Below are 44,530 nucleotides of genomic sequence, written 5' to 3'. Positions count from 1 at the left end.
CCGGATCTGGAAGCACCGCAAGGTGTGGAGGTGACCGGTACTAATAGGCCGAGGGCTTGTCCTCAGTTGCTCGCGTCCACTGTGTTAGTTCTGAGACAACGACCGTTGTCGGCTTTGAGCAGAACACATAACAGAAGAGTGTGCTTGTTCGCTCGAAACCATTAGGGTTTCGGTGGTTATAGCGTGAGGGAAACGCCCGGTTACATTTCGAACCCGGAAGCTAAGCCTTACAGCGCCGATGGTACTGCAGGGGGGACCCTGTGGGAGAGTAGGACGCCGCCGAACAATCTTTGGAAGGACCCCTGGTCCCAGCGTTCAGCTGGGACCAGGGGTCCTTTCGTTTTTACAATGCTTGTGTACCGAAGACAGGAGTCACCGATGTCCACCAACTCTTCCGACGACCGACCGGAGCGCGACCAGCGGCGACGGGACAGTGGGGACCGCGGCGACCGTGGCGGTTACCGCGGTGGTTTCCGTCGGGACGACCGGCGCGATGACAACCGCGGTGGGTCCGACCGCGGTGGCTACGGCCGCCGCGACGACAACCGTGGTGGACAGGGCCGGCGTGACGACCGCCCCCGTGATGACCGCGGGGACCGCGGAGGCTTCCGGCGGGACGACAACCGGGGTGGCGGGTACGGCCGTCGGGACGACCGGCGCGAGGGCGACCGTGGCTCCCGTCCGGCATTCCAGCGCGACGACCGCGACCGCGGGCCGCGCCGTGACGACCGTGACCGCGGCTTTCGCCGTGACGACCGCGGAGACCGTGGCGACCGTCCCTCCTTCCGCCGCGACGACCGCGGTGGCGAGCGGCGCGACAACGACCGCGGTGGATTCCGGCGGGACGACAACCGGGGCGGCGGTGGGTACGGCCGTCGGGACGACCGCCGTACCGATGAGCGCGGCGACCGCGGCGGCTTCCGTAGGGATGATCGTCGGGACGACCGGCGTGACGACCGGCGTGACGACAACCGCGGTGGTTCCGACCGCGGTGGCTACGGCCGCCGTGACGACCGCAGGGACGACCGCGACCGTGGGTTCCGCGGTGACGACCGTGACCGCGGCTTCCGGCGTGACGACCGCGGGGAGCGGGGAGACCGTCCGTCCTTCCGGCGTGACGACCGTGGAGACCGCGGGGACCGTCCCTCCTTCCGCCGTGACGAGCGTGGAGACCGCGGAGAGCGCGGGGACCGCCCTTCGTTCCGCCGCGATGACCGTGGCGAGCGCGGAGAGCGTCCGCCCTTCCGGCGGGACGACCGTGGCGAGCGTCGGGAAGGCGACCGCGGTGGCTTCCGGCGGGACGACAGCCGGGGCGAGCGCGGTGGGTTCCGCGGCCGTGACGACCGTGGTGGACGCGGTGGCCCCCGTCGCGACGACCGTGGCGGCCGCCCCGGAGGCTTCCGCGGGCGTGACGACCGACGCGGCGGTGGTGGCGGTCGGTTCCGTGACGAGCGGGACCGTGACCGCGAACCGATCAAGCGGCTGCCCATCCCGGAGGACGTCACCGGCGAGGAGATCGACAAGGACGTACGACAGGAACTGCTGAGTCTGCCGAAGACGCTCGCGGATGATGTCGCCAAGAACCTGGTGATGGTCGCCCGGCTCATCGACGAGGACCCCGAGCGTGCCTACGCCTACTCCAAGATCGCGCTGCGGCTGGCGTCGCGCGTCGCCGCCGTCCGCGAGGCGGGCGGGTTCGCCGCGTACGCGAACCAGAAGTACGCCGAGGCGCTTGCCGAGTTCCGGGCCGCGCGGCGGATGACCGGCAGCGCGGAACTGTGGCCCGTCATGGCCGACTGCGAGCGTGGGCTCGGGCGGCCGGAGAAGGCGCTGGACATGGCCGGGGCGCCCGAGGTGCAGAAGCTCGACAAGGCCGGGCAGGTCGAGATGCGGCTCGTCGCGGCCGGCGCCCGGCGTGACATGGGACAGCTCGACGCGGCCATCGTGACGCTGCAGAGCCCCGAGCTGGCCTCCAGCTCCGTGCAGCCGTGGACCGCGCGGCTGCGGTACGCCTACGCGGACGCGCTGCTCGCCGCCGGTCGCGAGGGTGAGGCGCGGGAGTGGTTCGCGAAGGCCGTCGAGGCCGACAAGGACGGCAGCACGGACGCCTCGGACCGGCTTGCCGAGCTGGACGGTGTGGAGTTCGTCGACGCCTTCGACGAGAGCGACGAAGGTGACGAGGGCGACGCCACGGAGGCCGAGGTCGAGGCCGAGGCCGAGGACGACAAGGACTGAGCTGTGAGGAAGGGCGGGACCGTGAGGTCCCGCCCTTTCGCATGTCAGAGGGCTCAGAGGTCCAGCGCGCGCAGCACCAGCCCCGACGCGGGCTTCGGGCCGAACGAGGTCGACTTGCGGGGCATCGTCACGCCCTGGCGGGCCAGGTCGCGGACGACCTCCTCGCGGACCGGGTGCATCAGGACGGCCGTACCGCCGTCGCGTTCCGCCTTCTCGACCGTGGCCGCCGTGTCGTGGATGTAGGCGATACGGGACGGGTCGTCCTCGGGGATGTGCCAGACATGGTCGAGGAGCGTGGCGTGCAGGACCGTGGCGTCCAGGGTGCGCCAGGCGGCCGGGCGGTCGGCGGGGATCGTACGGGCCAGGAGGTCCGGGTCCGGGCGGTCGATCAGGTGGAAGGCGCCGTCGCCGGTGAGCAGGAAGGCGTTGCCGGCGCAGGCGGCGTCCGCGAGGGCGTCCAGGGCCTCCGGCAGGGGCACGGGCAGGCGCCGTATGCGGAACAGACCGTCCAGGGCGGCGAGTGCGTCGGCGACCGGCAGGCCGTGCAGGAGGCGGTGGATGGCGCGGACGCGCAGCGGGTAGCGGGCCGTGTCGACCAGGAGGACGAGGCCGTAGTCCCAGGGGCTCGGCGAGGTGTGCTCGGTGCGTAGCCTGCGATAGGTCGCCCAGCGGTGGTGGCCGTCGGCGATCAGGGCCTGGTGCCGGGCCAGGTCGGACTGGACGCGGGCGAGGTCGTCCGGGTCGGTGATCGACCACAGGCGGTGGCTGAAGCCGTCCTCCGTGGTGGTGGCCAGGAGGGGCGGGTGCTCGGCGACGCGTTCCACGACCTCGATCGCCGAGGACGTGGAGCCGTTGCCGCGGTAGGTCAGGAGCAGGGGCTCGAGGTTCGCTGAGGTGGCGCGCATCAGGGCCGCGCGGTCGGCGACCACGTGCGGCATGACGTCCTCGTGCGGCAGGACCACGCCTTCCGACGGTTCCGAGACGCGCAGGGCGCCGATGATGCCGCGCTGCAGCATTCCGTCGCCGTCGCGCTGCTCGTAGACGTACAGGCCGGGTTCGGGGTCGGTGGTCAGGATGCCCTCGGAGAGCCAGCGGCGGAGGGTGTCGGCGGCCTGTTCGTTGCGGGCCGTGGGGGTGGTGGCCTGGGGCAGGATCAGGCGGACGATGTTGTGCGGGTCGGCTGACTGGAGGTGGTGCAGGCCGTCGGGGCGTACGACGACGTCGTACGGCGGGGACGTCACGGCGGCGAGGCTGCCGACCCGGTCGGGGTCGTAGCGAAGGCCTCGGAACGGGGTGAGTTCCAGGCCTCGGCGCGCCGTTGCTTCCGAGTGACCTGCTGTGTTCATCCCGGCATCGTACGTGTGTCAGTGGCGTGAGGGATGATCGGGGGAAAGCCGTCGAACGAGGAGCGATGTGGAATGAGCCAGAGCGTCAGGACGAGGCCCGAGGGCAGTGGCCAGGCCCTGAGCGAGGCGTACGACACCGCGCTGCTCGACCTCGACGGTGTGGTGTACGCGGGGGGCAGTGCCATCGCGTACGCGGTCGAGTCGCTGGCCACGGCTCGGGCGGGCGGGATGCATCTCGCGTACGTCACCAACAACGCACTGCGGACGCCGGACACGGTGGCTGACCATCTGACCGAGCTGGGGATACCGACCGGTGCCGATGACGTCATCACCTCCGCGCAGGCGGTCGCACGGCTGATCAGCGAGCAGGTGCCGGCCGGGGCGCGCGTGCTGGTCATCGGTGGGGAGGGGCTGAGGGTCGCGCTGCGGGAGCGGGGGCTCGTGCCCGTCGAGTCGGCGGAGGACGACCCGGCGGCGGTCGTGCAGGGGTACGGCGGGCCCGAGTTGCAGTGGGCGCGGTTCGCGGAGGCCTGCTACGCCATTGCGCGGGGGGTGCCCTGGTACGCCTCCAACACCGACCTGACGATTCCCAGTGCCCGCGGGATCGCGCCGGGCAACGGCGCCGCGGTGGAGGTGGTGCGGATAGCGACCGGCGCCGAACCCCAGGTCGCGGGCAAGCCGTTGCCCCCCATGCACCGGGAGACGATCCTGCGGACCGGCGCCCGGAGGCCGTTGGTGGTCGGGGACCGGCTGGACACGGACATCGAGGGCGCGTTCAACGGGGAGGTCGACTCGCTGCTCGTGCTGACGGGCGTCACCGACGGCGCGCAGCTGCTCGCCGCGCCGCCGCAGCACCGGCCGACGTACGTCGACGCGGATCTGCGCGGGCTGCTCACGGGACAGCCCGAGGTCGTCGAGGCGGGGGACGGCTTCCGGTGCGGCGGCTGGACGGCGACGGCGGGTGCGGACCGGCTCGAACTGGACGGTGACGGCGAGGCCTTGGACGGGCTGCGGGCGTTGTGCGCGGCGGCCTGGACGGCGGCCGGCGAGGGTGTGTGCGAGCTGGATGCGGGGAAGGCGCTGGCGCGGCTGGAGTTGTGAGACGACGCACCGGGCGGGTGGCGGACGCGGGCCCTGAATCGCCCGGCCGTCGCGACCGGGGATCGGACAGCTAATGCAAGGGTAGGCTAACCTAACTTGCGTGTTGGTCGACAGTCCTCCAGAACCGCGCGCGGAGACCGCCCCCGCGCCCCCAACCCGCCGGGCGATACGTGCCTTTGGGCTCGTTGCATCGGTTGCCGTCCTGGTGCTCGTCGTGCTGGCGAGCCTCGCCGTCGGGGCGAAAGAGCTGCCCCTGGAGCAGGTCTGGCACGGGCTGTTCCAGGACACGGGGACGTACGGCGACGTCGTGGTCGACGAGCGGCTGTCGCGGACCGTGCTCGGTCTCCTCGCCGGCGCGGCACTCGGTCTGTCCGGCGCGGTGCTGCAGGCGCTCACCCGTAATCCGCTGGCCGACCCCGGACTGCTCGGCATCAACGCGGGCGCGTCGGCTGCGGTCGTCACCGCCATGACGTACTTCGGTGTCACGAGTCTCAACGGCTATGTCTGGTTCGCTTTTTTCGGGGCGGCTGCCGTGGGTGCGCTGGTCTGGTTCCTCGGCGGCAGCCGGGGTGCCACGCCGGTCCGGCTCGCGCTCGCCGGCACCGCCATCAGCGCCGCCCTGTACGGCTATCTGCAGGCCGTGATGATCACGGACGACGCGGCGCTGAACAAAATGCGCTTCTGGACGGTCGGTTCGCTCTCCTCGGCGACCGACTCGACCATCCTGCAGGTGCTGCCGTTCCTCGCGGTCGGCACGGTCCTCGCCCTCGCGCTCGCCCGGCCGCTCAACGCCGTGGCCATGGGCGACGACACGGCCAAGGCCCTCGGCGCCCATCTGAACCGCACCCGGGCGCTGTCCATGCTCGCCGCCGTCGTGCTGTGCGGTGCGGCGACCGCCGCCTGCGGGCCGATCGCGTTCGTGGGGTTGATGGTCCCGCACGTCGTACGGTCCTTCACCGGTCCCGACCTGCGCTGGATCCTGCCGTACGCCACGATCCTGTCGCCCGTGCTGCTGCTCGGTGCCGATGTCATCGGCCGGGTCGTCGCACGTCCCTCGGAGCTCCAGGTCGGCATCATCACCGCGATCACCGGCGGGCCGGTCTTCATCTTTCTGGTACGACGACGGAGGACGGCGCAGCTGTGAAGAGCAACCGTGTGCTGAGGGCGCCGGGCGGGTTCTCCGTGCGCCTGGACGTCCGGGCCGCCACCGTCGTCGCCCTGCTGCTGCTCGCCGCGCTCACCGCGAGCGTCCTGCTGATCGGCACCGGCGACTTCCCGATCTCGGCCGGCGATGTGCTCAGGACACTGGCCGGGGGTGGCAATGCCGGGCAGGAGTTCATCGTCAACGAGCTGCGGCTGCCGCGGATCCTGGTCGGGCTGCTGGTCGGGGCCTCGCTGGGGCTCGGTGGCGCGCTGTTCCAGGCCGTCACCCGCAATCCGCTGGGCAGTCCGGACGTGCTCGGCCTCGGACAGGGGGCTACGGCCGGGGCGCTCGTGATGATCGTGCTGTTCTCCGGGAGCGCGGCCCAGGTCACCATGGGGGCGCTCGTGGGCGGGCTTGCGACCGGACTTGCCATCTATCTGCTCGCTTGGAAGCGGGGCGTGCACGGATATCGACTGGTCCTGGTCGGTATCGGAGTGTCCGCGATCGTCACGGCGGTCAACAGCTATCTGCTCACGGTGTCCGACATCGTCGACGCCACCCGGGCGGTCGTCTGGATGACCGGGTCGCTCAGCGGCCGTGACTGGAACCAGGTCCGGCCGCTGCTCTGGCTGTGCGCCGTACTCGTACCGCTGGTCCTCGCCAATGCGCGCGGGCTGCGGATGTTGGAGATGGGCGACGACGTCTCGAACGCCCTGGGGGTGCGGGTGGAGCGCGTACGGGCCCTGCTGATGGTGGCCGCCGTGCTGCTCACCGCGACCGCCACGGCCGCCGCGGGCCCCGTCAGCTTCGTGGCGCTCACCGCGCCGCAGCTCGCCCGCCGGCTGACCCGCTCACCCGGCCCCAACCTGCTGTCGTCCCTGTGCATGGGCGCCGCCCTGCTGGTCGGCGCCGACTGGCTCTCGCAGCGGACCTTCGGCGCCGATCAGCTGCCCGTGGGCGTGGTCACCGGCGTCCTCGGCGGTGTCTATCTGCTGTGGCTGCTGGTCACCGAGCGCAGGGCCGGCCGGATATGAGCGAGCTCGCGAAACCGGACCTGAGCGGCTCGAAGAACAAGCACACCCGAAGGAGCACTGTGAACCGGCTGTCCGCCGAGAACGTCACCCTCGCCTACGACCAGCGGGTCATCGCCGAGCAGCTCTCGGTGGAGATCCCCGACAGTTCGTTCACCGTGATCGTCGGCCCCAACGCGTGCGGCAAGTCCACCCTGCTGCGCGCACTGTCGCGGATGCTGAAGCCGAGCCAGGGGCGGGTGCTGCTGGACGGGCAGGTCATCCAGTCGATGCCGGCGAAGAAGGTCGCGCGGACGCTGGGCCTGCTGCCGCAGTCGTCGATCGCGCCCGACGGCATCACCGTCGCCGACCTGGTGGGCCGCGGCCGGTACCCGCACCAGGGCATCCTGCGCCAGTGGTCGGCCGAGGACGAGAGGGTCGTACGGGAATCGATGGCACGGACCGGGGTCGCCGAACTCGCCGATCGCTATGTCGACGAATTGTCCGGCGGTCAGCGGCAGAGGGTGTGGATCGCCATGGCGCTCGCCCAGCAGACCCCGCTGCTGCTGCTCGACGAGCCGACGACCTACCTGGACATCCAGCATCAGATCGACGTCCTCGACCTGTGTGCCGAGCTGCACGAGGAACAGGGCCGCACGCTCGTCGCCGTCCTCCACGACCTCAACCACGCCGCCCGGTACGCCACCCATCTCATCGCCCTGCGCGAGGGGAAGGTCATCGCCGAGGGTGCGCCCGGTGACATCGTCACGGCCGAACTGGTCGAGGAGGTCTTCGGGCTGCGCTGCCAGGTCGTCGAGGACCCGGAGGCCGGGACCCCGCTGGTGGTGCCGGCGGCGCGGAAGGCACGTGCGCGCGTGGTGGCTACAGAAGCTTCCTGAGCTGGAACAGGTCGCGCAGACCGGCCTCCAGCTTGACCCGGCCCGAGCCCCAGGCCTTGGCGAAGTTCAGCTCGCCGTTGACCAGGGCCACCAGGTCGTCGCCCTTCATGGTCAGTCTGATCTCGGCCTTCTCCCGCGGTGGGCCCTGGATCGTGTCCTGCACCACGATCCGGCCGCCCGTCATCCTGCCGACGAACGTGATGTCGAGGTCGGTGATCCGGCAGCTCACCGAGCGGTCGAGGGACGCGGCCGTGCGGACGTCCCCCTCGGCGGACTGCATGTTGTCCGAGAGCTTCTCGAGTGCGGCGCGGCACTCCTCGATCGTGGCCATCGCGATCGACGGTACCCCAGCGGTTCGGGGTAGCGTCTGGGCATGAGCGACTCTGTGCCCGACGCCACGGTGGGGGACGAAACGGTCGAAGTCGAACCGGTGCAGGAGCCCGAGTACGACCCCGCCGCCCCCGCGCCGTTGAACGTGCCCCGCACCCCGACCGGCAACGCCGACGTGGACGCGCAGCTGGAGCGCCTCGGTGATGCCGATCACCTCGCCACCGACGGCCACCTCGAGGTGTACGAGGATGTACACAGGGGGCTGCGCGACGCGCTGACCGCGCTCGACGCCCGCCCGGGACCCCCGGCGCCCTCGCCGTCGTATGACCAGAGGGCGCCTTCACCCTCGTATGGCACTAGGAGCTGAACCGAACGTGGCAGGAGTCGCACGCCGCCGTCTGGATGCGGAGCTGGTCCGCCGGAAGCTCGCGCGCTCGCGTGAGCATGCCAGCCAGCTGATCGCGGCCGGGCGGGTCACCGTCGGCAAGACCGTCGCGACCAAGCCCGCCACGCAGGTGGAGACCGCGGCGGCGATCGTCGTCACGGCCGACGACGGCGATCCCGAGTACGTGTCCCGGGGTGGGCACAAGCTGGCGGGCGCGCTGGGGGTGTTCGTGCCGCAGGGGCTCGTGGTGAAAGGGCGGCGGGCGCTGGACGCCGGAGCCTCGACCGGCGGGTTCACCGATGTGCTGCTGCGCTCGGGGGCCGCGCACGTCGTCGCCGTGGACGTCGGATACGGACAACTTGCCTGGACTCTTCAGAGCGATGAACGCGTCACCGTCAAGGACCGTACGAACGTACGCGAGTTGACGCTTGAAGAGATCGATGGGGAGCCTGTGGATCTTGTTGTGGGGGATCTGTCCTTCATCCCGCTCGGGCTGGTCCTGCCCGCCCTGGTGCGGTGCGTGAAACCGGACGCCGACCTGGTGATGATGGTCAAGCCGCAGTTCGAGGTGGGGAAGGAACGGCTGGGCAGTGGGGGAGTCGTACGGAGTTCGCAGCTGCGGGCGGAGGCCGTGCGGGGTGTGGCCCACAGCGCGTGGGAACTCGGGCTCGGGGTGAAGGGTGTCACCGCCAGTCCGTTGCCCGGACCTTCCGGGAATGTCGAGTACTTTCTGTGGCTGCGGAACGGGGCACCCGAACTGGACCCGGCCGACGTTGACCGTGCAGTGGCGGAGGGGCCGCGTTGACCCAGAACCGAGCTCGTACAGTTTTCCTGCTCGCCCACACCGGGCGGCCCGCGGCCATTCGCAGCGCCGAGCTCGTGGTCAAGGGGCTGCTGCGGGAGGGCATCGGCGTGCGCGTCCTGGAGTACGAGGCGGCCGATCTGCCGCTGCCCGAGGAGGTGCAGCTGGTCAAGGAGGCCACTCCGCAGTGCCTGGACGGGTGCGAGCTGCTGATCGTGCTCGGGGGTGACGGGACGCTGCTGCGCGGCGCCGAGTTCGCCCGGGCGTCCGGGGTGCCGATGCTGGGCGTCAATCTCGGGCGGGTGGGGTTCCTCGCCGAGGCCGAGCGGGACGATCTCGACAAGGTCGTCGACCGGGTGGTGACGAAGGCGTACGAGGTCGAGGAGCGGATGACCGTCGATGTCGTCGTTCATCAGAACGGGAACATCGTCCACACGGACTGGGCACTGAACGAGGCGGCGGTGCAGAAGGCCGGCGCCGAGAAGCTGCTCGAAGTCGTGCTGGAGATCGACGGGCGGCCGGTCACGGGGTTCGGCTGCGACGGCATCGTGCTGTCGACGCCCACCGGGTCCACGGCGTATGCGTTCTCCGCGGGCGGGCCCGTCGTATGGCCCGAAGTGGAAGCGCTGCTGATGGTGCCGATCAGCGCCCATGCGTTGTTCGCCAAGCCGTTGGTCACCTCGCCGGACTCCGTGCTGGCGGTCGAGGTGCTGCCTCATATTCCGCCGGGGGTCTTGTGGTGTGACGGGCGGCGGACGGTGGAGTTGCCGCCGGGGGCGAGGGTCGAGGTGCGGCGAGGGGCTGTGCCGGTGCGGTTGGCGCGGCTGCACCATGCGTCGTTCACCGATCGGCTGGTGGCCAAGTTCGCGTTGCCCGTTTCCGGGTGGCGGGGGGCGCCTCATTGAAAGCCGTGCACTCGCCTGGGTGACAATGTGCCGTCCATGGGCATTCGTCACCTGCACCTTCACACAACCGGGACGGGGGCCGTCGCACTTCCCGGTGCTGACCTCGTAAGGTCGTAGCCGTGCTGGAAGAGATGCGGATACGGTCGCTCGGCGTCATCGACGATGCGGTCGTCGAGCTGTCGCCCGGGTTCACTGCCGTCACCGGTGAGACGGGCGCGGGCAAGACCATGGTGGTCACCAGCCTCGGGCTGTTGCTGGGCGGCCGGGCGGACCCGGCGCTCGTGCGGATCGGGGCCGAGAAGGCAGTGGTGGAGGGGCGGATCGCCGTGCCCCCGGGCGCCTCGGCCGTCGTACGCGCCGAGGAGGCCGGGGCCGAGCTCGACGACGGGGCGCTGCTGATCAGCCGTACCGTTTCCGCCGAGGGGCGGTCGCGGGCGCATGTGGGCGGGCGCAGTGTTCCCGTGGGACTGCTCGCCGACCTCGCCGACGATCTCGTGGCCGTGCACGGGCAGACCGATCAGCAGGGGCTGCTGAAGCTGTCCCGGCAGCGGCAGGCGCTGGACCGGTACGCCGGGGACGCCGTCGCGGGGCCGCTCGCCAAGTACGGCGAGGCGTACCGGCGGCTGCGGGCTGTCTCCGTGGAGCTGGAAGAGATCACCACGCGCGCGCGTGAGCGGGCCCAGGAAGCCGACATGCTGCGGTTCGGGCTCGACGAGATCGCGGGTGTGGAGCCGCGGGCCGGGGAGGACGTGGAGCTGGCGGAGGAGGCCGAGCGGCTGGGGCACGCGGAGGCCCTGTCGTCCGCCGCCACGGCCGCTCATGCCGCCCTTGCCGGTAACCCGGAGGATCCCGAGGGCATCGACGCCGCGACGCTCGTCGCGGGGGCCCAGCGGGCGCTGGACGCAGTGCGGGCGCATGATCCGGCGCTGGCCGCGCTCGCCGACCGGATCGGGGAGATCGGGATCCTGCTGGGCGATGTCGCCGGGGAGCTGGCGGGGTACGCCGACGACCTGGACGCGGATCCCCTGCGGCTGGCGGCCGTCGAGGAACGGCGGGCGGCGCTCACCGGTCTGACCCGGAAGTACGGGGAGGACATCAACTCCGTGCTCGCCTGGGCCGAGCAGAGTGCCGCGCGGCTGACCGAGCTGGACGGCGACGACGAGCGGATCGACGAGCTGACCGCCGAGCGGGACGCGTTGCGGACCGAACTGGGCGGGCTTGCACAGGCGTTGACGGATGCGCGGGCGGAGGCCGCGGAGCGGTTCGCGGCCGCCGTGACCGCGGAGCTCGCCTCGCTCGCGATGCCGCACGCGCGCGTGTCGTTCGACATCCGGCAGACCGAGGACCCGGAGGGCGTGGAGGTCGGCGGGCGTACGGTCGCCTACGGGCCGTCCGGCGCCGACGAGGTCGAGCTGCTGCTGGCCCCGCACCCGGGGGCGCCGCCCCGGCCCATCGCCAAGGGGGCGTCCGGTGGTGAGCTCTCGCGTGTGATGCTCGCCGTGGAGGTCGTCTTCGCGGGGACGGATCCCGTGCCGACGTATCTCTTCGACGAGGTCGACGCCGGTGTCGGCGGCAAGGCGGCGGTCGAGATCGGGCGGCGGCTGGCGAAGCTCGCGAAGACCGCGCAGGTCGTGGTCGTGACCCACCTGCCGCAGGTGGCCGCCTTCGCCGACCGGCAGTTGCTGGTCGAGAAGACCAACGACGGGTCCGTGACCCGGTCCGGCGTGAAGGTGCTCGAGGGCGAGGAACGGGTGCGGGAGCTGTCCCGGATGCTCGCAGGCCAGGAGGACTCCGAGACCGCCCGGGCACACGCGGAGGAACTGCTGGCGACGGCCCGGGCGGACGTCTAGGTGCGGTGTTCGGGGGCCTCGGTTGCACGGGGTCCTCGAAGGTGAGCTGCCGTGGGACGTCCGCGAGTCGTTCGGGCGGTTGGTCGAGGACGATCCGGTAGCCGCTCCCGGCGGTCCGGCTGACGAGCGGTCAAGCCGCAGGGTGGGGCGTGCGGCCGCTCGTGGTGGTGCGCGGCGTGAACGGCCCGGTCCGCCACGCGCGCCGCATGCAGGTCTGTGTACTCGACCTTGCCCGGGGGACCGGCGCGTTCGAGGGCGGCGAGGCGCGCCGGGCCGGAGGAGTTCGAGCAGGGCCTTCTCGTCAGCGTGCGAACTTTTCGATGGCCTGCTCGGTGACCGGGGTGAAGAAGTTGACGAGGTTGCCGTCCGGGTCGCGGAACAGCAGTGACCGGTTGCCCCAGGGCATTGTGGTGGGCTCCGTGACGAAGTCGGTGACGAAGCCGGTCAGGTTCTGGTGGACGCGGTCCACGTCCTCGACGAGGAACTCGGCGATCACGCTGTGGTTGTCCGCCGGGCGGGCGGAACCCGGGGCGAACAGCGGGACGGTACGGGTGCCGGCGATCGCGAGGGTGGCGCCCGCGGTCCTGAGCTCGGCGAAGTCCTCGGTGGCCCACGTCGCCTGCGCCCCTGTGGCTCGCTCGTAGAACTCGACGAGGCGCGCGACGTCGCTGGTGATGATGCGGATCGAGACGAAGTCCATGGGAATCTCCTTGGCTGTGCCGGCGGCGAGGTGGTCGTGCCCGTCGCAGGCTAGGAGAAATAGGGGACAGAATCGGTCCTGTATCGGCGTTAGGCTCCGAACATGCCTCGACCCACCGGCCGCGTGCTGACACTCCTGGAGCTGCTGCAGTCGGGCGGCACCCGGACCGTGGCCGAGCTCGCCGACCGTCTCGGCGTCGAAGGGCGCACCGTGCGGCGGTACGTGGACCAGCTGATCGACCTGGACGTGCCCGTGGAGTCGGTGCGCGGCCGCTACGGCGGGTACCGGCTGGCTCCCGGGTACCGCTTGCCTCCGCTCATGCTCAGTGACGACGAGGCGCTGGCCGTGCTCCTCGGCCTGGTCGCCGGCCGCCGGGCGGGCCTGACGACGACGGAGCGCACGGCGAACGAGACGGCATCGGCGAAGATCCGGCGCGTGCTGCCCCGCCACATCGCCCGCCGGCTCGACACCCTCCTGGAAGCTCTCGCCTTCACCGACCAGCCCGGCGAGTTGGACCACCCGGACGCCGCGCTCCTGCTCACCGTCGCCGATGCGGTGCGCCACCGCCGCCCGGTCTCGATCCGCTACACCGACCGCGAGGGACGGCGCAGCGAACGCACTCTGCACGCGTACGGGATCGTCGCCCACGCGGGCCGGTGGTACGTCACGGGCAAGGACGCCCACGTCGACGAGGACCGGACCTTCCGGCTCGATCGCATCGCAGACGCGAGGACGCTGCCCGGCTCGTTCGAAGCGCCCGCGGGTCCCGGTCCGGCGGAGCGCGTGTTGTCAGGGTTCGCCACGGCCGAGTACCGGCATGAGGTGACCCTGCGGATCCACGGGACGGTGGAGCAGATCCGCGCGCACCTCCCCGTCGGCGTCGCGAGCGTGGAGGAGCACGAGCCCGCGGCCGGCCAGGACCTGGCGGCCGAGCGCTGGCTGCGCGTCGAGCTACGGGCGGAGCGGCTCGACTGGTTGCCTCGGACGCTCGCCTCACTCGACCGGCCGTTCGTCATCGAGCGCCCCGCTGAACTGCGCGACCTCGTCCTCGCGCTCGCCGATCGCCTCACGTCCCACGCCCGCCGAGCCTGACAGCCGTACAGGGGCCCGATGGTCAACCTCGCTCGCGGTGCGGTGTCGTTCGGGCTCGCCGCGTCTCTGACCGTTGGGAGCGGAAGAACTACGCGGGGCGGATCGTCGAGTTGTACGCCTCTCTGCGTCCTTCGGACGGCGAGGCCAACCGGCGGCGCCGTCAAGCTGTTCGGGGTCTCCGCCGCGGGAATCATCGCGGGTGCGCTGCTCAAGGGGCGGGCCGCCGACAAGACGCTCGCGGGCGTCGCGATCGCCTCAGCCGCCCACTTCGTGAACCTTCTGGACGTACGACCGGGGGCGCACGGGGGCGGCTCTTGGGGCTGCCGTCGTCGCAGGGTGGGGGAGGAGGCGACGGTCTCCTCGCGCACGCCGCCGCCCTCGTGGCCGCGGCCGCGTACGGTGACGTGGTGAGCGAGGCGGCGCTGTCATGGGGCGGGGGCAGGTGCCCCTCTCTCACTCGTGCGAGTGACCAATCCCACCGCCCCACAGCCCCCGTGCGGCACTCGCGTCACCTTCTCGTTGCCGGAACACCCGTACGTCCTGGCATCCTTGGCGTAGTACATGGAGGAAGCCGCGCGGTACACCCCCTCCGCTGGATCCTTCTGTACTTTCTTCGTGACCGCCCGACGCCGAACCAGGAGCCCCGGCCACGTGAGCCCCGTGAGCAGCCACGCACCGCACGGTCAGTCGCCACTGCGCACCGTGCAGGTGCTGGGCGGCGGCAACGCCGGCAGCAGCGCGCATGTGCGTTCGCTGGCGGCGGGGCTCGTCGCACGGGGGGTGCGGGTCACCGTCTGCGCGCCTGTCGAGGCCGATCACGCCTACGACTTCACGGGGACCGGCGCCGACCATGTGCACGTACCGCGCAGCAGCGACCCGGGAGCCGTGACCGCGCTGCGGGACGCGTGCAAGGACGCCGATCTGGTGCATGCGCACGGGCTGCACGCCTCCTTCCGGGCCGCGCTGGCCCTCAGCGGTCGGCGCACCCCGCTCGTGGTCACCTGGCACAACCGGGCCCATGCCGAGGGGGCGCGAGCGCATCTGCTGCGCCTCCTGGAACGGCGAGTCGTGAAGGCCGCCACCGTGGTGCTCGGCACCTCCTCGGACCTCGTGGACCGGGCCCGCCGGACCGGGGCGCGGGACGCGCGGCTGGCCGCCGTGGCGCTGCCCGGGCCGCCGCCGGGGGCGGAGCCGGAGGACCCGGACCGCCCGAGCTCCAAGATCCGGGCCGAACTGGGTGCCACCGGGCGTCCGTTGCTCATGGCGGTCGGCTCCCTCGACCGGCACCGCGGTTACGACACCCTGCTGGACGCCGCGCGCGCGTGGCGGCGACTCGACCCCGTGCCGCTCGTCGTGATCGCGGGGGAGGGGCCGCTGCGGGCCCTGCTGCAGCGCCGTATCGAGGACGAAGGGCTGCCCGTGCGGCTCATGGGGCGGCGCGACGACGTGCGGACGTTGCTCGCCGCCGCCGATCTCGCCCTCCTCCCCAGCAGCTGGGAATCGCGTTCCGTGCTCGCCCAGGAGGCGCTCCACGCGCGCGTGCCGCTCGTCGCGACCCGGGTCGGCGGCATCCCCGAACTCGTCGGCGACGCGGCCGAACTCGTCCCGCACGGGGACCCGGAGGCCCTCGCCGACGCCGTCACCGGGCTCCTCGGCGACCCCGAGCGCCGTGAGCTGCTCCGGGAGAAGGGCGTTCGGCAGGCCGCCACCTGGCCGACGGAGGACGAGACCGTCGCCCAAGTGCTCAGCGTCTACGACGAGTTGACCCAGCACCGGCCACTCGCCTGAGGGACTGGTCCTAGGGGGTGTGCCGCCGTGCTCGCAGGGCCAGGCTCAACGCCAGTACCGTCTGCGGGTCGTCGAGGTCCGTGCCGAGCAACTCGCCGATCCGGGCCAGCCGGTTGTAGAGGGTCTGCCGGTTGAGGTGGAGTTCGCGGGCCGTCTCCGCCTTGCGGCCCGCGTGCGCCAGGTATGTCTCCAGGGTGGGCAGCAGGGGCGGCTTGGAGCGGTTGTCGTGGTCGCGGAGCGGGCCGATCGCCCGGTCCACGAAGGCCGCCAGGTCCGGGTGGTCGCGCAGCCGCCACAGGAGCAGGTCGATGTCGAGACGGCGGGCGTCGTACCAGGGGCGGTCCGAGAGGCCCTGCGCCGCCGTCGCCGTCTCGGCCGCGTGCCTGAGGCCCGCCGAGGCCGCCGCCCAGCCGCCCGCGACCCCGACGACCACCACCGGCGGCTGTGCCCCCGGCCGCTGCATGCCCGCCCGCTCCACGCCCGCCCGCAGCGCCGCCGCGACCCGGTCCGCGACCGCCGACCGCTCCGCCTCCGCACGCAGGCCCACCAGCAACGGCACCCGGCCCTCGACAGGCCGTACGCCCAACAGGACCGGAACCCCCACCGAGGCCAGCTCCTCGGCAACCGCGCGTGCCAGCACCGCCCAGCCCCCGCCCGGCGAGAGCGTGTCCCCCAGCCGCATCACGACCGGCAGCAGCGGGCTGTTGCCGGGCTTGAAGCCCAGCACGCGCGCCTGCGCGGGCGCGTCCTCCGCGGCGACACGGCCCTCGGCGAGATCGGTGAGGAAGTCCCCGCGGCCGCGCGCCGCCAGTTCCTCCTCCTGCCGGGCCTGCATCAGGACGACGGCCAGGATGCCGGCCGCCCGCTCGGCCGCGATGCGGTGCACGGGGGCCAGCGGGGCCCGTACGGGGAGGAGGACCAGGCGTGCGCGTACCGAAGTCGTTCCCGGGCCGCCGCCGGGCACGTCCACGAGGACCGACCCCGAGGGCGGCGGGGCGTCCTTGTGGTGGCCGCGCAGCCCCTCCCACACCTGGAGCGGGTCCGCGCCCTCGGGGCCGGCCCCGGCGGCGTACAGCAGCTGTCCGTCCGGCGTCTCCAGGAAGACCGGGTTGCCGCTGAAGTCGGCCAGGATGCCCAGCACCTGGGGCACCCCGCCGCCGCCCAGCAGGGCCTCCGTGCAGCGGCGGTGCACCTCCTCGGCCCGCTGCAGCAGCGCGTAGTGGCCGTTGACGATCTCGGTGTGGATCTCCTCCGTGACCGTCACGAAGGGCACTTCGCGGTGCAGCTGGACCAGCGGGAGGCCGGCCGCGCGCGCGGTGTCGACGAGCGCGGCGGGCAGGCGGGCGAAGCGCGGGCCGAGTTCCACGACGAGGGCCGCGATGCCGCGCTCGGCCAGGGTGCGCACGAACGCCCGCTGCTCGGCCGGCCGGGTGCCGAGGCCGTAGCCCGTGGTCAGCAGCAGCTCGCCGCCCTTCAGCAGCGAGGCGATGTGCGGCACCTCGCCCGCGTGCACCCAGCGCACGGTGCGCTGCAGCCGGTCGGCGCCCGCGAGGACCTCCGGCAGCCCGCTGCGCAGACCCGGCAGCTCCAGCGCCCGCTGCACGGTGATCCCGGCCCCGTGCGTGTCGAATCTGTGGCCCGTACCGGTGTCCGTACTGCTGTCCATGAGCCGGACGCTACCCGTGCGTGCGCCTCCGGGACATCTCCGAGCGGGGTCGGGGGTTCCCCTGTCCGAGCCGCGCCAGGCACACGAGCCCGTGGGTACGCCCTGTCGCCGTACTGGAGGAGACGGCGGCAGCCTCCGCCGCCCGGCGGGCCGCTCACCGTCGCCGTGCACGCCTGCCGTATGCCGCTCGGCGTCGGCGCCCTGGTGCGTGCCCTGCCGGCCGCAGCCGCGGGCACATCCGGCCGGCCGGTGTTCCCGAGGCCGTGCACGCCGATGTCGGCGCCTGCGCCAAGGGCCGGCCGCGGGTCTGCGCACGCCGGAGGTGCTCAGTCCGGCCTGATGTTGTGGTTGAAGCGGAAGACGTTGTCCGGGTCGTAGCGCCGCTTCAGCGCCGCCAGCCGGGCCGTGTTCTCCGCACCCAGACCGGCTACCACCCGGTCGGGGCCCTCGTCGCCGATGAAGTTGAGGTAGACCGCGCCGGTGCTCCACGGCCGGACGTCGGCGCGCACGTCCCGCACCCACCGCAGGCACCGCTCGTCGTCCGCCGGGTTCTGCCAGATGCCGAAGGGGTGCACCGCCCACGGTGCGTCGCGATAGGGCACGGGGTACTCGTGCGGACCGTCCGCGATCGCGCCGCCCTGAGGGAGCAGCACGTACTGGACGCCCGTCGGTACGGGTATCTCCTCGCCGCGGGCGCAGTAGACGTCCACGAGGTCGTCGGGCAGGCCCGTCAGGTACTCCGCCGACCAGTAGTTCCGCAGCCCGGGCGGATCGTCGAGCAGGCACTGCACCTCCGCGTACGGCATCGCGCCGACGACCTCGGCCTCGTGCGGCAGCGCCAGCAGCGGCTCGGCGAGCTTGCGCAGGTCCTCCTCGCCACCGACGTACGTCAGCAGCGCAGCGCACATCAGACGGCCGACCAGCTGGGGCGGCACGAAGTCGGCCGGCGGGCCGGTGACGTAGACGGCCATCCCGGACGCCTCCACCGGGGCGGCCGTGATGATCTCGCGGTAGGTGCGCACGACCTCGCGGCCGAAGGCGGGCAGGTACATCACGAACGCGACGGAGAACACGGGCAGTTCGTGCAGCTGCAGGGTCAGCGCGGTGACGACGCCGAAGTTGCCGCCCCCGCCGTGCAGGCCCCAGAACAGCTCCGGGTTCTCGTCGGGGTTGGCGTGCACCCGCTCGCCGTCGGCGGTGACCAGCTCCGCGCCGAGCAGATTGTCGACGGCCAGTCCGCACCAGCGGTCCAGCCAGCCGGTGCCGCCGCCGAGGACGAAGCCGCCGACGCCGGTCGTCGAGGCCCGGCCGCCGGTGGTCGCCAGGCCGTAGGGCTCGGTCGCGCGGTCCAGGTCGCTCATGGTGGCGCCGCCCGCGATCCGTACCGCCTCGGCCGCGGGGTCCACGGTGACGGCGCGCATGTGGCGCAGGTCCACGACGAGCCCGCCGTCGTTCACCGCCATGCCCGCCACGCTGTGCCCGCCGCCGCGCACGGCGATCTTCAGATCCAGCTCCCGGCCGAAGCGCACGGCCCGTACGACATCGGCCTCGTCCACGCACTGCGCGATCACCGCGGGCCGCCGGTCGATCAGCGCGTTGAAGACGGCCCGCGCCTCGTCGTAGCCGACATCCCCCGGGGCGAACACATCGCCGACCAGATCCTCGCGCAGCGCGGCGAGGGCCGCGCCCGCCTTCGATGGGGAAGCCATGGGGCGCCCCCTTCCGTGCAGGGGCTGTTGGCTCCAGCGTAGGCGGGCCCGGCTCGGCGGTCCTGTTCAGCCGCCGTACGCCCCCGAGGCCGTCAGGCGCAGTGCCGTGTCGATCAGCGGGACGTGGCTGAAGGCCTGCGGGAAGTTGCCGACCTGGCGCTGCAGGCGCGGGTCCCACTCCTCGGCGAGCAGACCGAGGTCGTTGCGGAGCGCGAGCAGCTTCTCGAACAGCTTGCGGGCCTCGTCCACGCGGCCGATCATCGCCAGGTCGTCCGCCATCCAGAACGAGCAGGCCAGGAACGCCCCTTCGTCGCCGGGCAGGCCGTCGACACCCTCGCTGGACCCCTCCGTCGGGTAGCGCAGGATGAAGCCGTCCGGCGTGGACAGCTCGCGCTGGATCGCCTCGATCGTGCCGATGACCCGCTTGTCGTCGGGCGGCAGGAAGCCCATCTGCGGGATCAGCAGCAACGAGGCGTCCAGCTCCTTCGAGCCGTACGACTGGGTGAAGGTGTTGCGCTCCTTGTCGTAGCCCTTCTCGCACACGTCCCGGTGGATGTCGTCGCGCAGCTCGCGCCAGCGCTCCAGCGGGCCGTCCGCGTCACCGGACTCGATGAGCTTGATGGTGCGGTCGACGGCGACCCACGCCATCACCTTGGAGTGCACGAAGTGGCGGCGCGGGCCGCGCACCTCCCAGATGCCCTCGTCCGGCTCGTCCCAGTGCTGCTCCAGGTAGCGGATCAGCTTGAGCTGGAGCAGGGAGGCGTAGTCGCTGCGGGCCAGGCCGGTCATGTGGCCCAGATGCAGGGCCTCGGTGACCTCGCCGTAGACGTCCAGCTGGAGCTGGTGTGCGGCGCCGTTGCCGACGCGGACCGGCGCGGAGTTCTCGTAGCCCGGCAGCCAGTCCAGCTCCGCCTCGCCCAGCTCGCGCTCGCCCGCGATGCCGTACATGATCTGCAGGTTCTCGGGGTCGCCGGCGACCGCCCGCAGCAGCCACTCGCGCCAGGCGCGGGCCTCCTCGCGGTAGCCGGTGCGCAGCAGCGAGGACAGGGTGATCGCCGCGTCGCGCAGCCAGGTGTAGCGGTAGTCCCAGTTGCGGACGCCGCCGATGTCCTCCGGCAGGGAGGTGGTGGGGGCGGCGACGATGCCGCCGGTCGGGGCGTACGTCAGCGCCTTCAGCGTGATCAGGGAGCGGATCACGGCCTCGCGGTACGGGCCGTGGTACGTGCAGTGCTCCACCCACTCCCGCCAGAAGTCCTCCGTCGCCTCCAGCGAGGCCTCCGGCTCCGGCAGCGGCGGCGGCTCCTTGTGCGAGGGCTGCCAGGAGATGGTGAAGGCGATGCGGTCACCGGGAGCGACCGTGAAGTCCGAGTACGTGGTCAGCGACTTGCCGTAGGTCTCGCACTCGGTGTCGTACCAGACCGAGTCCGGGCCCGCCACGGCGACCGTGCGGCCGTCGTGCTTGTGCACCCACGGCACGACCCGCCCGTACGAGAAGCGCATCCTGAGGGCCGAGCGCATCGGGACGCGGCCGGAGACGCCCTCGACGATGCGGATCAGCTGGGGGGCGCCGTCACGCGGGGGCATGAAATCGGTCACTCGGACCGTGCCGCGCGGGGTGTCCCACTCGGATTCCAGGATCAGGGAGTCGCCGCGGTAGCTGCGCCGGGCCGCCGTCGGGGGCTGCGCCTCGGCCGCGTGGGCGGGGCCGAGGCGCCAGAAGCCGTGTTCCTCGGTGCCCAGCAGGCCGGCGAAGATGGCGTGCGAGTCGAAGCGGGGCAGGCACAGCCAGTCCACCGTGCCGTCCCGGCAGACCAAGGCGGCGGTCTGCATGTCTCCGATGAGTGCGTAGTCTTCGATGCGCCCGGCCACGTGCAACTCCAGTCGAACGGCCACGTCACCCCCGTGAAGGAAGGGGGCTGTCGCTTATTGCGGTCAAGGGGTCGTTGTAATGCGTCGTTGAGCGGTGAAGCAAAGCAGTCGTCCTGGCCGTGTGGCAAAACGACAATTGATGCTCAACGAACTGACGAGCTCTCGTTGTTCCGGTCATCACGTGCGGGGGTGGTGCCGTGTACCCGGCCGGGCTCGGCAGCGAGTGTCCGAGCAGGATACGACGCACGTAGATGATCTGCGTGCCGCTCCGGGCAACCCGAGTAGGCCGAACGGGTGAGCATCGGGTGAGAAACACGAAGGACCGTGCGGGTCTGTGGTGACTCGTGTGCGGTGCGTGGCCGGAAGCCATCCCCTCCGGGCGCTGATACCCTGGTAGCCCGTGGACCGGTGGGCGAGAAATCCCCGGAACCGCACCTCGAACCGCGACCACGGGAGCCCCCTCTTGGCCATGCCGCCGAAATCTACGACGACCAAGCACATCTTCGTCACCGGGGGTGTCGCCTCCTCCTTGGGCAAGGGCCTCACGGCCTCCAGTCTGGGCATGCTCCTCAAGGCGCGGGGCCTGCGGGTCGTGATGCAGAAGCTCGACCCGTACCTGAACGTCGACCCGGGCACGATGAACCCCTTCCAGCACGGTGAGGTGTTCGTCACCAACGACGGCGCCGAGACGGACCTGGACATCGGCCACTACGAGCGCTTCCTCGACCGCGACCTGGACGGCTCCGCCAACGTCACCACAGGTCAGGTCTACTCGACGGTGATCGCCAAGGAGCGGCGCGGCGAGTACCTCGGCGACACCGTGCAGGTCATCCCGCACATCACCAACGAGATCAAGCACCGCATCCGGCGCATGGCGACCGACGAGGTCGACGTCGTCATCACCGAGGTCGGCGGCACGGTCGGAGACATCGAGTCGCTGCCGTTCCTGGAGACCGTCCGCCAGGTCCGCCACGAGGTCGGGCGTGACAACGTCTTCGTCGTCCACATCTCCCTCCTGCCCTACATCGGCCCCTCGGGAGAGCTGAAGACGAAGCCGACCCAGCACTCGGTTGCGGCCCTGCGGAACATCGGTATCCAGCCAGATGCGATCGTGCTGCGCTGCGACCGCGAGGTCCCCACCGCGATCAAGCGCAAGATCTCCCTGATGTGTGACGTCGACGAGGCCGCCGTGGTCGCCTGCCCCGACGCCCGCTCGATCTACGACATCCCCAAGACCGTGCACGGCGAGGGCCTGGACGCCTATGTCGTCCGCAAGCTGGACCTGCCGTTCCGCGACGTGGACTGGCGGACCTGGGACGACCTGCTCGACCGCGTCCACAACCCCGACCACGAGATCACGCTCGCGCTGGTCGGCAAGTACATCGACCTGCCCGACGCCTACCTCTCGGTCACCGAGGCGCTGCGCGCCGGCGGCTTCGCCAACAGGGCCCGAGTGAAGATCAAGTGGGTCACGTCCGACGACTGCAAGACCCCGGCCGGCGCCAAGGCCCAGCTGGAGGACGTCGACGGCATCTGCATCCCGGGCGGCTTCGGCGACCGCGGTGTGCTCGGCAAGGTCGGCGCGATCAAGTACGCCCGCGAGAACAAGATCCCGCTGCTCGGCCTCTGCCTGGGCCTGCAGTGCATCGTGATCGAGGCCGCGCGCAACCTGGCCGGCATCACCGACGCCAACTCCACCGAGTTCGACTCCGCCACCGGCCACCCGGTCATCTCCACCATGGCCGAGCAGCTGGACATCGTGGCCGGCGAGGGCGACATGGGCGGCACGATGCGGCTGGGCATGTACCCGGCCAAGCTGGCCGAGGGCTCGATCGTGCGCGAGGTCTACGACGGCAAGGAGTACGTCGAGGAGCGCCACCGGCACCGCTACGAGGTGAACAACGCCTACCGCGCGGAGCTGGAGAAGAAGGCCGGCATCCTGTTCTCCGGCACTTCGCCCGACGGCAAGCTCGTCGAGTACGTGGAGTACCCGCGCGAGACGCACCCTTACCTGGTGGCGACCCAGGCGCACCCCGAGCTGCGCTCCCGCCCGACCCGGCCGCACCCGCTGTTCGCGGGTCTGGTGAAGGCCTCGGTCGAGCGGAAGAATTCCAAGTAGCACACCAGTTGTACGGTGGCCGGGGCGCTCGCATTCAAAAGGTGAGCGCCCCGTTTCACTCGTCGTGTGGCAGAAGCGTGCGGAAGGACAGGGCATGACGATCAAGGACACCCCCGAGGAGTGGGAGATCCGGGCGACGGAGACCCCCTTCGTGGGCAACAAGACCTCCGTGCGCACGGACGACGTGGTCATGCCCGACGGACATGTGGCCCGCCGCGACTACCAGGTCCACCCCGGTTCGGTCGCCGTCGTCGCCCTCGACGAGGACGGCCGGGTCCTGCTGGTGCGCCAGTACCGCCACCCCGTGCGCCACAAGCTGTGGGAGATCCCGGCCGGTCTGCTCGACGTGCCCGGCGAGAACCCGCTGCACGCCGCCCAGCGCGAGCTCTACGAGGAGGCGCACGTCAAGGCCGAGGACTGGCGGGTGCTGACCGACGTCTACACCACCCCCGGCGGCTGCGACGAGGCCGTGCGCATCTTCCTCGCCCGCGATCTGTCCGAGGCCGAGGGCGACCGCTTCGAGGTCGAGCACGAAGAGGCAGACATGGAGATCGCACGGGTGCCCCTCCAGGAGCTCGTACGGGGTGTCCTCGGGGGCGAACTGCACAACAACTGCCTTGTCGTGGGCGTCCTTTCGCTGGTCGCCGCGGAGCAGGGCGACGGGCTCGACGCACTGCGCCCCGCCGAGGCGCCGTGGCCCGCTCGTCCCTTCGAGTCCTGAACGCCGCCTCCCCCTCCGTACCGGTGTGACGATCTGCTGATCCGATCGGGGGATGTGCCCGCCGTGCTCCGCCAGGATCGTTGCAGAGCGTGAACTAGGCTCTGTTGATGCCCGGTACCGGAGTCCCGGCGGGCTTGCGCGTGCGGTGGGACGGGAGTGTGGCCCGTGACGGATCAGGCGGTCAACACAGACGGTGTACGGCTGTCGGGGCGCGCTGCTGACGAGAGCCGGTTCCTGGGCCGTACAAGGGAGTTGAAGGAACTCCGCGCCGACATCGAGCGGGCGGGCCTGGACACCCTCTCCGGCCGCAAGGCTCCACGCGCGCGCGTACTGCTCATCGCGGGCAGGCCCGGTTCCGGACGCACCGCCCTCGCCGAGGAGCTCGTACGGCAGGTTGCGGACCGTTACGACGACGGGGTGCTCCGGGCGCGGCTGAGCGAGCCCGACGGCACGCCCGTCCCCCTCGCACAGACCGCCCGCGAACTGCTCGCCGCGCTGAGGCTGCCCACCCCCGCCGGAGCCGCCGCGGACGACCTGGCCGAGGCGCTGCGCACCGCCCTCGCCGACCGCAGGGCCCTGGTGCTGCTGGACGACGCGGCGGACGCCGAGCAGGTCGACGCCCTGCTGCCGGACACGCCCGACTGCCTGGTCGTGGCCGTGTCGAGCGGTCCGCTGACCGGTATCTCCGACGTCCGCCCCTGCACCCTCGGCGGCCTCGACACCAAGTCCGCCCTGGAAATGCTCACCCGGTACACCGGCTCGGTCCGCATCACCGTCGACCCCCGTGCCGCCGAGGGCCTCGTCGAGGAGTGCCAGGGCCACCCCGCCGCGCTGACGCTGGCGGGCGGCTGGCTCGCCGCCCGCCCCAAGGCGGCCGTCGCCGACGTGGCCAAGCATCTGCACACGGAGGGTGAGGGCACGCCCCTCAGCCGGGTCTTCGGGCTCGTCTACACCTCGTTGCCCGCACCCTCCGCCCGGATGCTGCGCCTGCTCTCCCTCGCCCCGGCCGGACTGGTCGATCCCCACACCGCGGCCTCGCTCGCCGGCTGCTCGGTCGGCGACGCCCACGCAGCGCTGGACGAGTTCGTCGCCCTCGGTCTGCTGCGGGCCGCGGACTCGCCGCTGCCGCAGTACGAGGTGCCGGGCTGTCTGCACCCCCTGCTCAAGAAGCTCACCCAGAGCCAGGACCGCCCCGGAGAGGTGCAGCTGGCCCGCGCCCGCATGCTGGAGCGGACGGTACGGCTGCTGCAGTCCTGCCGGGTGATCACCGAGACGGACAGCCCCGAGGCGCGCGAGAAGCTCCAGGGCATGCCGCGCTCCCTGCGCTTCCCGAGCCCCCGGGCCGCCGAGGAGTGGCTGCGGCTGCGCAGGCCCGCGCTGCTGGCCGCGGCCCGGCTGGCCGTCGCGGACGGGGAGCTGGACACCCTCGCCCGCCGGCTGATGTCCCAGCTGGTCAAGGCCATGGTCGCGCACTTCGGCACCCGGGCCGCCGCCCCCGACCTGTACGGCATCCACCGGCTCGTGCTGGACGTGGCCGAGCGGCGGGAGCTGCCCCGCGAGAAGGCCGCCGCGCTGCTGAACCTCGGCGACCTGGACGCCCAGACCGGTCGCACGACGGAGGCGCTGGCGCGCTACCGGGCCGCACTGGACGCCGGACGGGAGGCAAACGACCCGTACGCCAGCGGTCGCGCAATGGAATCCGTAGGTGGTGCGCATCTGGAGCTCGGGGACTACGACCGGGCTGCCGACTGGTTCGGCCGCGCCCTCGCCGAGCGCCTGGCCCGGGACGAGCGTGCGGCCGCCGCCCGGCTCTACGGCCGTATCGCCGCGGCCCACACCTATGCGGGCCGCTACGGCGAGGCCCAGCGCTGCTGGCGCACGGCGATCGCCCGCCACCGCAAGAACGGCGACATCGCCTCCCACGCACGGGCGTTGAGCGAACTCGCGCGTGTCCAGGAGTACGCGGGCCGGCCCGAGGAGTCGTTGCGCACCTGCCACGAGGCGGTGGAGTGGGCCCGGCGTGCCGAGGACGTACGGCTGCAGGCGGCGCTGCAGCTGCGGCTCGCCGACACGCTGGAACGCCTGGGCGATCCCGCCTCCGCCCAGCTGCACCGGGGCACGGCCGAGCGGCTGCTGGGACAGGAGCGCGAGGGTGGTGAGCAGGAGCCGAAACCCCTTGATCCCTTGAAACAGGACGATGACACCTGCGAAATCCGCAGTACATCCGACGAAGATTGATGCAATGAAAGGCTAGACAGAGGGAACGCCTTCATTAGACTGGCTCTGCCGCACCTTCTCCTGCGGTGTCTCCCGGTGTGCTCATGCATGCCTGGGTATGTGTTGTATTGCCCCACATCCACTGAGCCAAGGACCGTGATCGACGTGAAGGTCGGCATCCCCCGCGAGGTCAAGAACAACGAGTTCCGGGTGGCCATCACCCCCGCCGGTGTGCACGAGCTCGTGCGCCACGGCCACCAGGTCGTCATCGAGCGCGATGCCGGTGTCGGATCGTCGATCCCGGACAGCGAGTACGTCGCCGCCGGTGCGCAGATCCTGCCGACCGCCGACGAGGTGTGGGCCGCCGCCGACCTGCTGCTGAAGGTCAAGGAGCCCGTCGCCGAGGAGTACCACCGCCTGCGCAAGGACCAGACGCTCTTCACCTACCTGCACCTGGCCGCCTCCAAGGAGTGCACCGACGCGCTGATCGAGTCCGGCACGACGGCGATCGCGTACGAGACCGTCGAGCTCCCCAACCGTGCGCTGCCGCTGCTCGCCCCCATGTCCGAGGTCGCGGGCCGGCTGGCCCCGCAGGTCGGCGCCTACCACCTGATGCGCTCGGCCGGCGGCCGTGGCGTGCTCCCCGGTGGCGTTCCCGGCACCCAGCCCGCGAAGGCCGTCGTCATCGGCGGTGGCGTCTCCGGCTGGAACGCGACGCAGATCGCGGTCGGACTGGGCTTCCACGTCACGCTGCTCGACCGCGACATCAACAAGCTGCGCGAGGCGGACAAGGTCTTCGGCACCAAGGTCCGGGCGATCATGTCCAACTCCTTCGAGCTGGAGAAGGCCGTCCTGGACGCCGACCTCGTCGTCGGCGCGGTCCTCATCCCCGGCGCCAAGGCCCCCAAGCTGGTCACCAACGAGCTCGTCTCCCGCATGAAGCCCGGCAGTGTCCTTGTCGACATCGCGATCGACCAGGGCGGCTGCTTCGAGGACTCCCGCCCCACCACGCACGCCGAGCCGACCTTCCAGGTCCACGACTCGGTCTTCTACTGCGTCGCCAACATGCCGGGCGCGGTGCCCAACACCTCCACCTACGCGCTCACCAACGCGACCCTGCCCTACATCGTCGAACTCGCCGACCACGGCTGGGTCGAGGCGCTGCGCCGCGACCCCGCGCTCGCCAAGGGGCTCAACACCCATGACGGCAAGGTCGTTTACCGCGAGGTCGCAGAGGCGCACGGACTGGAGCACGTGGAGCTCGAGAGCCTGATCGGCTGACCTGCTCGGCGGGCGGAGAGTCGCCGAGCCGGTAAGTCACCATTCGGCGGACTGCTAAGTCACCATTGAGTAAAAGGCGATACGTCAACACAGGTCGTCAACAGCGCACATCCGGCCGGACCTTGCCCGACGAGGTCCGGCCGGATGTGTGTATGGTCACTTTGCGGCTCTAGGTCAACTCGCCTCGAACGTAACCCTTCGACCGATTCGCACACCCGCGAAACCTGCCGTGCGACGGCCGTACGCCCTTGACAGAGGGATGTTTCATTGCCGACACATCCTGCCGGGTCCGGCGGATTGTGTTGCTGCGGACGCCCGACACGCCATAGAGTCGCCAACCGTCGGCATGGTGCCACGCTGACCTGTCTAGAAGTTTCCTGGTCACCAAGGAGGTAAGACGACTTGTGAATGAGTCGACATTTACTCCCGGGGGTGGTCAACCAGGAGCGCCTGTACGGGACCAGGGTCCCGCGGGGTTCGAGGCTGTCGGCTCCGTAGCTGTGCGCACCTTCGCAGCCCACCAGAGCCCGGGTCCGCAGGTGATCCGGACTGCACACCAGAGCATGGATGGCCATCACGTGAACGCCATGGCCGGCGACGGAAGTGGCGCGCCCCACAACCACTTCGCCGACTACGACGAACTGCCCGAAGGGCACTTCTACGACCCCGACGCGGAGTACGAGCCGGATCCCGAGTACGCGGCCACCCTCGCGCCCGACGCTGCCCGTCAGCGCCGTGAGCGCATCGGCCCGACCGGGCGTCCGCTGCCGTACTTCCCCATCCCGGGCCCGCTGACCGACCACGGGCCCGCGAAGATCATCGCGATGTGCAACCAGAAGGGCGGCGTCGGCAAGACGACGTCGACCATCAACCTGGGTGCCGCGCTCGCGGAGTACGGACGCCGCGTGCTGCTCGTTGACTTCGACCCGCAGGGCGCGCTGTCGGTGGGCCTCGGCGTCAATCCGATGGAGCTCGACCTCACCGTCTACAACCTGCTCATGGAGCGGGGCATGGCGGCCGACGAGGTGCTCCTGAAGACGGCGGTCCCGAACATGGACCTGCTGCCCAGCAACATCGACCTGTCCGCCGCCGAGGTGCAGCTGGTCTCGGAGGTCGCGCGCGAGTCCACGCTCCAGCGGGCCCTGAAGCCGCTGATGGCCGACTACGACTACATCGTGATCGACTGTCAGCCCTCACTGGGTCTGCTGACGGTGAACGCGCTGACGGCCGCGCACAAGGTGATCGTGCCGCTCGAGTGCGAGTTCTTCGCCCTGCGCGGTGTCGCACTGCTGACGGAGACGATCGAGAAGGTCCAGGAGCGGCTCAACCCCGAGCTGGAGCTCGACGGGATCCTGGCCACGATGTACGACTCGCGCACGGTCCACAGCCGCGAGGTGCTGGCCCGTGTGGTCGAGGCCTTCGACGACCACGTCTACCACACGGTCATCGGACGCACGGTCCGCTTCCCGGAGACCACGGTCGCCGGTGAACCGATCACCACGTACGCCTCCAATTCCGTTGGTGCCGCCGCCTACCGTCAGCTCGCCAGGGAGGTGCTCGCCCGGTGTCACGCCGAGTGAGTCTGCCGGGGGCCGACGAACTCTTCCGTACGACAGGGGGAATGGCGCTCCAGCCGTCCACTCCGCGGCGGGGGGCCAACGGCGAAGCCCGGGTGCCCGCGCCCGCGGGGGAGAGCGATCCGGCCGCGGCCGCCTCGCCCGAGGACGCGCCGCAGTCGGTGCCCGCGCAGGGCGGCGACGGCGACGGCCCGGAGCATGTGGCCGCGGAGCCGGAGCCGGTCGACGCCGGTGAGTCCCGCAGCCGTGCCGCGGGACAGGAGCGCTCCGGGCGACGTCAGGGGGCGCAGGAAGGTTCTGCCGCCGCCGGCCAGTCCCGCAAGCGCGGCCGGTCCTCGTCGGCCTCGCGCCGGCCCAGTGGCCGCGAGCGGCACGACGAGAAGATCACCGTGTACGTCTCCGCCGAGGAGCTCATGGACCTGGAGCACGCGCGCCTGGTGCTCCGCGGTGAGCACGGCCTCGCGGTCGACCGCGGGCGGATCGTCCGCGAGGCGGTCGCCGTGGTCCTGGCCGACCTGGAGTCCCGAGGGGACGCGAGCATCCTCGTACGCCGGCTGCGCGGGCGGTAACGGTAGCCTGCGGGGGCCATGACCTCGAACGACGTTCCCGCCCCCGGCGCCGGCGCCTCCGGCGGCCGTCGGCGTGCACTGGGGCGGGGCCCTGGCGCTCCACGGGTCGAGCCGGTGGCTCCTCCCGCGGAACCGGCCCCTGCGGAGACGACCCCCGAGGCTGCCGCCCCCGAGCCGGACCCGAGCCCGGAGGCCGCCTCCGAACGCCCGAATCCCGTGGCCCCGATGCCGGTCGCCGGGCGGCGGTCCGTGGGCGTTGGGCCGGTTGCGGAGCCGGGCGCAGTGGCGCCGGAGGCGGTGCGTTCGGCGGAGGTCGTGGCTCCGGAGGTGGTCCGAGAGCCGGAAGCCCTGATTCCGGGGTTGGGTTCCGAGGCTCAGGCGGAAGATGCCGCGGGGTGGCGGTCCGCGGGCGTGGAGCTGGGGCCAGAGGCGGGTGTCCAGGGGCCGGAGGCGGTCTCAGCACGTTTGGCGGAGGCCGCGGCTCCCGAGGTGGTCCGAGAGCCGGAGGCTGTGGCTCCGGAGGTGGTGCGCGAGCCGGAGGCTGTGGCTCCGGGGGTGGTCCGAGAGCCGGAAGTCCTGATTCCGGGGTTGGGTTCCGAGGCTCAGGCGGAAGATGTCGCGGGGTGGCGGTCCGCAGGCGTGGAGCCGGGTCCAGAGGCGGGTGTCCAGGGGCCGGAGGCGGTCTCTGCGCGTTCGGCGGAGGCCGCGGCTCCCGAGGGGGTGCGAGAGCCGGAAGCTGTGGCTCCTGAGATGGTGCGCGAGCCGGAAGTCCTGATTCCGGGGGCGGGATCCGAGTCTCGGACGGAAGTCCTGGCGCCCGGGCCTCCGGACGGGTCCGGTGGCGCGCCCCAGGGAGCAGGGGTGGGGGTGGAAGCCGACCCCGGTGAGGCCGACGGCGGTGGTGTCTTCAAGGTTCGGCTCTCCAACTTCGAGGGGCCCTTCGATCTGCTGCTGCAGTTGATCTCCAAGCACAAGCTGGACGTCACCGAGGTCGCGCTGTCCAAGGTGACCGACGAGTTCATGGCGCACATCCGGGCCATGGGGCCGGACTGGGACCTGGACCAGACGACCGAGTTTCTCGTGGTCGCGGCCACCTTGCTCGACCTCAAGGCAGCCCGGCTGCTGCCCTCCGCCGAGGTCGAGGACGAGGCCGACCTCGCGCTCCTGGAGGCGCGCGACCTGCTGTTCGCGCGGCTGCTGCAGTACCGCGCCTACAAACAGATCGCCGACATCTTCAACCAGCGGCTGGACGAGGAGGCCCGGCGCTATCCGCGCACCGTCGGACTCGAGCCGCATCACGCCGAGCTGCTGCCCGAGGTCGTCATCAGCATCGGGCCGGAGGGCTTCGCGAAGCTCGCCGTCAAAGCGATGCAGCCGAAGCCGAAGCCCCAGGTGTACGTCGACCACATCCACGCACCGCTGGTCAGCGTGCAGGAGCAGGCCGGCATCGTGGTCGCCCGGCTCAGGGAGCTCGGCGAGGCCAGCTTCCGGGCGCTGGTCGAGGACACCGACGACACCCTCACCGTCGTCGCGCGATTCCTCGCCCTCCTGGAGCTGTACCGGGAGAAGGCCGTCGCCCTCGACCAGGAGACGGCGCTCGGCGAGCTGATCGTGCGCTGGACCGGCGGCGAGGGCGAAGCCCAGCCGATGGTGACCGACGAATTCGACCGACCGCCCGAGCCGTCCAAGGAGGACAAGGCGTGAGCGAGGACACCACCGCCCTCCCGGCAGGGCTCCGCACCGTCGCCGACCTCGACCTCAAGCCCGCCCTGGAGGCCGTCCTCATGGTCGTGGACGAGCCCGCGACCGAGGAACATCTCGCGAAGATCCTCCAGCGGCCCAAGCGGCAGGTCGGGGACGCACTGCGGGAGCTGGCCGATGAATACGCCGTGCAGGGCCGCGGCTTCGAGCTGCGGCTGATCGCCGGGGGCTGGCGTTTCTACAGCCGGCCCGAGTACGCGGCGGCCGTGGAAGGCTTCGTCCTGGACGGCCAGCAGGCCCGGCTCACCCAGGCCGCTCTGGAGACCCTCGCCGTCGTCGCCTACCGCCAGCCGGTCAGCCGCAGCCGGGTCTCGGCCGTACGAGGAGTGAACTGCGACGGGGTCATGCGCACCCTGCTGCAGCGGGGTCTGGTCCAGGAGGCGGGCACGGAACCCGAAACAGGTGCGATCCTGTACACGACGACGAACTACTTCCTGGAGCGGATGGGCCTGCGCGGCCTGGACGAGCTCCCGGAGCTCGCGCCCTTCCTCCCGGAGGCGGAGGCGATCGAGGCCGAGACACTGGAAGGGGTTCCGTCGTTCGATCCGGACGCTCCGGATTCCGAGGACGCAGACGACAAGACGGAACTTTGATGCGAAGCAGCAGCGGCAGGAACAGCAGCGGAAACAACGGCGGGAGCCGTGGTGGCAACAGCGGCGGCCGCGGCGGGAGCAGCGGTGGCCGCGGTAATTACCGCGGCGCCGGTAACAACCGCGACGACAAGCAGGGCGGCCGGCCGAAGAAGCCCCGCCCGGAGGAGCGGCGCTACGACGTGGGCCCCGGCGCCACCCAGGACGGCCCGAAGTCGGGGCGCGGCGCCTCGGCGCGCGGCGGCGCCAAGGGCGGCCCCAGGCAGGGCCAGGGCACGGGGCGCGGCCGTACGGCTCCGGCGAGCTCCCGTGAGTACGACGCCCGGGCCGAGGAGCGCAACCGCGAGCGGTACGCGGGCAAGAAGGACGTCAAGCTGCCCAAGACCTTCCCGGGCGCCGAGCAGGAGGGCGAGCGGCTGCAGAAGGTGCTCGCGCGCGCGGGCTACGGCTCCCGGCGCGCCTGCGAGGAGCTGATCGAGCAGGCCCGCGTCGAGGTCAACGGCGAGATCGTCCTGGAGCAGGGCAAGCGCGTCGACCCGGAGAAGGACGAGGTCAAGGTCGACGGCCTGACCGTCGCCACGCAGTCGTACCAGTTCTTCTCGCTGAACAAGCCCGCCGGTGTCGTATCGACGATGGAGGACCCCGAGGGCCGGCAGTGCCTCGGCGACTACGTCACCAACCGCGAGACCCGGCTCTTCCACGTGGGGCGGCTCGACACCGAGACCGAGGGCGTCATCCTGCTCACCAACCACGGCGAGCTGGCGCACCGCCTGACGCACCCCAAGTACGGCGTGAAGAAGACCTACCTCGCCGCGATCGTCGGCCCGATCCCGCGCGACCTGGGCAAGAAGCTCAAGGACGGCATCCAGCTGGAGGACGGGTACGCGCGCGCGGACCACTTCCGGGTGGTCGAGCAGACCGGCAAGAACTACCTGGTCGAGGTGACCCTGCACGAGGGCCGCAAGCACATCGTGCGCCGCATGCTCGCGGAGGCCGGCTTCCCGGTGGAGAAGCTGGTGCGCACCTCCTTCGGTCCGATCACCCTGGGCGACCAGAAGTCGGGCTGGCTGCGGAGGCTGTCGAACACCGAGGTCGGCATGCTGATGCAGGAAGTCGACCTCTAGCAGCGACCTCTAGCAGCGACCTCTGGCAGCGACCTCTGGCAGCCCTGTGCGACGGCCGGTTCCGGATCCTCTCCGGGACCGGCCGATGCGTTTTCGGTCCCCCGCCGGTCTGTACTCGTGACCGGCGAGAGGAATGGCCATGCCTGCTACGACGACGGACCGCGACGAGTTCGTCCGGCTGACGGACCCGTACCGGCGGGAGCTGCTCGCGCACTGCTACCGGATGCTGGGCTCGGTCGACGACGCCGAGGACCTGGTGCAGGAGACATATCTGCGGGCCTGGCGGTCCTACGAGGGGTACGAGGGTCGCGCGTCCCTGCGGACCTGGCTGCACCGCATCGCCACCAACACGTGTCTGACGGCGCTGGAGGGCCGCGCGAGGCGTCCGCTGCCCGCGGGGCTCGGTGGGCCGTCACAGGCGCCTGAGGAGCCGCTGAGGACCCCTGCGACGGATGTTCCGTGGCTCCAGCCGCTGCCCGACTCTCTCGTCGACCCGGCGACCGTGGTGGCCGCCCGCGGCAGCCTGCGGCTCGCACTGGTCGCCGCGCTGCAGAATCTTCCCGCCCGGCAGCGGGCCGTGCTCATCCTGCGGGACGTGCTGGCCTGGCGGGCGTCCGAGGTCGCCTCGCTGCTCGGGACCTCGACGGCCGCCGTCAAGAGCAGCCTCCAACGCGCGCGTGCCCGGCTCGACGAGGTCGCTCCCGACGAGGACCTCGTCGTCGAGCCCGAGGGCACGGCGGACCGCGAGGTGCTCGACCGGTACATGGCCGCCTTCGAACGCGCCGACATGGACGCGCTGCTCGACCTCCTCCAGGACGGCGTCGAACTGGAGATGCCGCCCAATCTGGAGTGGTTCCACGGCAAGAAGGACGTGCTGCTGTTCCTGCGGGCCAGGGGGCATGGGGAGGGCCGCTACCGGATGCTGCCCACGCGTGCGAACGGGCAGCCGGCCGTCGTCATGTACGTGCGCGGGGTGGACGGCTTGCTGCGGGCGCACTCGGTGCAGGTGCTCACCGTGGCGGGCGGCTCACTGGCCCGCATCACGGCCTTCATCGACCTGGCGCAGGTAGACCGCTTCGGGTTCCCCAGGGTGCTGTCGTGAACTGCGGTGAGCTGCTGGAGCGTTCGATCGCCTACGCGCTGGGGAGTGTCGCCGGCGTCGGGCCCGGGAGTCTTGAGCGGGGCACCCCGTGCGCCGAGTGGGACCTGGGGGAGCTGCTCGGGCATCTCGACGACTCGCTGGACGCCCTGCACGAGGGGCTGACCGGCGGGCGGATCGGGCTCACGCCGGGGCGTCCCGGGGGAGATCTCGCCTGCGCGTTCCGCACGCGCGCGTGTGCTGTGCTCGGCGCCTGGGCGGCCGGGCACGGGGAGCAGGTGGTGGTGGGCGAAGTGCCGCTGGACGTACGCGTGATGGCCGCCGTGGGAGCGGTGGAGATCGCGGTGCACGGATGGGACGTGGCGCAGGCCTGCGGGCGGCCCCGGCCCGTACCGGGCCCGCTGGCGGCGGAGCTGCTGCCGGTGGCCCAGTGCGTGGTGGCGCTGGAGGACCGGGGCGTGCGGTTCGGCGCGCCCGTCGCCGTACCGCTGGATGCGGGGCCCGAGGCGCGCCTGCTGGCCTTCCTGGGGCGGTGCGATTCCTTTCCGGGGTGAGGGTGGTCTGCCTTCCGTGAGCGACCTCAAGAGCTCATGGAAGGAACTCCCGTCATGACCGACACACTGAGTGTCTCCGTACGCAAACCGCCCGCCGAACAGGCCCCGCACCGACCGGTGTGGACCGTCGTACTCGCCGGGCTCGGCGCGCTGCTGTGCTCGCTGGACGTCGTGGTCGTCGCTACCGCGCTGCCCGCCCTGCGGGCCGACTTCGGGGCGAGCCTGTCGGACCTGGAGTGGACGATCAACGCCTACAACCTGGTCTTCGCCTGTCTGACCCTGACCGGCGCCGCGCTCGGCGACCGGTTCGGACGGCGGCGGATGTACCTCGCCGGGCTCGCCGTCTTCACGCTGGGCTCGGCCGCCTCCGCGCTGGCGGGCGGCCCGAGCCAGCTCATCGGCGCGCGCGTGGTGCAGGGCGCCGGAGCCGCCGTGCTGCTTCCCCTCACCCTGACCCTGATCAGCGAGGCGTTCCCGGCCGAGAAGCGAGGTGTCGCCATCGGCGTCTGGGGCGGGGTGACCGGGCTCGGGGTCGCGGCCGGTCCGGTGCTCGGCGGGGCCGTCACCGAGGGCCTGTCCTGGCAGTGGATCTTCTGGCTGAACGTGCCCATCGGCCTTGCGATGCTGCCGTTCGCCGCGACCAGGCTCCGCGAGAGCTACGGCACGCGGCCCCAACTCGACCTCGTGGGACTGGTGTTGGCGGCCGTCGGAGTGACGGGGCTGGCCTGGGCGCCGGTGCGGGCGCCGCAGGCGGGCTGGGGGAGCGCCGAGGTGCTGACCGCACTCGCCGCCGGGATCGTGTTCCTGGCCGCCTTCCTGCTCTGGGAGCGCAGGGGAGCCCGCTACCCGATGCTGCCGCTCGCGCACTTCCGCAACCGCGGCTTCTCCGTGGCCAACGCGGCCGCCTTCCTGGTCTTCGGGTCCCTGCTGGGCGCCCTCTTCATGATCACGCAGCTCTTCCAGACCGGGCTCGGCTACTCCCCGCTCCAGGCGGGCGTGCGCATCCTCGTCTGGAACGCGATGCCGCTGCTGGTCGCCCCGGTCGCGGGCGCCCTCGCGGACCGCTTCGGCACCCGGCCCTTCATGTTCGGCGGCCTCGCCCTGCAGGCCCTGGGCCTGGCGCTGCTCGCCTGGCAGGTCGAACCAGGCGTCAGCTACGGGCAGTTGGTCCTCCCGCTGATCATCGCGGGCATCGGCATCTCCATGGTCTTCCCGAGCGTCGCCAACGCCGTGACCTCCGCCGTCCCCCTCGGCGACGCGGGTGTGGCAGCCGGCGTGAACAACGCCCTGCGCGAACTGGGCGGCGTCTTCGGCATCGCCGTCGCCGCCCTGGTCTTCACGCAGTACGGCGGCTACGGCTCACCGTCGTCCTTCCTGGACGGCTGCGCACCGGCCCTGTGGGTGTCGGCCGGCGCGGCCGGAGTGGGGGCGGTGGTGGCGGCGTTCGCGCCGTCACACACGCGGGTGTGAGCCCACTCCGCGCCGCCGAGCAGCCCCTTCATGGTCTCGGCGGCGCGGACCGCGGCGGCACCGCAGCAGTTGTTGAACAGCACGTGGAGCTGCTCCGTCCGTCCGGCCAGTGACCGCAACCGGGGCAGCCAGTCGATGAGTTCGTCCTCCCCGTAGTCGTACCGGAACCGGTCCTCCTTGCTCCCCGACCCCCAGACCGCGCTCCGCCCGTGGAACCGGACGACGGACAGCCGTGGCGCGGCGACCGGCGTGACGGGCGGGATCGACAAGGGAAGCGACTGGGTCATGTCCACCGCCACGGCGGTCATGTCGTACCGGGTCAGTAACGCGCGCGTGGCCTCCGCCCACTCCGGCCGCCACCATCCGGGATGCCGGAACTCCACGGAGACCGGCCACCCTTCGGTCCGTTCGGCGCACTCCCGCAGGAACTCACCGCCCCGCTTTCCGGGGGAGAACCACGGAGGCATCTGGAACAGCACGCTGCCGAGCCGCCCGGCCGCCCGCAGCGGCTCGATCCCCTCGGTGAAGCGCGCCCACACCTGGTCGAGCACCTTCGGATCCCGGTGGTCGGCCCGAAGCCCGTCCGGCATCACCGCGTCTCGCGTCGGGTGGCCCGTGAGCAGCGAGAACGCCTTCACGTCGAAGACGAAGCCGTCCGGGGTCCGTTCGGTCCACAGGAGGCTGTTGCGGGCGCTCGGCAGTGCGTAGTACGCCGAGCCGACCTCGACGACCGGGAACCGTTCGGCGTAGTGCCTCAGCCGCCCTTCCGCGTCCTTGCGCCCTGCCGGATACCAGCCGCTGCCGACCAGTGCCCGGTCCGTCCACGAGCACGTGCCCACGAGGATCTCGCCCATGCGGTGCCGGTTACCCCTCTCGGGGGCGTGGAAGCCCGCGAGTTGTGGAAGCGCTCGGGTGTTGTGTAAGCACCCGCCCCGCGATTATGGTCGACATGACCATTAAAGCGTCCGGGGGGTTGGAGGTCCGGTGTCATGGAGTACGACAAGTACGCCTACGAACCCTTCGCCGTCACCGTCGACCTCGCCGTCCTGACGATCCGTGACGGCGCTCTGCACGTCCTCCTCGTGGAGCGCGGCCAGGACCCCTACGCCGGTCACTGGGCACTGCCCGGCGGCTTCGTGGAGCCACGGGAGTCGGCGGAGACGGCCGCCCGGCGCGAACTCGCCGAGGAGACCGGCCTCCGGGACGTCACCGGGCTGCATCTGGAGCAGCTGCGGACCTACAGCGAACCCGACCGCGACCCCCGGATGCGGGTCGTGTCCGTCGCCTTCACCGCGCTGCTGCCCGACGCGCCCGAACCGCAGGCCGGCAGCGACGCGGCGCGGGCGAGCTGGCTGCCGTACGACTCGGCCCGCCCGCTCGCCTTCGACCACGACACGATCCTCGCCGACGCCCACGAACGGGTCGGCGCCAAGCTGGAGTACACCTGTCTCGCCACCGCCTTCTGCCCGCCCGAATTCACGCTCGGCGAGCTGCAGCGCGTCTACGAGACGGTCTGGGGCACGGCTCTCGACCGGCCCAACTTCCGCCGCAAGGTGCTCGCCACGCCCGGCTTCGTCGAGGCCGTGCCGGGCGCCGCCCGCCTCACCGGCGGCCGGGGCAAACCCGCCGCGCTCTATCGGGCGGGCCCGGCCACCGCGCTGCACCCACCCCTCCTCCGACCGTCCCGGGAAGGACGCCCCGCATGACCGCCACCATCGTCGACAAGCAAGCAGCCACCGGGGCGTTGACCGGCCTCGCGCTCGGGGACGCCCTCGGCTTCCCGACCGAGTTCAACGACGTGCCGTCGATCCTCGCCAAGTTCGGGCCGTGGCGGCAGATGCGGCTGCCGAAGCCCGCGATCGTCACCGACGACACGCAGATGACGCTGGCGGTGGGGAGGGCGCTGCGGACGGCCATGGATCACGGGGTGCTCGCGCCGGAAAGCCTGGCGGGCCCGCTGCGCAAGGAGTTCGTGGACTGGCACGACTCGCCGGAGAACAACCGGGCGCCCGGGAACACCTGCCTGCTGGCCTGCTACCTGCTGAAGGACGAGAGCCGCCGCTGGCAGGACGCCAGCCAGATCGGCTCCAAGGGCTGCGGTGCCAACATGCGGGTCGCGCCCGTCGGGCTCGTCCCCGGCCTGAGCGACGAACAGCGCGCGGGCGCCGCCCAGTTGCAGTCCGCCCTGACCCACGGCCATCCGACGGCCCTCGCCGCCTCCGACCTCACCGCCCGCGCGGTACGGCTGCTCGCACAGGGCGCCGAGCCGACCGGCCTCGTCGGCCTGCTGCGCTCGTACGCCCTGGAGAACCGCAGCCACTACAACGAGCGCTGGCTCGGCGACCTGTGGACGCGCAGTCAGGACCCGAGCCCCGAGCACTTCATCGCCCGCGGCTGGGACGAGTGCCTGGAGATCCTCGGCCGGCTGCAGGACGCCGTACGCACATCCTCGACCGAGACCGACCCGTGCCTGGCCACCGGCGCGGGCTGGATCGCCGAAGAGGCCCTGGCGACCGGCCTGTTGTGCTTCCTGCAGTTCCCCGACGAACCGGTGACGGCCATCCGGCGGGCCGCCTGCACCTCGGGCGACTCGGACTCCATCGCCTGCCTGACGGGCGCCTTCGCAGGCGCGCACCTGGGCGCCGACGCCTGGCCGACCGAGTGGGCCGACCGCATCGAATACCGCACCGACCTGCTGACCCTCGGCGCCCTCTGGGACGCTTGAGTCATGATCGACGCCCTGGCCCTCGACCTCACGCCGGTGGTCGCCGAACAGCCCGACCCGGTGCTGTTCGCGACCGTCTCCGGCGCCCACCTCTACGGCTTCCCGTCCCGCGACTCGGACGTGGACCTGCGGGGCGTGCACCTGCTGCCGATCGCGGACCTGCTGGGGTTGGGGGAGCCGGACGAGACCCGGTCCCGGATGTGGGACCGGGACGGCGTCGAGCTGGACCTTGTCACGCACGACCTGCGCAAGTTCGTACGGCTGATGCTGCGCCGCAACGGCTATGTGCTGGAGCAGCTGCTGTCGCCCCTGGTCGTGCATACGACCGACGCGCACCGCGAGCTGGCCGCGCTCGCGCCAGGTGTCCTGACCAGCCATCACGCCCATCACTACCGCGGGTTCGCGAACACCCAGTGGCGGCTGTTCGAGAAGACCGGTGAGCTCAAGCCGCTGCTCTACACGTTCCGGGTCCTGCTCACCGGGATCCATCTGATGCGCAGCGGCGAGGTGCAGGCCCATCTGCCCACGCTGCTGGGCGAGGTGGACGCCCCCGGCTACCTGTCGGAGCTGATTTCGGCGAAGGCGGAGCAGGAGCACGGGGGTGCCGAAGTCGACCACGCGCGCGTGCAGGCCGACGTAGAGCAGTTGCACGGCGTGCTGGACGCGGCGCAGGAGACCTCGGTGCTACCGGACGCCCCGGCCGTGTACGACGCCCTGCACGACTTCGTCGTACGCGTCCGGCTGGAAGGCTGAGGCGCGGCGGACGCGGACGAGGAAGTCCTCGACGCGGGCGCGGTCCGGCTCCTCGGGGAGGGGGCTGTGGCGGGCTGCCTCGTCGGCCTCCGCGGCCAGGCGGTTCATCCACGACTCGACCTCCGGCCACGGGACCTCGCCCCGCTTCACCGCCAGCAGGGGCTCGCGCTGCTCGCCCACGTCGAGGGTGAGGGCGCCCGTGCGCAGCAGGTCGCGGGAGCTCATCAGGAGGCGGAGCAGATGCATGGCGTGCTTCCAGCGCGGTGCGCCATGGGTGCGGACGTCGGCCCCCAGCTTCTTGCGCTGGCCGAGGGCGTAGCGCGTGAACGTCTCGTGGGCCCGGCGGGAGAGGAAGGCCCCGCGCAGCGCGAGGAGTTCGCGGCCGGTGTCGTCGACGTACTCCACGAGCGGGGAGTGCAGGCACTCCAGGATGTTCGGGTTGGCGCGCAGGGCCAACTCGCAGAACCGTTCCAGCTCCCAGCCGAACTGCTCCTCGGCCGGGCCCTCGACATGCGTCGGCGGCTTCTCGAAGCGCCAGAACAGGGGAGTGGGCGCCACGAACACGCCCCGGCGGTCGGTGTCGCTGCCGTCCGTCGCCAGCCCGAACGCGCGTGAACCCATCACGCAGGCGTAGATCGTGTGGTCGCGCACCAGGGTCTCGGGAAGCATGCCCCGGAGCGTACGCGGCCCCTCACGCCAGGCGGATCGAATTTCCCTCCACCTTGATCTGCTCCGCCGGCAGCGGCTTCGGTGCGGGGCCGCCGGCCACCGAGCCGTCGGCGATGCGGTACTTGCTGCCGTGGCAGGGACAGTCGATGGTGCCGTTCGAGATGGTGCTCACCGTGCAGCCCTGGTGGGTGCAGATCGCCGAGAAGGCCTTGAACTCGTCCTTCTTCGGCTGGGTGACCACGACCTTCTGGTCCTTGAAGATCTTGCCGCCGCCGACGGGGATCTCGGAGGTCTTCGCCAGCTCCTGCCCGCCGGATGCGTTCGCGGAGGACCCGGAGTCGCTGTTGTCGCCGTACTTGCTGCAGCCCGCGGCGAGCGTCGCCGCGCCCGTCGCGATGAGAACCGTGCGCCGCGTGGAGCGGTGGGTCATGTCGTCACTCCGAACGTGCGGAAGAACCAGAGGGCGGAGGTCAGCCAGATGAGCGTGAGAACGGTGAAGACCAGCCCGCCGACGAGCGGCAGCAGCCAGCCGGGGAGCCGCTGAGAGCGGAGCAGCAGCATCTTGGCACTGAAGGCACCGAAGAAGAAGCAACCCAGGGCGGAGTGCCACATCACGCGCGTCTCGTAGGTCTGGTAGCCCAGCGCGTACAGGCAGTGCACGGCGACCGGGACCGCCACCAGGAACGCGATCCGTCCCGACCAGCGGTGCAGCGTCGACGCCCAGCGCGGCCCCGGCAGCTTGCCGTACACCATGAACGCACTGACCAGCTGGACGAGCGCGAAGAAGAACGCGGTCGACGCCAGCCATGACTTCACCGCGCCCGTGCTGCTGAACCCGGCCAGGTTGAAGGCCGTCCCGGTGGGGTCGTGCACCTTGCCGTACACCCCGAGGCCGACGGCCACCGCGGCGGCGACGAGGGCCGGGATCAGATAGCGGGCGGGACTGGGAGCGCGATGGGCGGGTTCGGAGGGCGGGAAGCTCTGGGTCGCGGCGTTCGGGTCGACGGTCATGGTGTCGTCTCCCAGGTCAGGAGGATCAAGGAGTTACGGGATGTGCCGTCAGCCGCCGTCCGTCGACCGTCACCGCGCCCGTCGCCGGGTCGATGGCCGGCGCGGCCGAGGGCTCTCCGTCGCGGGTGACGATGCCGACCTGCTTGCCGCCCGGCAGGACGATCCAGCCGCCGACGATCCTGGCGCCGGCGACCTGGCTGTTCGCCCGGTAGATCCCGGACGGCTTCTTCGCCTTGTCGAGGGTGAAGGCGTAGTGCCCGCCGCCGACCTCGGCCGTGCCCCGGATCTGCCTGCCGCCCTTCAGCGTGCCGGTCAGCTTCGCGCCGTGGTCACCGGTCAGGCTCAGACTGCCGTCGTCCGTCACCGCGCCCTTCAGCCAGGACTCGATGTTGTGGCCGTCGCAGAAGTACGCGATCGCCTTGCCGTCGCGCAGTGAGACGGCCACGGCGGACGAGTCGTCGTCGGTACGGCCGGTGTAGACACCCTGGGCCGCGGCCGTCCGCGACGGCGACGGGCCGGTCGGCGCGGTGGCCTTCGAGGGAGTCGGCGACACCGTGACGGCGGGCGACTTCTCCTTGTACGGGGACGAGGCGCTCTTCGTCCCCGTCGTCGCGTTGAGCGACAGCATGAACAGGCCGAGCAGCAGTCCCGCGAGCAGGGTGAGCAGCGGTCCAGGACGCTTCATACGGGCCTCCCCCGAGGCGAGTGTCCTGCCATCAGAGCGGACCGGCGGCCCCGACGTAAAGAGGCGCACAGGGGCGAGCCGCCCCAAGTAGCGAAATTGGGGCGATTCAGTGACATTGACCGGGCATCGGAGCCGCTGTCTCAGCGGGCGGGCGTCGCGCACCCGTCCGCCGCGGCCTGACTAGGCTGGAGGGTCGAAAGCCGATCCGTACATCAGCGAGGAGTGCAGCCGTGGCGGTACGAGCGGTCCGGGGAGCCGTCCAACTGGAACGGGACGAGGCCGGGCACATGGACGAGCAGGTCGGGGCCCTGCTCACCGCCATCCTGGAGCGGAACGCCTTGAGCACCGACGACCTGATCAGCATCTGGTTCACGGCCACGCCCGACCTGCACAGCGACTTCCCGGCGGCCGCCGCACGCAAGCTCGGCATCGTCGACGTACCGCTGATCTGCGCCCAGGAACTCGACATCGAGGGCGCCATGCCGCGCGTCGTGCGGGTCCTGGCGCACATCGAGTCCGACCGCTCGCGCGCCGACATCGCCCATGTCTACCTCGGCGCCGCAGCCGCCCTGCGCAAGGACATCGCCCAGTGAGGACCGCGCTCGTCATCGGCACCGGGCTCATCGGTACGTCCGCCGCCATCGCCCTGTCCCAGCGGGGCGTCGTCGTCCACCTCTCCGACCACGACCGGGAGCAGGCCCGTACGGCCGCCGCGCTCGGCGCCGGCACCGACGAGGCCCCCGCCGGCCCTGTCGACCTCGCGATCATCGCCGCGCCTCCCGCCCATGTGGCCGGAGTCCTGGCCGACGCCATGCGCCGGGGCCTGGCCCGCGGCTACCTCGACGTGGCCAGTGTCAAGGGCGGACCGCGCCGCGAGCTGGAGGCGCTGGGCCTGGACCCGTCCGTGATGTCGAAGTACATCGGCACGCACCCGATGTCGGGCCGCGAGAAGTCCGGGCCGCTCGCGGCGACCGGTGACCTCTTCGAGGGCCGCCCCTGGGTGCTGACGCCGACCCGGGACACCGACACCGAGGTGCTCAACCTCGCCCTGGAGCTGGTCTCGCACTGCCGGGCCGTCCCGGTCGTCATGGACGCCGACGCCCACGACCGCGCCGTCGCCCTGGTCTCCCACATGCCCCACCTGGTGTCCAGCATGGTCGCCGCGCGGCTGGAGAACGCCGAGGAGGCGGCCGTACGACTGTGCGGCCAGGGCATCCGGGACGTGACCCGGATCGCCGCCTCCGACCCCCGGATGTGGATCGACATCCTGTCCGCGAACCCCGGGCCGGTCGCCGACCTGCTCTCCGACGTCGCCGCCGACCTGGAGGAGACGGTGCAGGCGCTGCGGTCCCTGCAGTCCTCCGACGAGGCCAAGCGCGGGGAGGGCGTCCTGGGCATCGAGGACGTCCTGCGGCGCGGGAACGCCGGACAGGTCCGGGTGCCGGGCAAGCACGGGTCCGCTCCGCGGGCGTACGAGGTCGTGGCCGTCCTCATCGACGACCAGCCGGGTCAGCTGGCGAGGATCTTCGCCGACGCGGGTCGGGCCGGGGTCAACATCGAGGACGTGCGGATCGAGCACGCGACCGGGCAGCAGGCGGGTCTGGTGCAGCTGATGGTGGAGCCGCAGGCGGCGCCGGTCCTCACGGCGGCGCTGCGGGAGCGGGGCTGGGCGATCCGGCAGTAGTTCTCTCGCCCCCGCCGCCCCTACCCGTCCCTGGGGGCTCCGCCCCCAGACCCCCGCCTTCGGCCTGAACGGCCTCGTCCTCGAACGCCGGACGGGCCGGGGGTGCCGGCCGGCGTCCATCAGCGGCCGAGACCTGCGCGTCCGGACGAGTGACGCGCACCCAGTAACCTTGTGCAGGGCACCCTCGCGGCCCCGCACACCCACCGCATCGCACCAGGAAGGTGTCCCCCCGTGGAAAACGGCGTCGCCAAGCCCGTGATTGTCGCCATCGACGGTCCGGCCGGCACCGGCAAGTCGAGCACGTCGAAGGCCGTCGCCGCGCAGCTCGGCCTGAGCTACCTGGACACCGGCGCCCAGTACCGGGCGATCACCTGGTGGATGGTGACCAACGGGATCGACATCGACGACCCGTCCGCTATCGCCGCCGTGGCGGGCAAGGCCGAGATCGTCTCCGGCACCGACCCGGCCAATCCGACGATCACGGTCGACGGCACCGACGTGGCCGGCCCGATCCGCACCCAGGAGGTCAGCTCCAAGGTCAGCGCGGTCAGCGCGGTGCCCGAGGTGCGGGCCCGGATCACCGAGCTGCAGCGCTCGCTGGCCACCTCCGCGGAGCACGGCATCGTCGTCGAGGGCCGTGACATCGGTACCACCGTGCTGCCCGACGCCGACCTGAAGATCTTCCTCACCGCCTCGCCGGAGGCGCGTGCCGCCCGCCGCAGCGGCGAGCTGAAGGGCGCCGACGTGCACGCCACCCGCGAGGCGCTGATCAAGCGCGACGCGGCCGACTCCTCCCGCAAGACCTCGCCGCTCGCCAAGGCGGACGACGCGGTCGAGGTGGACACCACCGACCTCACCCTCGCGCAGGTCATCGAGTGCGTCGTCACCCTCGTCGAGGAGAAGCGGGCCGGGAAGTGACCGCACCCTCCGTCCCCTCCGAGAAAGGCGCCGAGGTCGGGCGGCGGATCGGCGTCGGCCTGATGTACGGGCTGTGGAAGCCGCGCGTGCTGGGTTCCTGGAAGGTGCCCGCCACCGGCCCGGTGATCTTCGCCGTCAACCACTCCCACAACATCGACGGTCCGATGGTCAT

Annotated in this window: 41 protein-coding genes and 1 rRNA gene (1 of these 42 running past the window's edge); 31 read left to right on the top strand and 11 right to left on the bottom strand. The window is 71.6% G+C overall.

Translation table 11 applies throughout. The features are described from left to right. Window positions 1-168: 168 nt before the first annotated feature. Window positions 169-285 (top strand): 5S ribosomal RNA (gene rrf / locus ACFY1E_RS15925). Window positions 286-1,482: 1,197 nt separating this feature from the next. After that, entirely contained in the window at window positions 1,483-2,235 is a 753-nt protein-coding gene (locus tag ACFY1E_RS15920) for a hypothetical protein (RefSeq protein ID WP_389076044.1), read from the top strand. A gap of 53 nt (window positions 2,236-2,288) precedes the next feature. Here ACFY1E_RS15920 and ACFY1E_RS15915 read toward each other — a convergent pair whose 3' ends face one another. Continuing rightward, a complete protein-coding gene (locus ACFY1E_RS15915) occupies window positions 2,289-3,581 on the bottom strand; it encodes a DUF1015 domain-containing protein (RefSeq protein ID WP_389075999.1) in 1,293 nt (430 codons plus the stop codon). A 72-nt stretch (window positions 3,582-3,653) separates the two neighbouring features. Here ACFY1E_RS15915 and ACFY1E_RS15910 point away from each other — a divergent pair, with 72 nt between their 5' ends. The 4 genes from ACFY1E_RS15910 to ACFY1E_RS15895 all read left to right on the top strand — a co-directional run bounded on the left by ACFY1E_RS15910 (window position 3,654) and on the right by ACFY1E_RS15895 (window position 7,735). Further along, window positions 3,654-4,682, top strand: a complete 1,029-nt coding sequence (locus ACFY1E_RS15910) for an HAD hydrolase-like protein (protein ID WP_389075996.1) — start codon at window positions 3,654-3,656, stop codon at window positions 4,680-4,682. A 100-nt stretch (window positions 4,683-4,782) separates the two neighbouring features. Next, the gene (locus tag ACFY1E_RS15905) at window positions 4,783-5,826 is read left to right on the top strand and encodes a FecCD family ABC transporter permease (RefSeq protein ID WP_389075993.1); all 1,044 of its coding nucleotides are present in this window, start codon (window positions 4,783-4,785) and stop codon (window positions 5,824-5,826) included. After that, a complete protein-coding gene (locus ACFY1E_RS15900; RefSeq protein ID WP_389075991.1) occupies window positions 5,823-6,860 on the top strand; it encodes a FecCD family ABC transporter permease in 1,038 nt (345 codons plus the stop codon). Before ACFY1E_RS15905 ends, ACFY1E_RS15900 begins: the two co-directional genes overlap by 4 nt. Next, window positions 6,857-7,735 (top strand): ABC transporter ATP-binding protein, encoded by an 879-nt coding sequence (locus ACFY1E_RS15895; RefSeq protein ID WP_389075990.1) that lies wholly within the window; start codon window positions 6,857-6,859, stop codon window positions 7,733-7,735. The genes ACFY1E_RS15900 and ACFY1E_RS15895 overlap by 4 nt, the downstream gene beginning before the upstream one ends. On the opposite strand, the gene ACFY1E_RS15890 is transcribed toward ACFY1E_RS15895, so the two are convergent. Beyond that, a complete protein-coding gene (locus ACFY1E_RS15890) occupies window positions 7,719-8,066 on the bottom strand; it encodes an SCP2 sterol-binding domain-containing protein (RefSeq protein ID WP_389075987.1) in 348 nt (115 codons plus the stop codon). The genes ACFY1E_RS15895 and ACFY1E_RS15890 overlap by 17 nt on opposite strands. A gap of 42 nt (window positions 8,067-8,108) precedes the next feature. Here ACFY1E_RS15890 and ACFY1E_RS15885 point away from each other — a divergent pair, with 42 nt between their 5' ends. The 4 genes from ACFY1E_RS15885 to recN all read left to right on the top strand — a co-directional run bounded on the left by ACFY1E_RS15885 (window position 8,109) and on the right by recN (window position 12,007). Then, the gene (locus ACFY1E_RS15885) at window positions 8,109-8,432 is read left to right on the top strand and encodes a hypothetical protein (protein ID WP_344404092.1); all 324 of its coding nucleotides are present in this window, start codon (window positions 8,109-8,111) and stop codon (window positions 8,430-8,432) included. Window positions 8,433-8,439: 7 nt separating this feature from the next. Continuing rightward, window positions 8,440-9,255 carry a TlyA family RNA methyltransferase gene (locus ACFY1E_RS15880; protein ID WP_389075986.1) on the top strand — a complete coding sequence of 272 codons (816 nt, stop codon included), beginning with the start codon at window positions 8,440-8,442 and terminating at the stop codon, window positions 9,253-9,255. Continuing rightward, entirely contained in the window at window positions 9,252-10,157 is a 906-nt protein-coding gene (locus tag ACFY1E_RS15875) for an NAD kinase (protein ID WP_099927840.1), read from the top strand. Before ACFY1E_RS15880 ends, ACFY1E_RS15875 begins: the two co-directional genes overlap by 4 nt. A 131-nt stretch (window positions 10,158-10,288) precedes the next feature. After that, on the top strand, window positions 10,289-12,007 hold the full coding sequence (recN, locus tag ACFY1E_RS15870) for a DNA repair protein RecN (RefSeq protein WP_389076042.1): 1,719 nt from the start codon (window positions 10,289-10,291) through the stop codon (window positions 12,005-12,007). A gap of 301 nt (window positions 12,008-12,308) precedes the next feature. Here recN and ACFY1E_RS15865 read toward each other — a convergent pair whose 3' ends face one another. Continuing rightward, window positions 12,309-12,707 carry a VOC family protein gene (locus tag ACFY1E_RS15865; protein ID WP_389075984.1) on the bottom strand — a complete coding sequence of 133 codons (399 nt, stop codon included), beginning with the start codon at window positions 12,705-12,707 and terminating at the stop codon, window positions 12,309-12,311. Between the two features lie 102 nt (window positions 12,708-12,809). Here ACFY1E_RS15865 and ACFY1E_RS15860 point away from each other — a divergent pair, with 102 nt between their 5' ends. Together ACFY1E_RS15860 and ACFY1E_RS15855 are read left to right on the top strand one after the other, a co-directional pair. Then, a complete protein-coding gene (locus tag ACFY1E_RS15860; RefSeq protein ID WP_389075982.1) occupies window positions 12,810-13,799 on the top strand; it encodes a helix-turn-helix transcriptional regulator in 990 nt (329 codons plus the stop codon). Window positions 13,800-14,450: 651 nt separating this feature from the next. Beyond that, window positions 14,451-15,587, top strand: coding sequence for a glycosyltransferase family 4 protein (locus ACFY1E_RS15855; RefSeq protein WP_389075980.1), 1,137 nt, complete (start codon window positions 14,451-14,453; stop codon window positions 15,585-15,587). Window positions 15,588-15,597: 10 nt separating this feature from the next. Here the strand turns inward: ACFY1E_RS15855 and ACFY1E_RS15850 are convergent, their stop codons facing one another. The 3 genes from ACFY1E_RS15850 to ACFY1E_RS15840 form a co-directional block, all read right to left on the bottom strand. Continuing rightward, window positions 15,598-17,253: a PucR family transcriptional regulator gene (locus ACFY1E_RS15850; protein ID WP_389075978.1), complete on the bottom strand. Its 1,656-nt coding sequence runs from the start codon at window positions 17,251-17,253 to the stop codon at window positions 15,598-15,600. Window positions 17,254-17,579: 326 nt separating this feature from the next. Beyond that, window positions 17,580-18,962, bottom strand: a complete 1,383-nt coding sequence (locus ACFY1E_RS15845; protein WP_389075975.1) for an FAD-binding oxidoreductase — start codon at window positions 18,960-18,962, stop codon at window positions 17,580-17,582. Window positions 18,963-19,028: 66 nt separating this feature from the next. Beyond that, window positions 19,029-20,831 (bottom strand): glycoside hydrolase family 15 protein, encoded by a 1,803-nt coding sequence (locus ACFY1E_RS15840; protein WP_344404337.1) that lies wholly within the window; start codon window positions 20,829-20,831, stop codon window positions 19,029-19,031. Between the two features lie 469 nt (window positions 20,832-21,300). Between ACFY1E_RS15840 and ACFY1E_RS15835 the strand changes: the two genes are divergently transcribed. From ACFY1E_RS15835 to ACFY1E_RS15780, 12 genes are all read left to right on the top strand, one after another. After that, on the top strand, window positions 21,301-22,950 hold the full coding sequence (locus ACFY1E_RS15835) for a CTP synthase (RefSeq protein WP_389075973.1): 1,650 nt from the start codon (window positions 21,301-21,303) through the stop codon (window positions 22,948-22,950). 94 nt (window positions 22,951-23,044) lie between these two features. Next, complete coding sequence (locus ACFY1E_RS15830) at window positions 23,045-23,671, top strand: NUDIX domain-containing protein (RefSeq protein WP_389075971.1); 627 nt, start codon at window positions 23,045-23,047, stop codon at window positions 23,669-23,671. 165 nt (window positions 23,672-23,836) lie between these two features. Then, the gene (locus tag ACFY1E_RS15825; RefSeq protein WP_389075969.1) at window positions 23,837-25,909 is read left to right on the top strand and encodes a tetratricopeptide repeat protein; all 2,073 of its coding nucleotides are present in this window, start codon (window positions 23,837-23,839) and stop codon (window positions 25,907-25,909) included. Window positions 25,910-26,044: 135 nt separating this feature from the next. After that, a complete protein-coding gene (gene ald, locus ACFY1E_RS15820; protein WP_389075967.1) occupies window positions 26,045-27,169 on the top strand; it encodes an alanine dehydrogenase in 1,125 nt (374 codons plus the stop codon). Between the two features lie 404 nt (window positions 27,170-27,573). Next, window positions 27,574-28,749: a ParA family protein gene (locus tag ACFY1E_RS15815; protein WP_389075965.1), complete on the top strand. Its 1,176-nt coding sequence runs from the start codon at window positions 27,574-27,576 to the stop codon at window positions 28,747-28,749. After that, complete coding sequence (locus ACFY1E_RS15810; RefSeq protein WP_389075962.1) at window positions 28,734-29,315, top strand: hypothetical protein; 582 nt, start codon at window positions 28,734-28,736, stop codon at window positions 29,313-29,315. Before ACFY1E_RS15815 ends, ACFY1E_RS15810 begins: the two co-directional genes overlap by 16 nt. 750 nt (window positions 29,316-30,065) lie before the next feature. Next, window positions 30,066-31,019 (top strand): segregation and condensation protein A, encoded by a 954-nt coding sequence (locus ACFY1E_RS15805; RefSeq protein ID WP_389076040.1) that lies wholly within the window; start codon window positions 30,066-30,068, stop codon window positions 31,017-31,019. Beyond that, the gene (gene scpB, locus ACFY1E_RS15800; RefSeq protein ID WP_389075960.1) at window positions 31,016-31,669 is read left to right on the top strand and encodes an SMC-Scp complex subunit ScpB; all 654 of its coding nucleotides are present in this window, start codon (window positions 31,016-31,018) and stop codon (window positions 31,667-31,669) included. Before ACFY1E_RS15805 ends, scpB begins: the two co-directional genes overlap by 4 nt. Continuing rightward, window positions 31,669-32,790 (top strand): pseudouridine synthase, encoded by a 1,122-nt coding sequence (locus ACFY1E_RS15795; protein WP_351483619.1) that lies wholly within the window; start codon window positions 31,669-31,671, stop codon window positions 32,788-32,790. Before scpB ends, ACFY1E_RS15795 begins: the two co-directional genes overlap by 1 nt. A gap of 139 nt (window positions 32,791-32,929) precedes the next feature. After that, on the top strand, window positions 32,930-33,892 hold the full coding sequence (locus tag ACFY1E_RS15790; protein WP_389075958.1) for a sigma-70 family RNA polymerase sigma factor: 963 nt from the start codon (window positions 32,930-32,932) through the stop codon (window positions 33,890-33,892). Then, a complete protein-coding gene (locus tag ACFY1E_RS15785) occupies window positions 33,889-34,443 on the top strand; it encodes a TIGR03086 family metal-binding protein (RefSeq protein ID WP_389075956.1) in 555 nt (184 codons plus the stop codon). Before ACFY1E_RS15790 ends, ACFY1E_RS15785 begins: the two co-directional genes overlap by 4 nt. A gap of 54 nt (window positions 34,444-34,497) precedes the next feature. After that, window positions 34,498-35,913: a DHA2 family efflux MFS transporter permease subunit gene (locus ACFY1E_RS15780; protein ID WP_389075953.1), complete on the top strand. Its 1,416-nt coding sequence runs from the start codon at window positions 34,498-34,500 to the stop codon at window positions 35,911-35,913. On the opposite strand, the gene ACFY1E_RS15775 is transcribed toward ACFY1E_RS15780, so the two are convergent. Continuing rightward, entirely contained in the window at window positions 35,796-36,767 is a 972-nt protein-coding gene (locus tag ACFY1E_RS15775) for a DUF72 domain-containing protein (protein WP_389075951.1), read from the bottom strand. The genes ACFY1E_RS15780 and ACFY1E_RS15775 overlap by 118 nt on opposite strands. Before the next feature lie 135 nt (window positions 36,768-36,902). On the opposite strand from ACFY1E_RS15775, the gene ACFY1E_RS15770 reads away from it, so the two are divergent. The 3 genes from ACFY1E_RS15770 to ACFY1E_RS15760 are packed head-to-tail and all read left to right on the top strand — an operon-like array spanning window position 36,903 to window position 39,391. Continuing rightward, window positions 36,903-37,619, top strand: coding sequence for an NUDIX domain-containing protein (locus ACFY1E_RS15770; protein ID WP_389075949.1), 717 nt, complete (start codon window positions 36,903-36,905; stop codon window positions 37,617-37,619). After that, entirely contained in the window at window positions 37,616-38,638 is a 1,023-nt protein-coding gene (locus ACFY1E_RS15765) for an ADP-ribosylglycohydrolase family protein (protein ID WP_389075947.1), read from the top strand. The genes ACFY1E_RS15770 and ACFY1E_RS15765 overlap by 4 nt, the downstream gene beginning before the upstream one ends. A gap of 3 nt (window positions 38,639-38,641) precedes the next feature. After that, a complete protein-coding gene (locus ACFY1E_RS15760) occupies window positions 38,642-39,391 on the top strand; it encodes a DNA polymerase beta superfamily protein (protein WP_389075945.1) in 750 nt (249 codons plus the stop codon). On the opposite strand, the gene ACFY1E_RS15755 is transcribed toward ACFY1E_RS15760, so the two are convergent. Genes ACFY1E_RS15755 through ACFY1E_RS15740 form a run of 4 tightly spaced genes read right to left on the bottom strand, consistent with a single transcriptional unit; the run spans window position 39,323 to window position 41,756 of the window. Beyond that, entirely contained in the window at window positions 39,323-40,060 is a 738-nt protein-coding gene (locus ACFY1E_RS15755) for a DNA polymerase beta superfamily protein (protein ID WP_389075943.1), read from the bottom strand. The genes ACFY1E_RS15760 and ACFY1E_RS15755 overlap by 69 nt on opposite strands. A gap of 22 nt (window positions 40,061-40,082) precedes the next feature. Next, window positions 40,083-40,490, bottom strand: coding sequence for a Rieske (2Fe-2S) protein (locus tag ACFY1E_RS15750; protein WP_389075940.1), 408 nt, complete (start codon window positions 40,488-40,490; stop codon window positions 40,083-40,085). Beyond that, a complete protein-coding gene (locus ACFY1E_RS15745; RefSeq protein WP_389075939.1) occupies window positions 40,487-41,071 on the bottom strand; it encodes a DUF6529 family protein in 585 nt (194 codons plus the stop codon). Before ACFY1E_RS15745 ends, ACFY1E_RS15750 begins: the two co-directional genes overlap by 4 nt. Window positions 41,072-41,096: 25 nt before the next feature. Further along, a complete protein-coding gene (locus ACFY1E_RS15740; protein ID WP_389075938.1) occupies window positions 41,097-41,756 on the bottom strand; it encodes a hypothetical protein in 660 nt (219 codons plus the stop codon). Between the two features lie 230 nt (window positions 41,757-41,986). Between ACFY1E_RS15740 and aroH the strand changes: the two genes are divergently transcribed. The 4 genes from aroH to ACFY1E_RS15720 all read left to right on the top strand — a co-directional run. Further along, on the top strand, window positions 41,987-42,349 hold the full coding sequence (gene aroH / locus ACFY1E_RS15735) for a chorismate mutase (RefSeq protein WP_389075935.1): 363 nt from the start codon (window positions 41,987-41,989) through the stop codon (window positions 42,347-42,349). Next, window positions 42,346-43,440 (top strand): prephenate dehydrogenase, encoded by a 1,095-nt coding sequence (locus ACFY1E_RS15730; protein WP_389075934.1) that lies wholly within the window; start codon window positions 42,346-42,348, stop codon window positions 43,438-43,440. The genes aroH and ACFY1E_RS15730 overlap by 4 nt, the downstream gene beginning before the upstream one ends. A gap of 231 nt (window positions 43,441-43,671) precedes the next feature. Then, window positions 43,672-44,358 (top strand): (d)CMP kinase, encoded by a 687-nt coding sequence (gene cmk / locus ACFY1E_RS15725; RefSeq protein WP_115909017.1) that lies wholly within the window; start codon window positions 43,672-43,674, stop codon window positions 44,356-44,358. Then, a protein-coding gene (locus ACFY1E_RS15720; protein WP_389075931.1) for a lysophospholipid acyltransferase family protein crosses the window boundary here: on the top strand, window positions 44,316-44,530 show its start. It continues 478 nt past the right edge of the window; the window shows 215 of its 693 coding nt (coding positions 1-215); it begins with the start codon at window positions 44,316-44,318; its stop codon lies beyond the right edge, outside the window. The genes cmk and ACFY1E_RS15720 overlap by 43 nt, the downstream gene beginning before the upstream one ends.

The sequence above is a fragment of the Streptomyces sp. NPDC001604 genome (assembly GCF_042893475.1).
GTDB lineage: Bacteria > Actinomycetota > Actinomycetes > Streptomycetales > Streptomycetaceae > Streptomyces.
This window is presented reverse-complemented; position numbering and strand designations above follow the sequence as displayed.

Bases quoted from the DNA above. Each gene is read 5' to 3' on its own strand.
- ACFY1E_RS15740 (WP_389075938.1), bottom strand. From the start codon at position 41,756: ATGAAGCGTCCTGGACCGCTGCTCACCCTGCTCGCGGGACTGCTGCTC.
- ACFY1E_RS15775 (WP_389075951.1), bottom strand. From the start codon at position 36,767: ATGGGCGAGATCCTCGTGGGCACGTGCTCGTGGACGGACCGGGCACTG.
- ACFY1E_RS15885 (WP_344404092.1), top strand. From the start codon at position 8,109: ATGAGCGACTCTGTGCCCGACGCCACGGTGGGGGACGAAACGGTCGAA.
- ACFY1E_RS15850 (WP_389075978.1), bottom strand. From the start codon at position 17,253: ATGGACAGCAGTACGGACACCGGTACGGGCCACAGATTCGACACGCAC.
- ACFY1E_RS15790 (WP_389075958.1), top strand. From the start codon at position 32,930: ATGCCTGCTACGACGACGGACCGCGACGAGTTCGTCCGGCTGACGGAC.
- ACFY1E_RS15755 (WP_389075943.1), bottom strand. From the start codon at position 40,060: ATGCTTCCCGAGACCCTGGTGCGCGACCACACGATCTACGCCTGCGTG.
- ACFY1E_RS15805 (WP_389076040.1), top strand. From the start codon at position 30,066: ATGGTGCGCGAGCCGGAAGTCCTGATTCCGGGGGCGGGATCCGAGTCT.
- ACFY1E_RS15910 (WP_389075996.1), top strand. From the start codon at position 3,654: ATGAGCCAGAGCGTCAGGACGAGGCCCGAGGGCAGTGGCCAGGCCCTG.
- ACFY1E_RS15765 (WP_389075947.1), top strand. From the start codon at position 37,616: ATGACCGCCACCATCGTCGACAAGCAAGCAGCCACCGGGGCGTTGACC.
- ACFY1E_RS15835 (WP_389075973.1), top strand. From the start codon at position 21,301: ATGCCGCCGAAATCTACGACGACCAAGCACATCTTCGTCACCGGGGGT.
- ACFY1E_RS15750 (WP_389075940.1), bottom strand. From the start codon at position 40,490: ATGACCCACCGCTCCACGCGGCGCACGGTTCTCATCGCGACGGGCGCG.
- ACFY1E_RS15770 (WP_389075949.1), top strand. From the start codon at position 36,903: ATGGAGTACGACAAGTACGCCTACGAACCCTTCGCCGTCACCGTCGAC.
- ACFY1E_RS15890 (WP_389075987.1), bottom strand. From the start codon at position 8,066: ATGGCCACGATCGAGGAGTGCCGCGCCGCACTCGAGAAGCTCTCGGAC.
- ACFY1E_RS15830 (WP_389075971.1), top strand. From the start codon at position 23,045: ATGACGATCAAGGACACCCCCGAGGAGTGGGAGATCCGGGCGACGGAG.
- ACFY1E_RS15865 (WP_389075984.1), bottom strand. From the start codon at position 12,707: ATGGACTTCGTCTCGATCCGCATCATCACCAGCGACGTCGCGCGCCTC.
- ACFY1E_RS15845 (WP_389075975.1), bottom strand. From the start codon at position 18,962: ATGGCTTCCCCATCGAAGGCGGGCGCGGCCCTCGCCGCGCTGCGCGAG.
- ACFY1E_RS15760 (WP_389075945.1), top strand. From the start codon at position 38,642: ATGATCGACGCCCTGGCCCTCGACCTCACGCCGGTGGTCGCCGAACAG.
- ACFY1E_RS15915 (WP_389075999.1), bottom strand. From the start codon at position 3,581: ATGAACACAGCAGGTCACTCGGAAGCAACGGCGCGCCGAGGCCTGGAA.
- ACFY1E_RS15895 (WP_389075990.1), top strand. From the start codon at position 6,857: ATGAGCGAGCTCGCGAAACCGGACCTGAGCGGCTCGAAGAACAAGCAC.
- recN (WP_389076042.1), top strand. From the start codon at position 10,289: ATGCGGATACGGTCGCTCGGCGTCATCGACGATGCGGTCGTCGAGCTG.
- ACFY1E_RS15780 (WP_389075953.1), top strand. From the start codon at position 34,498: ATGACCGACACACTGAGTGTCTCCGTACGCAAACCGCCCGCCGAACAG.
- ACFY1E_RS15745 (WP_389075939.1), bottom strand. From the start codon at position 41,071: ATGACCGTCGACCCGAACGCCGCGACCCAGAGCTTCCCGCCCTCCGAA.
- ACFY1E_RS15860 (WP_389075982.1), top strand. From the start codon at position 12,810: ATGCCTCGACCCACCGGCCGCGTGCTGACACTCCTGGAGCTGCTGCAG.
- ACFY1E_RS15795 (WP_351483619.1), top strand. From the start codon at position 31,669: ATGCGAAGCAGCAGCGGCAGGAACAGCAGCGGAAACAACGGCGGGAGC.